Source organism: Ruegeria sp. E1 (genome assembly GCF_056534225.1).
This window is the reverse complement of sequence record NZ_JBQFPE010000019.1, coordinates 1-54,357: the sequence shown is the minus strand read 5'-3', so window position 1 is coordinate 54,357 and position 54,357 is coordinate 1. Positions and strand designations below refer to the sequence as shown.

The 54,357-nt window shown below is 57.2% G+C and carries 58 protein-coding genes and 1 tRNA gene (1 of these 59 only partly in view); 35 read left to right on the top strand and 24 right to left on the bottom strand.

Annotated features, from left to right (window positions below; translation table 11 throughout):
- From rplF to rpmD, 4 genes are all read left to right on the top strand, one after another.
- Positions 1 to 527, top strand: partial view of a 50S ribosomal protein L6 gene (gene rplF, locus ACR0FG_RS19355; protein ID WP_480534935.1) — the 3' portion only. It extends 7 nt beyond the left edge of the window; only the last 527 of its 534 coding nucleotides appear in the window; the start codon falls outside the window, past its left edge; the stop codon is at positions 525 to 527.
- An 11-nt stretch (positions 528 to 538) separates the two neighbouring features.
- Positions 539 to 898, top strand: coding sequence for a 50S ribosomal protein L18 (rplR, locus tag ACR0FG_RS19350; protein WP_170356678.1), 360 nt, complete (start codon positions 539 to 541; stop codon positions 896 to 898).
- A 170-nt stretch (positions 899 to 1,068) separates the two neighbouring features.
- The gene (gene rpsE / locus ACR0FG_RS19345) at positions 1,069 to 1,632 is read left to right on the top strand and encodes a 30S ribosomal protein S5 (protein WP_170798222.1); all 564 of its coding nucleotides are present in this window, start codon (positions 1,069 to 1,071) and stop codon (positions 1,630 to 1,632) included.
- Positions 1,633 to 1,645: 13 nt separating this feature from the next.
- Complete coding sequence (gene rpmD / locus ACR0FG_RS19340; RefSeq protein ID WP_480894859.1) at positions 1,646 to 1,834, top strand: 50S ribosomal protein L30; 189 nt, start codon at positions 1,646 to 1,648, stop codon at positions 1,832 to 1,834.
- Positions 1,835 to 1,888: 54 nt separating this feature from the next.
- Here the strand turns inward: rpmD and petA are convergent, their stop codons facing one another.
- Positions 1,889 to 2,488, bottom strand: coding sequence for a ubiquinol-cytochrome c reductase iron-sulfur subunit (gene petA / locus ACR0FG_RS19335; protein ID WP_480894857.1), 600 nt, complete (start codon positions 2,486 to 2,488; stop codon positions 1,889 to 1,891).
- A gap of 369 nt (positions 2,489 to 2,857) precedes the next feature.
- Between petA and ACR0FG_RS19330 the strand changes: the two genes are divergently transcribed.
- The 19 genes from ACR0FG_RS19330 (at position 2,858) to ACR0FG_RS19240 (ending at position 19,525) form a co-directional block, all read left to right on the top strand.
- On the top strand, positions 2,858 to 3,196 hold the full coding sequence (locus ACR0FG_RS19330) for a hypothetical protein (protein WP_480894855.1): 339 nt from the start codon (positions 2,858 to 2,860) through the stop codon (positions 3,194 to 3,196).
- Between the two features lie 77 nt (positions 3,197 to 3,273).
- Entirely contained in the window at positions 3,274 to 3,528 is a 255-nt protein-coding gene (locus ACR0FG_RS19325) for a hypothetical protein (RefSeq protein ID WP_170716672.1), read from the top strand.
- A 235-nt stretch (positions 3,529 to 3,763) separates the two neighbouring features.
- A complete protein-coding gene (locus ACR0FG_RS19320; protein WP_170716673.1) occupies positions 3,764 to 3,979 on the top strand; it encodes a DUF1127 domain-containing protein in 216 nt (71 codons plus the stop codon).
- 215 nt (positions 3,980 to 4,194) lie between these two features.
- Positions 4,195 to 4,668 (top strand): 50S ribosomal protein L15, encoded by a 474-nt coding sequence (gene rplO / locus ACR0FG_RS19315; protein WP_170515937.1) that lies wholly within the window; start codon positions 4,195 to 4,197, stop codon positions 4,666 to 4,668.
- A 109-nt stretch (positions 4,669 to 4,777) separates the two neighbouring features.
- Entirely contained in the window at positions 4,778 to 6,142 is a 1,365-nt protein-coding gene (secY, locus tag ACR0FG_RS19310) for a preprotein translocase subunit SecY (protein ID WP_480894853.1), read from the top strand.
- A complete protein-coding gene (locus ACR0FG_RS19305; protein ID WP_170716678.1) occupies positions 6,139 to 6,783 on the top strand; it encodes an adenylate kinase in 645 nt (214 codons plus the stop codon). The genes secY and ACR0FG_RS19305 overlap by 4 nt, the downstream gene beginning before the upstream one ends.
- A gap of 200 nt (positions 6,784 to 6,983) precedes the next feature.
- Entirely contained in the window at positions 6,984 to 7,352 is a 369-nt protein-coding gene (gene rpsM / locus ACR0FG_RS19300; RefSeq protein WP_170377641.1) for a 30S ribosomal protein S13, read from the top strand.
- Positions 7,353 to 7,367: 15 nt separating this feature from the next.
- On the top strand, positions 7,368 to 7,757 hold the full coding sequence (gene rpsK, locus ACR0FG_RS19295; protein WP_170462414.1) for a 30S ribosomal protein S11: 390 nt from the start codon (positions 7,368 to 7,370) through the stop codon (positions 7,755 to 7,757).
- 114 nt (positions 7,758 to 7,871) lie between these two features.
- The gene (locus tag ACR0FG_RS19290) at positions 7,872 to 8,888 is read left to right on the top strand and encodes a DNA-directed RNA polymerase subunit alpha (RefSeq protein ID WP_010437127.1); all 1,017 of its coding nucleotides are present in this window, start codon (positions 7,872 to 7,874) and stop codon (positions 8,886 to 8,888) included.
- A 162-nt stretch (positions 8,889 to 9,050) separates the two neighbouring features.
- The gene (rplQ, locus tag ACR0FG_RS19285) at positions 9,051 to 9,470 is read left to right on the top strand and encodes a 50S ribosomal protein L17 (protein ID WP_170334079.1); all 420 of its coding nucleotides are present in this window, start codon (positions 9,051 to 9,053) and stop codon (positions 9,468 to 9,470) included.
- A gap of 131 nt (positions 9,471 to 9,601) precedes the next feature.
- Entirely contained in the window at positions 9,602 to 10,987 is a 1,386-nt protein-coding gene (locus ACR0FG_RS19280; RefSeq protein WP_480894851.1) for a trypsin-like peptidase domain-containing protein, read from the top strand.
- Positions 10,988 to 10,990: 3 nt separating this feature from the next.
- Entirely contained in the window at positions 10,991 to 12,310 is a 1,320-nt protein-coding gene (locus tag ACR0FG_RS19275; protein WP_480894849.1) for a replication-associated recombination protein A, read from the top strand.
- Positions 12,311 to 12,412: 102 nt separating this feature from the next.
- Positions 12,413 to 13,456 (top strand): RluA family pseudouridine synthase, encoded by a 1,044-nt coding sequence (locus ACR0FG_RS19270; RefSeq protein ID WP_480894847.1) that lies wholly within the window; start codon positions 12,413 to 12,415, stop codon positions 13,454 to 13,456.
- Positions 13,453 to 14,124, top strand: coding sequence for an HAD-IA family hydrolase (locus tag ACR0FG_RS19265; RefSeq protein ID WP_480894845.1), 672 nt, complete (start codon positions 13,453 to 13,455; stop codon positions 14,122 to 14,124). The genes ACR0FG_RS19270 and ACR0FG_RS19265 overlap by 4 nt, the downstream gene beginning before the upstream one ends.
- Before the next feature lie 3 nt (positions 14,125 to 14,127).
- Entirely contained in the window at positions 14,128 to 14,835 is a 708-nt protein-coding gene (locus ACR0FG_RS19260; protein WP_480894843.1) for an ATP12 family chaperone protein, read from the top strand.
- A gap of 208 nt (positions 14,836 to 15,043) precedes the next feature.
- A complete protein-coding gene (locus ACR0FG_RS19255) occupies positions 15,044 to 16,063 on the top strand; it encodes an amino acid ABC transporter substrate-binding protein (protein WP_170716693.1) in 1,020 nt (339 codons plus the stop codon).
- Between the two features lie 123 nt (positions 16,064 to 16,186).
- On the top strand, positions 16,187 to 17,419 hold the full coding sequence (locus tag ACR0FG_RS19250; RefSeq protein WP_170716695.1) for an ABC transporter permease subunit: 1,233 nt from the start codon (positions 16,187 to 16,189) through the stop codon (positions 17,417 to 17,419).
- Between the two features lie 3 nt (positions 17,420 to 17,422).
- Positions 17,423 to 18,721 carry an amino acid ABC transporter permease gene (locus tag ACR0FG_RS19245; protein ID WP_480785233.1) on the top strand — a complete coding sequence of 433 codons (1,299 nt, stop codon included), beginning with the start codon at positions 17,423 to 17,425 and terminating at the stop codon, positions 18,719 to 18,721.
- 12 nt (positions 18,722 to 18,733) lie between these two features.
- Complete coding sequence (locus tag ACR0FG_RS19240) at positions 18,734 to 19,525, top strand: amino acid ABC transporter ATP-binding protein (protein WP_480894841.1); 792 nt, start codon at positions 18,734 to 18,736, stop codon at positions 19,523 to 19,525.
- A gap of 63 nt (positions 19,526 to 19,588) precedes the next feature.
- Here the strand turns inward: ACR0FG_RS19240 and ACR0FG_RS19235 are convergent, their stop codons facing one another.
- The 11 genes from ACR0FG_RS19235 to rpmH form a co-directional block, all read right to left on the bottom strand.
- Positions 19,589 to 20,086 carry a SixA phosphatase family protein gene (locus ACR0FG_RS19235; RefSeq protein WP_480894839.1) on the bottom strand — a complete coding sequence of 166 codons (498 nt, stop codon included), beginning with the start codon at positions 20,084 to 20,086 and terminating at the stop codon, positions 19,589 to 19,591.
- A complete protein-coding gene (locus tag ACR0FG_RS19230; protein ID WP_480894836.1) occupies positions 20,083 to 20,763 on the bottom strand; it encodes a ferredoxin in 681 nt (226 codons plus the stop codon). The genes ACR0FG_RS19235 and ACR0FG_RS19230 overlap by 4 nt, the downstream gene beginning before the upstream one ends.
- Before the next feature lie 20 nt (positions 20,764 to 20,783).
- Positions 20,784 to 21,647, bottom strand: coding sequence for an acetylglutamate kinase (gene argB / locus ACR0FG_RS19225; RefSeq protein ID WP_170716704.1), 864 nt, complete (start codon positions 21,645 to 21,647; stop codon positions 20,784 to 20,786).
- Between the two features lie 59 nt (positions 21,648 to 21,706).
- The gene (gene yihA, locus ACR0FG_RS19220) at positions 21,707 to 22,360 is read right to left on the bottom strand and encodes a ribosome biogenesis GTP-binding protein YihA/YsxC (RefSeq protein WP_480894834.1); all 654 of its coding nucleotides are present in this window, start codon (positions 22,358 to 22,360) and stop codon (positions 21,707 to 21,709) included.
- Positions 22,357 to 23,094 carry an MOSC domain-containing protein gene (locus ACR0FG_RS19215; protein ID WP_480894832.1) on the bottom strand — a complete coding sequence of 246 codons (738 nt, stop codon included), beginning with the start codon at positions 23,092 to 23,094 and terminating at the stop codon, positions 22,357 to 22,359. Before ACR0FG_RS19215 ends, yihA begins: the two co-directional genes overlap by 4 nt.
- Entirely contained in the window at positions 23,091 to 24,920 is a 1,830-nt protein-coding gene (gene yidC, locus ACR0FG_RS19210) for a membrane protein insertase YidC (protein WP_480894830.1), read from the bottom strand. Before yidC ends, ACR0FG_RS19215 begins: the two co-directional genes overlap by 4 nt.
- Before the next feature lie 126 nt (positions 24,921 to 25,046).
- Positions 25,047 to 26,585, bottom strand: coding sequence for an EAL domain-containing protein (locus tag ACR0FG_RS19205; protein WP_480894828.1), 1,539 nt, complete (start codon positions 26,583 to 26,585; stop codon positions 25,047 to 25,049).
- 70 nt (positions 26,586 to 26,655) lie between these two features.
- Complete coding sequence (ttcA, locus tag ACR0FG_RS19200) at positions 26,656 to 27,537, bottom strand: tRNA 2-thiocytidine(32) synthetase TtcA (RefSeq protein WP_480894826.1); 882 nt, start codon at positions 27,535 to 27,537, stop codon at positions 26,656 to 26,658.
- Between the two features lie 44 nt (positions 27,538 to 27,581).
- Positions 27,582 to 27,806 (bottom strand): membrane protein insertion efficiency factor YidD, encoded by a 225-nt coding sequence (gene yidD / locus ACR0FG_RS19195; protein ID WP_170716718.1) that lies wholly within the window; start codon positions 27,804 to 27,806, stop codon positions 27,582 to 27,584.
- Positions 27,803 to 28,225 (bottom strand): ribonuclease P protein component, encoded by a 423-nt coding sequence (gene rnpA / locus ACR0FG_RS19190; protein WP_170716721.1) that lies wholly within the window; start codon positions 28,223 to 28,225, stop codon positions 27,803 to 27,805. Before rnpA ends, yidD begins: the two co-directional genes overlap by 4 nt.
- Positions 28,226 to 28,252: 27 nt before the next feature.
- A complete protein-coding gene (rpmH, locus tag ACR0FG_RS19185) occupies positions 28,253 to 28,387 on the bottom strand; it encodes a 50S ribosomal protein L34 (protein WP_005980833.1) in 135 nt (44 codons plus the stop codon).
- Positions 28,388 to 28,683: 296 nt separating this feature from the next.
- Between rpmH and ACR0FG_RS19180 the strand changes: the two genes are divergently transcribed.
- The 5 genes from ACR0FG_RS19180 (at position 28,684) to ACR0FG_RS19160 (ending at position 33,899) form a co-directional block, all read left to right on the top strand.
- Complete coding sequence (locus ACR0FG_RS19180; protein WP_480894824.1) at positions 28,684 to 29,415, top strand: TVP38/TMEM64 family protein; 732 nt, start codon at positions 28,684 to 28,686, stop codon at positions 29,413 to 29,415.
- 3 nt (positions 29,416 to 29,418) lie between these two features.
- Positions 29,419 to 30,837 carry a dihydrolipoyl dehydrogenase family protein gene (locus tag ACR0FG_RS19175; protein WP_480894822.1) on the top strand — a complete coding sequence of 473 codons (1,419 nt, stop codon included), beginning with the start codon at positions 29,419 to 29,421 and terminating at the stop codon, positions 30,835 to 30,837.
- Positions 30,838 to 30,855: 18 nt separating this feature from the next.
- Positions 30,856 to 32,238: an ATP-binding protein gene (locus ACR0FG_RS19170; RefSeq protein ID WP_480894821.1), complete on the top strand. Its 1,383-nt coding sequence runs from the start codon at positions 30,856 to 30,858 to the stop codon at positions 32,236 to 32,238.
- A 64-nt stretch (positions 32,239 to 32,302) separates the two neighbouring features.
- A tRNA-Arg gene (locus tag ACR0FG_RS19165) sits at positions 32,303 to 32,379 on the top strand.
- Positions 32,380 to 32,867: 488 nt separating this feature from the next.
- The gene (locus ACR0FG_RS19160) at positions 32,868 to 33,899 is read left to right on the top strand and encodes a GlxA family transcriptional regulator (protein WP_480894819.1); all 1,032 of its coding nucleotides are present in this window, start codon (positions 32,868 to 32,870) and stop codon (positions 33,897 to 33,899) included.
- Here the strand turns inward: ACR0FG_RS19160 and ACR0FG_RS19155 are convergent.
- The 7 genes from ACR0FG_RS19155 to ACR0FG_RS19125 are packed head-to-tail and all read right to left on the bottom strand — an operon-like array spanning position 33,877 to position 41,354.
- Positions 33,877 to 34,809 carry a 3-hydroxyacyl-CoA dehydrogenase NAD-binding domain-containing protein gene (locus ACR0FG_RS19155; RefSeq protein ID WP_170717557.1) on the bottom strand — a complete coding sequence of 311 codons (933 nt, stop codon included), beginning with the start codon at positions 34,807 to 34,809 and terminating at the stop codon, positions 33,877 to 33,879. The genes ACR0FG_RS19160 and ACR0FG_RS19155 overlap by 23 nt on opposite strands.
- Positions 34,809 to 35,549, bottom strand: a complete 741-nt coding sequence (locus ACR0FG_RS19150; RefSeq protein WP_480894817.1) for an SDR family NAD(P)-dependent oxidoreductase — start codon at positions 35,547 to 35,549, stop codon at positions 34,809 to 34,811. The genes ACR0FG_RS19155 and ACR0FG_RS19150 overlap by 1 nt, the downstream gene beginning before the upstream one ends.
- A complete protein-coding gene (locus ACR0FG_RS19145) occupies positions 35,549 to 36,967 on the bottom strand; it encodes a gamma-aminobutyraldehyde dehydrogenase (protein ID WP_480894815.1) in 1,419 nt (472 codons plus the stop codon). The genes ACR0FG_RS19150 and ACR0FG_RS19145 overlap by 1 nt, the downstream gene beginning before the upstream one ends.
- A gap of 10 nt (positions 36,968 to 36,977) precedes the next feature.
- Positions 36,978 to 37,910 (bottom strand): 3,5-dioxohexanoate:acetyl-CoA acetone transferase, encoded by a 933-nt coding sequence (kce, locus tag ACR0FG_RS19140; RefSeq protein WP_480894813.1) that lies wholly within the window; start codon positions 37,908 to 37,910, stop codon positions 36,978 to 36,980.
- The gene (locus ACR0FG_RS19135; protein ID WP_480894811.1) at positions 37,910 to 38,704 is read right to left on the bottom strand and encodes an SDR family NAD(P)-dependent oxidoreductase; all 795 of its coding nucleotides are present in this window, start codon (positions 38,702 to 38,704) and stop codon (positions 37,910 to 37,912) included. The genes kce and ACR0FG_RS19135 overlap by 1 nt, the downstream gene beginning before the upstream one ends.
- Positions 38,705 to 38,709: 5 nt before the next feature.
- Positions 38,710 to 40,236, bottom strand: a complete 1,527-nt coding sequence (betC, locus tag ACR0FG_RS19130; protein WP_480894809.1) for a choline-sulfatase — start codon at positions 40,234 to 40,236, stop codon at positions 38,710 to 38,712.
- Positions 40,233 to 41,354, bottom strand: a complete 1,122-nt coding sequence (locus ACR0FG_RS19125) for an aromatic ring-hydroxylating oxygenase subunit alpha (RefSeq protein ID WP_480894807.1) — start codon at positions 41,352 to 41,354, stop codon at positions 40,233 to 40,235. Before ACR0FG_RS19125 ends, betC begins: the two co-directional genes overlap by 4 nt.
- Positions 41,355 to 41,674: 320 nt before the next feature.
- On the opposite strand from ACR0FG_RS19125, the gene ACR0FG_RS19120 reads away from it, so the two are divergent.
- The 3 genes from ACR0FG_RS19120 (at position 41,675) to ACR0FG_RS19110 (ending at position 44,504) form a co-directional block, all read left to right on the top strand.
- Complete coding sequence (locus tag ACR0FG_RS19120; RefSeq protein ID WP_480894805.1) at positions 41,675 to 42,307, top strand: tyrosine-type recombinase/integrase; 633 nt, start codon at positions 41,675 to 41,677, stop codon at positions 42,305 to 42,307.
- Between the two features lie 301 nt (positions 42,308 to 42,608).
- On the top strand, positions 42,609 to 43,160 hold the full coding sequence (locus tag ACR0FG_RS19115; protein WP_480894804.1) for a hypothetical protein: 552 nt from the start codon (positions 42,609 to 42,611) through the stop codon (positions 43,158 to 43,160).
- A 312-nt stretch (positions 43,161 to 43,472) separates the two neighbouring features.
- Positions 43,473 to 44,504 (top strand): IS110 family RNA-guided transposase, encoded by a 1,032-nt coding sequence (locus ACR0FG_RS19110; protein WP_480894802.1) that lies wholly within the window; start codon positions 43,473 to 43,475, stop codon positions 44,502 to 44,504.
- 131 nt (positions 44,505 to 44,635) lie between these two features.
- Here the strand turns inward: ACR0FG_RS19110 and ACR0FG_RS19105 are convergent, their stop codons facing one another.
- Positions 44,636 to 45,409 (bottom strand): TIGR01458 family HAD-type hydrolase, encoded by a 774-nt coding sequence (locus tag ACR0FG_RS19105; protein WP_480894801.1) that lies wholly within the window; start codon positions 45,407 to 45,409, stop codon positions 44,636 to 44,638.
- A gap of 287 nt (positions 45,410 to 45,696) precedes the next feature.
- On the opposite strand from ACR0FG_RS19105, the gene ACR0FG_RS19100 reads away from it, so the two are divergent.
- Together ACR0FG_RS19100 and ACR0FG_RS19095 are read left to right on the top strand one after the other, a co-directional pair.
- Entirely contained in the window at positions 45,697 to 46,416 is a 720-nt protein-coding gene (locus tag ACR0FG_RS19100; protein WP_480894799.1) for a GDSL-type esterase/lipase family protein, read from the top strand.
- Positions 46,417 to 46,479: 63 nt separating this feature from the next.
- Positions 46,480 to 47,037: a hypothetical protein gene (locus tag ACR0FG_RS19095; protein WP_480894798.1), complete on the top strand. Its 558-nt coding sequence runs from the start codon at positions 46,480 to 46,482 to the stop codon at positions 47,035 to 47,037.
- A 64-nt stretch (positions 47,038 to 47,101) separates the two neighbouring features.
- Here ACR0FG_RS19095 and ACR0FG_RS19090 read toward each other — a convergent pair whose 3' ends face one another.
- The 3 genes from ACR0FG_RS19090 to ACR0FG_RS19080 all read right to left on the bottom strand — a co-directional run bounded on the left by ACR0FG_RS19090 (position 47,102) and on the right by ACR0FG_RS19080 (position 50,192).
- Complete coding sequence (locus ACR0FG_RS19090) at positions 47,102 to 48,412, bottom strand: ArsB/NhaD family transporter (protein ID WP_480894796.1); 1,311 nt, start codon at positions 48,410 to 48,412, stop codon at positions 47,102 to 47,104.
- On the bottom strand, positions 48,369 to 49,619 hold the full coding sequence (locus ACR0FG_RS19085; RefSeq protein WP_480894794.1) for an MFS transporter: 1,251 nt from the start codon (positions 49,617 to 49,619) through the stop codon (positions 48,369 to 48,371). The genes ACR0FG_RS19090 and ACR0FG_RS19085 overlap by 44 nt, the downstream gene beginning before the upstream one ends.
- 303 nt (positions 49,620 to 49,922) lie before the next feature.
- Positions 49,923 to 50,192 (bottom strand): hypothetical protein, encoded by a 270-nt coding sequence (locus ACR0FG_RS19080; RefSeq protein WP_480894793.1) that lies wholly within the window; start codon positions 50,190 to 50,192, stop codon positions 49,923 to 49,925.
- 245 nt (positions 50,193 to 50,437) lie between these two features.
- On the opposite strand from ACR0FG_RS19080, the gene ACR0FG_RS19075 reads away from it, so the two are divergent.
- Positions 50,438 to 51,721, top strand: coding sequence for a hypothetical protein (locus ACR0FG_RS19075; RefSeq protein WP_480894791.1), 1,284 nt, complete (start codon positions 50,438 to 50,440; stop codon positions 51,719 to 51,721).
- A 46-nt stretch (positions 51,722 to 51,767) separates the two neighbouring features.
- Here the strand turns inward: ACR0FG_RS19075 and ACR0FG_RS19070 are convergent, their stop codons facing one another.
- Complete coding sequence (locus ACR0FG_RS19070; protein WP_480894790.1) at positions 51,768 to 52,724, bottom strand: alpha/beta fold hydrolase; 957 nt, start codon at positions 52,722 to 52,724, stop codon at positions 51,768 to 51,770.
- Between the two features lie 237 nt (positions 52,725 to 52,961).
- Here ACR0FG_RS19070 and dctP point away from each other — a divergent pair, with 237 nt between their 5' ends.
- On the top strand, positions 52,962 to 53,933 hold the full coding sequence (dctP, locus tag ACR0FG_RS19065) for a TRAP transporter substrate-binding protein DctP (RefSeq protein WP_480894789.1): 972 nt from the start codon (positions 52,962 to 52,964) through the stop codon (positions 53,931 to 53,933).
- Positions 53,934 to 54,357 lie beyond the last annotated feature (424 nt).

The following is a 54,357-nucleotide window of genomic DNA, read 5'->3' as shown; positions in this document are numbered from 1 at the left end:
GTATTGGTAAAAAACCGGTCGAGCTGCCCAGCGGCGTTTCCGCCTCTGTGTCGGGTCAGACCATCGAAGTGAAAGGTCCGAAAGGCACCCGCAGCTTCACCGCAACCGATGACGTCACGCTGTCGGTCGAAGACAATGTCGTGCAAATCAACCCTCGTGGCATGTCCAAGCGTGCCCGCCAGCAGTGGGGCATGAGCCGCACCATGGTTGCCAACCTGGTAACCGGTGTGACCGAAGGCTTCAAAAAAGAGCTGGAGATCCAGGGTGTTGGTTACCGGGCTCAGATGCAGGGCAACACCTTGAAGCTGAACCTGGGCTACAGCCACGATGTTGATTTCGTTGCTCCGGAAGGTGTCACCATCACCGCGCCGAAGCAGACCGAGATCGTTGTGGAAGGTATCGACCAGCAGCAGGTGGGCGAAGTCGCGGCCAAAATCCGCGAATGGCGCCGTCCCGAGCCGTACAAAGGCAAGGGCATCCGCTACAAGGGCGAGTTCATCTTCCGCAAGGAAGGCAAGAAGAAGTAAGGACGCAAACAATGGCAAACAGCAAAAGAACCCTGTTTCTGAAGCGCCGCCTGCGCGTTCGGAACAAACTTCGCAAGGTCAACGCGGGCCGTGTACGCCTGTCGGTTCACCGTTCGAACAAGAACATCAGCGTTCAGCTGATCGACGACGTTCGTGGCGTGACCCTGGCTGCAGCCTCGACCCTGGAAAAAGATCTGGGCGTCGTTGGCAAGAACAACGTCGAAGCGGCCACCAAAGTGGGCGCGGCCATCGCCGAGCGTGCCAAAAAGGCAGGCGTAGAAGAGGCCTATTTCGATCGTGGTGGCTTCCTGTTCCACGGCAAGGTGAAGGCAGTTGCCGACGCCGCGCGTGAAGGTGGTCTGAAGATCTGATGGTGTGCCGGGCTGAAGCCCGGCCTACCAAAGACGACGCCGTAGGCCGGGCTTCAGCCCGGCACCGGCACTTGAAGGCAAGGTCACTTGCCTCGATGATCGGGGGGCTTCCAGCCCACTTCGATTGAAGAAAACGGCGTCACAACGCCACATGAGAAAAGGGATGCCAAATGGCAGAACGTGAAAACCGTCGGGGCCGTGGCCGCGACCGTGAAGAAGCACCGGAATTTGCAGATCGCCTGGTCGCAATCAACCGCGTGTCGAAAACCGTAAAAGGTGGTAAGCGCTTTGGCTTCGCCGCTCTGGTGGTTGTCGGCGATCAGAAAGGCCGCGTCGGCTTTGGCAAAGGTAAAGCGAAAGAAGTACCTGAGGCCATCCGCAAGGCAACCGAACAAGCCAAGCGTCAGATGATCCGCGTGCAACTGCGCGAAGGTCGCACCCTGCACCACGACATCGAGGGCCGTCACGGCGCCGGTAAAGTGGTTATGCGCACCGCGCCTGAAGGTACCGGTATCATCGCCGGTGGTCCGATGCGTGCCGTGTTCGAAATGCTGGGCGTTAAGGACGTTGTGTCCAAGTCGCTGGGCTCGCAGAACCCGTACAACATGATCCGCGCCACCATCAACGGCCTGCAGAAAGAGCAGAGCCCGCGTTCGGTTGCACAGCGTCGCGGCAAAAAGGTTGCTGACATCCTGCCCAAGCGGGACGAAGCACCGGCCGAAGCCGAAGCGTAAGGAGTAGCGAACAATGGCAAAAACCATCGTCGTCAAGCAGGTCGGCTCGCCGATCCGCCGCCCCGCCGAACAGCGCGCAACCCTGATCGGTCTGGGCCTGAACAAGATGCACCGCACCCGCGAACTGGAAGATACCCCTTCGGTCCGCGGCATGATCAACAAGATCCCGCATCTGGTCGAAATCATCGAAGAACGCGGCTAAACGCAAGTTCGTTGAAGAAATGAGAAACGCCTCTGACCCTGGTCAGGGGCGTTTTTACCATTCAGACGGGTGTAACTCACGAACCGCCTTTTCGTTGCTAAAACTGTCGCCAGAACGAATTTCCAGTATTCCATTTGGAAGAAACCGAACAGGCGGGATTGGCAGGTTTTCTGGTGCCGGACCCGCCCGTACGCGCCCTGCCGAGTCATACCGTCCACCATGTGTCGGGCAATTGATCCAGTACGGTTCATCTCCGATGGGGTGAATCGAAGGCAGGGTCACAATCCCCAGATGCGTACAGATCGGACGGTAGATCAACCAACGGCCATTCTCGCCAAACGATCTGTTTTTATCGGTAGCCGGTGCATCTGCACGCAGATTTGCGTTTCGCGCCCACTTGTCACGCAATTCCGCAAGCGGCGTTGAACGCGCCGCTTCGACTTCTTCTTGTGTTCTGTATCGGACGGTTACCGGGCCGTCCCAAAACATGAGCAATAGCTGCTGGCCGGGATCAAGCCCATTCAGATCAACTTTCGCCACCTCGACAGGCAGAGAGCGCTTATGCCGCTCGCTCCAGGTTTGTGGAAACGCGCTGCGCGCCTGAATGGCCAGACCGGTTGCGCCCCCAAAAAACAGAAAGTCCCTACGTATCATGACGCCCGCATTTTGACTGCAGTTGAGTGTATCAGAAAATGGAACATTGGGTAGATATGCAGCGGGGGGATCAAAGATCACTTCCAAAAGCAATCTCGCATCAGGTCGAGATCATCCAAGAGCGCGGCCAAGCGCCTTATTGTCTGGGCCTCATGTTTGACCGCCACCCACGCGTGCCACACATGCAGCAACCCGCACCAGCCCAGCCCCACCCAACTTGAATATTACCTCACGTAACCTTGAACAGATTTCCCGCCGCAACCGGATTCCCGCCACCACTTCGCCACAGTCTATACCGATAAAGAACCACGATAGTGAGTTCGCAGCGTCGTGTGTCTGGCGCTCAGGTATGTAAGAAAGTGACGTGTGGTGAGTAGTGATTTTTTTGCTCTGGCCTGTCCAGAGCCGAGTGCCGCGTATCAGCGGGGACTTGATCAGGGACATGCCGGATTGACCGCGGCTTTGAACGATGTGGTCAAAGGCCTGCCTTCGGAATTTCTGAAAACGCTGACCGTTGAGCTTGACGATTGCGCGCAGTCGAACTGTCCTTCGCCGCTGGTCGAAAAGATATTTCAACGGGCAATCTGCGTGTATCAGGCCAGTCAGCTTCTGGATGCCAGACAGGTTTCTGATCTGCCAAAGCCCGAGCGATGTGCAACAGATGCCATGCCGCACTCATCTGACATGGTCACAAGACGGGCGAGCTGAATATCCATCGTCCACGCACCCATTGTTTGGGTCGCGGAAAAATTTTGAATGTTTACGAGTAAAACAAGGTAACGAATATGAAAAACCTTCTTCTTTTTACACTGGCCTTCACACCGGGCCTTGGATGGTCAATGACTGAAGGGCAGGCGCTTGCAAGCTGGATGGCCTCCTGCACCGATGTGGGCGGCAAGCATCTGGTCGACAAGGTTCACGCAGGGGATGCTGAACAAACCCTTCACGTGCTTTACATTTGCGAACGTGAAGATGGCAAACAATCCGTCCGGATCGTCCCTGTCGCGCCTTCGAAAACGGCCAGCAACGACAATTTCTGAACCTGTCGCTGCCGTCAGTTCACCACATACATGATCCAGGTGTTGCGCAGCCTGCGCTTTGCCCACGTTGCGCAGCACCCATCGACCGTACTCCGCCATTCACCAAACGCATAGCGGCTAGACCAAAACACCCGTTGTTGGCGCACTCTGCCCTGCCTATCTCAGCCCTGTCCAATCAAGGAACGCATGAAAGCAATTCGGGGAATGCGCCCCGATATCACAAAGGAACAGAGATATGGCACATACAGCAACACTGACACATGGCGGCTTCAACCTGACCGGCCGCATCGCGGGCTTCTTTGCAAAGCTCAAGGAACAAAACGCCCTGCGTGCGGAATACAGCCGCACCTATTCGGAACTGCAAAGCCTGAGCGATCGGGAACTGGACGATATCGGCGTGCGCCGTTGCGATATAAGCGACATCGCGCATCACCACGTCTATTCCGCGTAATCCCGGCCACTGTAAGCGAACCCGAGGCGCCGTCTGGCGCCTCTTTTGTTTTCTGCGGGTACGCGGATGGCGGGAACGGCGATCATTGCTTGCAAAGATTGCGCCGACACTGTAACCCGCCCCGGTGGAACTTGTGTCCACGAGAATCAAAACCAAGAAACGCCGTGGTTGGCCCATCACGCTTCGGGGGCCACATCCGGCTAAGGAGAAGCGATATGAAACTGCATGAATTGCGCGACAACCCCGGCGCAGCCCCGAAACGGACACGCGTTGGCCGCGGTCCCGGTTCCGGCAAAGGTAAAATGGGTGGCCGTGGTATCAAAGGTCAGAAATCCCGTTCGGGTGTGGCCATCAACGGCTACGAAGGCGGCCAGATGCCGCTGTATCAGCGCCTGCCCAAGCGTGGCTTCAACAAGCCGAACCGCAAGGCATTCGCCGTTATCAACCTGGGTCTGATCCAGAAATTCGTCGACGCCGGCAAGCTGGACGCCAAGGCTGCGATCACCGAAGACGCTCTGGTTGCGTCCGGTCTGGTCCGCCGCAAGCTGGACGGTGTCCGCGTTCTGGCCAAAGGTGAAATTACCGCCAAAGTGAACCTGGAAGTCACTGGTGCTTCGAAATCTGCTGTTGAAGCAGTCGAAAAAGCGGGCGGTTCACTGACGGTCACAAAAGCTGCTGCGGCAGAGTAAGCGCTTGTGAGCGGGCCAAGACCCGCTTACATAGACCTCAGAGTTTTCCAAGACGCCGCCCGAGCCGGAAAACGGTTCCGGGCGGTGTTTGCATAAGAGAGACCGATTTATGGTATCAGCAGCAGAACAAATGGCAGCCAACACAAGCTGGTCTGCCCTTGGTAAAGCCACCGATCTGCGCAACCGCATCCTGTTCACGCTGGCCTTGCTGATCGTCTATCGTCTGGGCACCTTCATTCCGGTGCCGGGCATTGACGGGCAAGCCCTGCGTGAGTTCATGGAACAGGCGGGGCAAGGCATCGGCGGCATGGTTTCGATGTTCACCGGCGGGGCGCTGGGGCGGATGGGTATCTTTGCCCTCGGCATCATGCCCTATATCTCGGCCTCGATCATCGTGCAGCTGCTGACATCCATGGTTCCCGCGCTCGAACAGCTCAAGAAAGAGGGCGAGCAGGGCCGCAAGAAGATCAACCAATACACCCGTTTCGGCACAGTGGCGCTGGCCACCGTTCAGGCCTATGGTCTGGCCGTTTCGCTGGAATCGGGCGATCTGGCGACCGATCCGGGGCTCTATTTCCGCTTCTCGACCATGATCACGCTGGTCGGCGGCACCATGTTCCTGATGTGGCTGGGTGAACAGATCACCGCACGCGGCATCGGCAACGGCATCTCTCTGATCATCTTCGTCGGCATCATCGCCGAGGTTCCGGCCGCGCTGGCCCAGTTCTTTGCAAGCGGACGCAGCGGAGCCATCAGCCCCGCCGTGATCGTGGGTGTGATCATCATGGTCATCGCCGTGATTACATTCGTGGTGTTCATGGAACGGGCCCTGCGCAAGATCCATATCCAATACCCGCGCCGTCAAGCCGGGATGAAAATCTATGAAGGTGGCTCCAGCCACCTGCCGGTCAAAGTGAACCCGGCGGGCGTGATCCCGGCGATCTTTGCCAGCTCGCTGCTGCTGCTGCCGGTGACGATCTCGACCTTCTCGTCGGGTGCGACCAACGGACCGGTCATGTCGTGGCTGCTGGCCAACTTTGGCCCCGGACAGCCGCTTTACCTGCTGTTCTTCGCCTCGATGATCGTGTTCTTTGCGTATTTCTATACGTTCAACGTCTCGTTCAAACCGGACGATGTGGCGGACAACCTGAAAAAGCAGAACGGATTTGTGCCGGGTATCCGTCCGGGCAAGAAAACCGCCGAATATCTGGAATACGTGGTCAACCGCGTGCTGGTTCTGGGCTCGGCCTATCTGGCGGCGGTCTGCCTGCTGCCTGAAATCCTGCGCGGACAGTTTGCCATCCCGTTCTATTTCGGCGGCACATCCGTGCTGATTATTGTCTCGGTGACCATGGACACGATCCAGCAGGTCCAAAGCCATCTGCTTGCGCATCAATACGAAGGGCTGATTGAAAAGTCCCAGCTGCGCGGCAAGGGTAAGAAACGCAACAGGAAGGGAACAGCTCGTCGATGAACATCATTCTTCTCGGCCCCCCGGGGGCAGGCAAAGGAACGCAGGCGCGTCACCTGGTTGAAACCCGCGGTATGGTGCAACTCAGCACCGGAGACATGTTGCGCGAGGCCAAGACCTCAGGCACGGAAATGGGCCAGAAGGTTGCCGCCATCATGGACGCGGGCAAGCTGGTTACGGATGAGATCGTGATCGGCCTGATCGAAGAGAAACTGACCACCCAGAAAGGGGCCGGTTTCATCTTTGACGGCTTCCCCCGGACACTGGCACAAGCCGATGCGCTGTCGGCCCTGCTGACCAAGCTGGGCCAGTCCCTGCACACCGTGATCGAAATGCGCGTTGACGATGACGCGCTGGTCGACCGGATCACCGCACGATCCACCTGTTCCGGTTGCGGCGAGGTCTATAACGACCACACCAAACCGATCCCCGCAGATGGTCGCTGCACCAATTGCGGTGAGCAAAAAGAGTTCACCCGCCGCGCCGACGACAACGAAGACAGCCTGCGCACGCGTCTGATGGAATACTACAAAAAGACCTCGCCGCTGATTGGCTATTACTACGCCAAAGGCGATCTGCGCCCCGTCAATGGGTTGGCGGATATCAAAGAGGTCAGAGCGTCGATCGAGGCTGTTCTGGGTTGAAACCAATATGGGCTTGACGGCGTTGCCAAAAGCCCATATCGACCCCCATCCCTAAAGGGAATCAAGACTGCGTGCGGGATTCGTCCCAACCGCCCCGACCACCTCGAATAATGCTGGACCCTCTGGCCACACTGCCACGGTCAAGCGTTGTGAAAAAAGGTTCTGGAGTTACGGAACCGCAACGAAAAGGAAAGTGACACGTGGCACGTATTGCCGGCGTAAACATCCCGACTGCAAAGCGGGTACCAATCGCCCTCACATATATCACCGGTATCGGCAACACCTCGGCCAAAGCGATCTGCGAAGCCGTGGGCATTGAAGCGACCCGTCGCGTCAACGAACTGTCCGACGCCGAAGTTCTGAAAATCCGCGAATTCATCGACGAAAACTTCACCGTCGAAGGTGACCTGCGTCGCGAAGTTCAGATGAACGTCAAGCGCCTGATGGACCTGGGCTGCTATCGCGGTCTGCGTCACCGCCGCAACCTGCCGGTTCGCGGTCAGCGCACCCACACCAACGCTCGTACCCGCAAAGGCCCCGCAAAGGCCATTGCCGGTAAGAAGAAATAAGAGGGGGTCTGACCGATGGCACGCGACAAGACTCGCATCAAGCGCAAAGAGCGTAAGAACATCGCATCGGGCGTTGCCCATGTGAACTCGACCTTCAACAACACCAAGATCCTGATCTCGGACGTACAGGGCAACGCCATCTCGTGGTCGTCTGCCGGTACCATGGGCTTCAAGGGTTCGCGGAAATCGACGCCTTATGCGGCTCAGATGGCTGCAGAAGATGCAGGCAAGAAGGCGCAGGAACATGGCGTCAAGACGCTGGAAGTCGAAGTTCAGGGCCCCGGTTCGGGTCGTGAATCGGCTCTGCGCGCTCTGGCTGCGGTGGGCTTCAACATCACGTCGATCCGCGACGTGACCCCGATCGCTCACAACGGCTGCCGCCCGCCGAAGCGCCGCCGCGTCTAAGCGATTTCGAATTTGGCTGGGGCTGTGTTTTTGCACGGCCCCAGCACGTCATTTTGAACCTCGGGCGTCTGCACCTTGTTGGTCATGGGGCGCGGACAGGAATGGAGGGATTACATGATCCACAAGAATTGGGCAGAATTGATCAAGCCGACCCAACTGGACGGCAAGCCGGGCAACGACCCTGCACGTCAGGCAACCCTGGTTGCTGAACCGCTGGAGCGTGGCTTTGGTCTGACGCTGGGCAACGCGCTGCGCCGCGTTCTGATGAGCTCGCTGCAAGGCGCGGCTATCACCAGCGTTCAGATCGACAACGTCTTGCACGAGTTCTCCTCGGTCGCGGGCGTTCGTGAAGACGTCACCGACATCATCCTGAACCTCAAGGGCGTTTCCCTGCGCATGGAAGTCGAAGGCCCCAAGCGCCTGTCGATCAATGCCAAAGGCCCCGCAGTTGTCACCGCTGGCGACATCAGCGAAAGCGCCGGTATCGAGGTTCTGAACCGCGACCACGTCATTTGCCACCTGGACGATGGCGCCGACCTGTTCATGGAACTGACCGTCAACACCGGCAAGGGCTACGTCTCGGCTGAAAAGAACAAGCCCGAAGACGCACCCATCGGCCTGATCCCGATCGACGCGATCTATTCGCCGGTCAAAAAGGTTGCCTATGACGTTCAGCCGACCCGCGAAGGTCAGGTACTGGACTATGACAAGCTGACCCTCAAGATCGACACCGACGGTTCGATCACGCCGGAAGACGCGTTGGCTTTTGCCGCGCGTATCCTGCAGGATCAGCTGTCGATCTTCGTCAACTTCGACGAGCCGGAATCGGCTGGCCGTCAGGACGAAGACGATGGTCTGGAGTTCAACCCGCTGCTGCTCAAGAAAGTCGACGAGCTGGAGCTGTCGGTCCGTTCGGCAAACTGCCTGAAGAACGACAACATCGTCTACATCGGCGATCTGATCCAGAAGACCGAAGCCGAGATGCTGCGCACCCCGAACTTCGGCCGCAAGTCGCTGAACGAGATCAAGGAAGTGCTGTCCGGCATGGGTCTGCACCTCGGCATGGATGTCGAGGACTGGCCGCCCGACAACATCGAAGATCTGGCGAAGAAATTCGAAGACGCCTTTTAAGCCGTTGCCGGGCTGAAGCCCGGCTTACGGTTTGTACAAAACGGACGCTCCGCCCTGTGCGGGGCGTACAAAACGAAAGATCCGGGCAATCCCGCCCCAAGGAGAGCCGGTGACACGCATCGCCGGCCAGACAAAGCAAAACGCTAAAGAAGGATTAAGAAAATGCGTCACGCACGTGGTTATCGCCGCCTGAACCGTACTCATGAGCACCGCAAGGCTCTGTTTGCGAACATGGCTGGCTCGCTCATCGAACATGAGCAGATCAAGACAACTCTGCCCAAGGCAAAAGAACTGCGCCCGATCATCGAAAAGCTGGTCACTCTGGGCAAGCGCGGCGACCTGCACGCTCGCCGTCAGGCCGCAGCACAGCTGAAAGAAGACAAGGACGTCGCGAAGCTGTTCGAAGTTCTGGGCCCCCGCTACGCCGAGCGTCAGGGCGGCTATGTCCGCATCCTGAAAGCAGGCTTCCGCTATGGCGACATGGCCCCGATGGCGATCATCGAATTCGTTGATCGTGACGTCGACGCCAAAGGCGCAGCCGACAAGGCACGCGTTGCGGCCGAAGAGGCAGCAGAAGAATAAGATCAGGGACAGTGCTGATCAGAAACCTCCGTTCGGGCAACCGGGCGGAGGTTTTTCTTTTGGTGCATCGCTGGCTTGCAATCATGGTCCGGGGCCAGCATATCTTGGCTGACCCAAAAACCGGAGCTTCCATGATCCGTACCCTTATAACATTGGCGCTTTTGACGCTTGCCACCACCGGTCATGCCGAAACCAAGGTGCCGCAGTCGCAGGCCGAAATCAGCCTTGGCTTTGCACCGGTGGTCAAGCAGGCCGCGCCTGCTGTGGTCAATATCTACGCCAAGATCGTGCGCGAGGGACGGGTCAATCCGCTGTTCTCGGACCCGTTCTTTCAGGACTTCTTTGGCCGTGGGTTCAATGAGCCGCGACAGCGTGTGCAGAACTCGCTGGGGTCTGGTGTCATCCTTTCGACCGATGGGTATGTCGTGTCCAACTACCACGTCGTTGGCACGGCGACCGAGATCCGCGTTGTCACAACAGACCGCCGCGAATACTCGGCGCAGGTGGTGCTGGGCGACAGGGAAAGCGACATAGCGATCCTGCGTCTGGACGAGGCCGAGGGCCTGCCGCACCTGGACTTGCGCGATTCCGACCATGTCGAAGTGGGCGAACTGGCGCTCGCCATCGGCAACCCGTTTGGCGTGGGTCAAACCGTGTCGTCGGGCATCATCTCGGGGCTGGCGCGGACCGGGACGGCTACGGGCAATGCGCGGGGCTATTTCATTCAGACCGATGCGGCGATCAATCCGGGAAACTCGGGCGGCGCGTTGATCGATGTGAACGGTGATCTGATCGGGATCAACACCTCAATCCTGACGCGCTCGGGCGGGTCCAACGGGATCGGCTTTGCCATTCCGGCCAATCTGGTGGCGGAATTTTTGCGGCAGGCCAAGGCGGGCAATGAAAGCTTCATCAGCCCGTGGGCCGGTGTTTCAGGTCAGCATATGAGCGCGGATATCGCTGAATCTCTGGGCCTTGCCATCCCGCTTGGTGTCGTCATTTCGGACATGCATGACCTGAGCCCGCTGGCACAGGCCGGTCTGCGTGTTGGTGACGTTGTCACCCATGTAGACGGGGATGAGGTCAACTCCCCCGCCGAGATGAAGTTCCGCATGTCGGTTGCGGGCGTGGGCGGAACCTCGGTCCTGACGCGTCTGCGCGGGGATAACAGCGCCGAGGTCGAGGTTGCCCTGATCAAAGCACCAGACACGCCTGCAGCCCAAGAGACCACGCTGGGCGAAGAAACGGTGCTGCCGGATCTGACTGTTGCGCGGATCAACCCTGTGACCATTACTCGATTTGGCTTGTCCCTGTCGCAAAAAGGCGTGGTTGTTGTTGATCCCGGCCCATACGGAGGCCGCGCGGGCCTGCGCGCTGGCGACGTTCTGAGTGTCATCAACGGCGCAGGGATCGCGCGCCCCGCCGATGTGGTCAAAGCCCTGACCGATCCGGGGCGCAGGTTGAATATGGATATTTTGCGCGGTGGGCGGTCAGTGTCGCTGCGGTTCCGGTTGTGATTGATGGCTGATCTGTTCGATACTGGTTCGTCCGAACCCGCCGAGGCACCGCACCGCCCGCTGGCTGACCGGTTGCGCCCGCAAACTTTGGCTGAGGTGATCGGGCAACAACAGGTGCTGGGCCCTGACGCGCCACTGGGTGTAATGCTGGCCTCGGGCAGCTTGTCCAGCCTTGTGTTCTGGGGGCCGCCCGGGGTTGGCAAGACCACGATTGCGCGGTTGTTGGCGCAGGAAACGGACCTACATTTCGTGCAGATCAGCGCGATATTCACGGGTGTTCCGGATCTGAAGAAGGTCTTTGAAGCCGCGAAAATCCGGTGTCAGAACGGTCAGGGGACACTGCTGTTTGTCGATGAAATCCACCGTTTCAACAAGGCGCAGCAAGACGGGTTTCTACCGCATATGGAGGATGGGACCATCCTGCTGGTGGGCGCGACCACCGAAAACCCGTCGTTCGAGTTGAACGCCGCTGTTCTCAGCCGGGCGCAGGTGTTGGTTCTGGAACGGCTTGGGCTTGGTGATCTGGAACATCTGACCCAGCGCGCCGAGAAAGAGCTTGGCCGCGCTTTGCCTTTGACTGCGGCGGCGCGGGATGCCCTGCAGGAAATGGCGGATGGTGACGGGCGGGCTTTGCTGAACCTGATCGAGCAGGTCTCGGCATGGAAGGTCGACGCACCTTTGGATCCGGATGCGCTGTCGACCCGGCTGATGCGGCGGGCAGCCAAATACGACAAGTCGGGGGATGAGCATTACAACCTGATCTCAGCCCTGCACAAATCGGTGCGCGGGTCTGATCCGGATGCCGCGCTTTACTGGTTTGCTCGGATGCTGACCGGGGGCGAAGACCCGCGCTATCTTGCGCGTCGGATCACGCGGATGGCAGTCGAAGATATCGGTCTGGCCGATCCGCAGGCACAGGCGATCTGCCTTCAGTCGTGGGAGACATACGAACGCCTCGGCTCGCCCGAGGGCGAATTGGCGCTGGCGCAGGCGTTGGTCTATCTGGCATTGGCTCCGAAATCGAACGGGGCCTATGTCGGCTATAAGGCGGCGATGCGGCTGGCCAAACAGTCGGGCAGTGAACCGCCGCCCAAGCACATCCTGAACGCGCCGACATCGTTGATGAAAGATCAGGGATATGGCGCGGGCTATTCCTATGATCACGACGCCGAAGATGGGTTTTCAGGGCAGAATTACTTCCCCGAGGACATGAAGCGCCCGGTTCTGTATCAGCCCGTCGAACGCGGGTTCGAGCGCGAGTTGAAAAAACGGCTGGAGTATTTCGGCAAACTGCGCGCGCAGCGTGGCCCGGTTCAGGGCTGACTTGACTCTTTGCCCTAGGCGCGCGACAGACGCGCAGGTTTTTCAGGCACTGACACAGATGCAAACCGGGCGGGTCAGCCGCGCGGGACAAGGGGCAATGGCATGAGTGGCGTACAGATGATCACCGTCGCCGAGGGCGACAGCGACCAGCGGCTGGACCGCTGGCTGCGGCGCATGTTCCCGCATGTGGGTCAGGGGCGCATCGAAAAGATGTGCCGCAAGGGAGAGCTGCGCGTGGACGGCGGCCGGGTCAAAGCATCGACGCGGCTGGAGGCCGGGCAGGTCGTGCGTGTACCGCCTCTGCCGGATGCCGATCACAAGCCTGCCGAGGTCAAGCGCCGTATTTCGGATGCGGATGCCAAGATGATCCAATCCTGCGTGATTTACCGCGACGATCACGTTCTGGCGCTGAACAAGCCGCATGGCCTGCCGGTTCAGGGCGGCAGCGGCCAGACCCGCCATGTCGACAGCCTGTCCGAGGCCCTGCGCTTTGGGCTCGATGAAAATCCGCGCCTTGTGCATCGGCTCGACAAAGACACATCGGGCGTTCTGCTGATGGCCCGCACGCGCGAGGCGGCCAAAGGGCTGACTGCAGCATTCCGGCATCGTAACACGCGTAAGATCTATTGGGCCTTGGTTGCGGGAGTGCCGACGCCTTATCTGGGCGAGATCAAGACCGGGCTGGTGAAGGCTCCGGGTCATGGCAAGCAGGGTGAGGGCGAAAAGATGATCGCGGTGCATCCCAGCGAGGTCAACGATACCCCCGGTGCAAAACGCGCGCATACACTTTACGCCACGCTTTACCGGGTTGCAGGCCGTGCCGCCTGGGTGGCAATGGAGCCGGTCACAGGACGGACGCATCAGCTGCGGGCACACATGGCCGCGATCGGGCATCCGATTATCGGAGACGGCAAATATGGCGGCTCGGGGCAGGAAAACCTTGGCGATGGCTGGGGTGCGCAACTGGGCGGGGTCATCAGCCGGAAACTGCATCTGCACGCGCGGCGATTGTCTTTTGAGCATCCCGCATCTCATAAAACGATCACCATAACCGCGCCCTTGCCCGAGCACATGAAAGACAGTTGGGACACGTTGGGCTGGACCGAAGATCTGGCCGCTGACGATCCGTTTGAGGCCCTGCAATGAGCGCAAGGCTCAGGCTGGTGCTGTTTGACGTCGATGGCACGCTGGTTGACAGTCAGGGCAGCATCGTTGCAGCGATGACCGCCAGTTTTCAGGCGCTTTCACTACCTGCGCCGGACCGGGTGGCCACGTTGTCAATCGTGGGTTTGTCACTGCCGCAGGCTATGGCGCGACTGGCACCCGATCAGTCTGCCGAGGTTCAGGCACGACTGGTTGACGGATACAAGCACGCCTACCACGCGCACCGGCTGGAACAGGGCGCTGCACGCTCTCCGCTCTATCCCGGCGCGCGCGATGTAATCGAAGCGTTGCACCAATCGCCGGAAGTTCTGCTTGGGGTCGCCACCGGAAAATCCCAGCGTGGTCTGGACGCCTTGCTTGAGGCCCACGATCTTGGGTCATTCTTTGTGACCCGACAGGTTGCGGATCATCACCCGTCAAAACCGCATCCCTCAATGATCGAAACGGCCTTGTCAGAAACCGGCGTGGCATCAGGCGATACGGTGATGATCGGTGATACGAGCTATGACATGGAAATGGCCGCAGCGGCTGGCGTGACCGGGATCGGTGTCAGTTGGGGCTACCACAAGCCCGACGCGATGCATTCGGCGGCGTACATGATCGACCAATTTGATCAATTGCCGGATACACTGGCCAGGATTTGGGACTAAAAGATGAGCGACTGGAAACCAAAACGCTTCTGGACATCCGTCGCGGTGGTCGCGGATGGCGAAGGATACACCGTCGAACTGGATGGTCGCCGTGTCAAAACACCTGCCAAGGCAGCTTTGATCCTGCCCACCCGTGCAATGGCCGAGGCGGTGGCCGCCGAATGGGATGCGCAGGAGAAAGAGGTCGATCCGACCACCATGCCCTTCACCCGGTCCGCCAATGCAGCGATCGACAAGGTGCAGCATCAGCGGGCCGAGGTTGCGGACATGCTGGCCGATTACGGCGATTCGGATTTGCTGTGCTACCGCGCCACGCACCCCGAAACGCTGCAGCAGCGGCAGGCGGATCAATGGGATCCGGTGCTGGATTGGGCGGCCGAGACGCTTGCTGCGCGTCTCATCCCAGTGATGGGCGTCGTGCATCAGCCGCAACCGGCGAATGCGCTTGCGGCCCTGCGGCAGCGGGTTCATGCAATGGACGCGTTCCAGCTGGCAGCGTTTCATGACCTTGTCAGCCTGTCAGGCAGCTTGATTCTGGGTTTTGCAGCGGCGCAGAACTGGCGCGACGCGGACGAAATCTGGGCGATCTCGCGCCTGGACGAGACATGGCAGACTGAACAATGGGGCCATGACGACGAAGCTCATGCGGCTGCGGAAACAAAGCGGGCGGCCTTTTTGCACGCCAAGCGCTTCTACGATCTATCGTTTTGATCCTTTCCGCCCCTTTTTATCGCGCGACACTATAAACCAGCATGATTGATCCATTGTTTTAGCTGATCCTGCCCTTGACGTTTGTTGATGAATACGCCCAAACTCAGGCCACTAAAGGGGAGACACCTTTTGGGTAACCTGTCTGGCATGGGAGTGCCGGATCGAACCGTGCCTTCAAAAGGGCGCGGACAATCAGGAAGAGGTAAAAATGAAAAAATCCGTAATCTTGGGCGCGGCAACGATTGCCGGTCTGGCTGCTGGCGCAGCTGCGGCGGGCACTGTGGATGACGTCAAGGCACGCGGCAAGCTGAACTGTGGCGTTACCACCGGCCTGGTCGGTTTCGCAGCGCCTGACGCGAATGGCGAATGGAAAGGCTTTGACGTTTCCATGTGCCGCGCTGTTGCCGCTGCCGTTCTGGGTGATGCAAACGCTGTCGAATATGTTCCGACCACCGGTAAGACACGCTTTACCGCGCTGGCTTCGGGCGAAATTGACATGCTGGCCCGTAACACCACATGGACCTTCAGCCGCGACGTCGACCTGAAGTTCGAATTCGTGGGTATCAACTACTACGATGGTCAGGGCTTTCTCGCTCCCAAGGCACTGGGCGTAAGCTCGGCCAAGGAACTGGACGGTGCGACCGTTTGCGTTCAGACCGGCACCACGACCGAATTGAACCTGGCGGATTTCTTCCGCTCGAACAACATCAGCTATGAGCCGGTTCCGGTTGAAACCAACGCGGAAGGCCAGCAGCAGTATCTGGCAGGTGCGTGTGACGTCTACACCACCGACGCATCGGGTCTGGCCGCAACGCGTGCTACCTTCGAAAACCCCGGTGATCACATCATCCTGCCCGAAATCATCTCGAAAGAGCCGCTGGGCCCGCTGGTCCGCCACGGCGATCACGAGTGGGGCGATGTTGTCCGCTGGACTCTGAACGCGCTGATCTCGGCAGAAGAGCTGGGCGTCACATCGGTCAATCTCGAAGAGATGGCAGGTAATGCCGACGCGAACCCTGAGGTCAAGCGCCTGCTGGGCGTCGAAGGCACTCTGGGTGAGATGCTGGGACTGGACGCCGACTGGGCAGCGCGCGCAATTGCGGCTGATGGTAACTACGGCGAAGTCTTTGCCAAGAACATCGGTGAAGAAACCCCGATCGGTCTGGCACGTGGCCTGAACGGCCAGTGGACCGATGGCGGCCTGCTGTACTCGCCGCCGTTCCGCTAATATCCATTGAAAAGGGCGCAGGGTAACCTGCGCCCTTTTTAAAACAGAATGCTACGGGCTGCTCGAGAGCGGGGAAAACCTCGCCGGTAATGTGGCACCCGAAAAGCACGGGGATTCCAAAATATGTCAACTATGACTGACCCACCGAAAGCTGACTTTCGGTTGTCTATGCTCATAAACGACACCCGCTATCGCTCACTGACATTTCAGGTGATCGCGGCCATCGTTATTGCGCTTAGCATCTGGTATCTGGGCAACAACCTGATCCAGAACCTCCGGGCCGCTGGCCTGAACATCTCTTATTCTTTCCTGGGTGACCCTGCCGGGTATGATATCAACCAGGTTCTGGTGGAATACGACAGCCAATCCTCGCACGCGCGTGCGGCTGTCGTTGGGCTTCTGAATACACTGCTGGTGGCGTTTCTTGCCTGTATCACCGCGACGTTTTTTGGAGTGATCGCCGGTGTTCTGCGCCTGTCGAACAACTGGCTCGTCTCGAAACTGATGGCAGTATATGTCGAGATCTTCCGGAACATTCCGGTTCTGATCTGGATTATCATCATCTTCACCATCATGACGGCGGTGCTTCCTGGGCCGCGGGCCTTCCGGGGTGACAATCCGACCTCCAGCATGGTTCTGGATCTTTTCGCGTTCACGAACAGGGGCGTATACATACCCCGTCCTGACCTCACAAACGGGTTCTTCAGTTCGACTTTCCTGAACTGGGTTCTGGTCCTCGTCGTTTTGGTTGGATCCTGGTTTGTTTCCAAGGAAATCGAAAAACGCGCGACACTGAAACAAGAGGAAACGGGTGAGCGTCCAAAGACGCTGCTGCCAAAATTGGCGGTCTGGCTGGTGCCGTTCGTGATCCTCATGTTCCTGATGGGCCTGACTTGGAATGTCCCCGAACTGAAAGGCTTTAACTTCAGCGGTGGCATCAAGGTTGGTGGTCCTCTGATCGCATTGTGGTTCGCCCTGTCGATCTACACCGGTGCCTTTATCGCGGAAAACGTGCGCGCGGGCATTCAGGCCATTTCGAAAGGCCAGACCGAGGCGGCGGCTGCTCTTGGTTTGCGTCCGGGCCGGATCATGAATCTGGTGATCCTGCCGCAGGCGTTGCGGGTGATCATCCCGCCGCTGATCTCGCAGTATCTGAACATCACCAAGAACTCCTCGCTTGCGATTGCGGTTGGCTATGCGGATATCACCGCCACGCTGGGCGGTATCACGCTGAACCAGACCGGTCGCGCGATTGAATGTGTGCTGTTGCTGATGTTGTTCTATCTGACAGCTTCACTGCTGATCTCGATGGTGATGAACATCTACAACGCATCCGTCAAGTTGAAGGAGCGCTGAGCCATGGCTGATCAATCAACAAACCCGATCGCATTTGTGGCCGATGGCACCATCCCTCCGTCGCCACCCCCGGCAAACGAAACCGGAATCGTCAAATGGCTGCGCGAGAACCTGTTCTCGGGCGCGACGAACACGATCCTAACCGTGCTCTCGCTGGTGCTGATCTACCTCGTTTTGAAGAACACACTGCCGTGGATTCTGAATGGGGTTTGGAATGCTAACTCGTTGGCCGAATGCCGCGAGATTTTGGCAGGTAAAACCGGGGCCTGTTTCGCCGTTCTGACGGAACGCTGGCCGCAGCTGATCTACGGGTTCAAATACCCGGATGAGGCCTACTGGCGCCCCAATCTGGCGTTTGTGCTGATGCTGGTTGCGTTTGCGCCGGTTCTGTTCTTCGACCTGCCGCGCAAGCTGCTAATCTTCACTGCACTCTACCCGTTTATCGCCTTCTGGCTGATCTGGGGGGGCACCATACTGGTTCCCATCGTTGCACTTGTGGGCTGTGTCGCAGCAGGTGCGGTGTTCCAGAAACTTGGCCGGAACAGCTTTGCGGCTGGCTTTTTCGGGGCGATCATTGTCGCTTTGATCATCTGGAATGTTGGCGGGGCTCTGATCCCCGAGGATGCCAACGAAGGCGCTATGCTTACCGCTGTGCCCAGTCGTGATCTTGGCGGGTTCATGCTGAACATGATGCTGGGTGTGACCTGTGTGTCGTTGTCGATCCCTCTGGGCATTGCATTGGCACTGGGTCGTCAGTCAGACATGCCGCTGATCAAGTGGGTCTGCGTCATCTTCATCGAATTCGTGCGCGGTGTGCCTCTGATCACGCTGCTGTTTGTTGCTTCGGTGATGCTGGCGTATTTCTTCCCGCCTGACAGCACGGTCGACCTGTTCCTGCGCGTCGTGATCATGATCACAATGTTCTCGGCCGCCTATATCGCCGAGGTGATCCGCGGCGGTCTGGCAGCGCTTCCACGTGGACAGTACGAGGCAGCAGATAGTCTGGGCCTGGATTATCCGCAGGCGATGCGGCTGATCATCCTGCCGCAGGCTCTGAAGATCTCGATCCCGGGTATCGTGAACGTGGCCGTGGGCCTTTTCAAGGATACCACACTGGTTTCGGTCATCTCGATGTTCGATCTGGTGGGCATGATCCGGGGCCCCATCCTGGCGTCAACCGAATGGAACGGCGTCTATTGGGAGCTTCTGGGCTTTGCCGCGCTTCTGTTCTTCGTCGTCTGTTACGGCATTTCTCAATATTCCCAGTGGCTCGAGCGTCGCCTTGCCACGGATCATCACTAAGGAGTTCAACACATGTCTGAACTTGCAGTAGAACGCGAAATCGACCGCTCGAAGATGCAGGTGAGCGACGAGGTCGCCATCGAAATCAACGGCATGAACAAGTGGTACGGGTCCTTCCACGTGCTGCGCGACATCAATCTGACCGTCAATCAGGGCGAGCGGATTGTTATTGCGGGCCCGTCGGGCTCGGGCAAATCCACCCTGATCCGCTGTCTGAACGCGCTGGAAGAGCATCAGCAGGGCACGATCATCGTGGACGGCACCGAATTGTCGAATGACCTGAAAAACATCGACAAGATCCGGTCCGAGGTTGGCATGGTATTCCAGCACTTCAACCTGTTCCCGCATCTGACCATTCTGGAAAACTGTACGCTGGCCCCGATCTGGGTGCGCAAGACGCCCAAGAAAGAGGCCGAAGAGCGCGCAATGCATTTCCTGGAAAAGGTGAAAATCCCGGATCAGGCGCTGAAGTATCCCGGCCAGCTTTCAGGTGGTCAGCAGCAGCGTGTGGCGATTGCGCGAAGCCTGTGCATGATGCCCCGGATCATGCTGTTCGATGAACCGACCTCGGCGCTGGATCCCGAGATGATCAAAGAGGTGCTCGACACCATGATCGAACTGGCCGAGGAAGGTATGACCATGCTGTGTGTGACGCACGAGATGGGCTTTGCCCGTCAGGTCGCCAACCGCGTGATCTTTATGGATGCCGGTCAGATCGTGGAACAGAACGAACCCGAAGAGTTCTTCAACAACCCGCAGAGCGAGCGGACCAAGCTGTTCCTCAGCCAGATTCTGGGTCACTAAAAGTAGGATAGGGTTCCACCCCATCTGCGCAAGATCAAGGCGAGGGGCACCCCTCGTCTTTTTCTATTCCAGCAACGCGCGTGGGATGACAAAGCCCTGAACCTCGCCGCTGCGCCATTCCAAACCCACCCAATCCGCGATATCAAACCGGATCACCGTCGTCGCGCAGGTCGGGTAGTCAAAGAACCGCTCATGATCCGGCGCCTGCCGCACCAGACGTTCAGCAAAATCCGCTATGCCGGGGTTGTGCCCCAGCATCAGAACGGTCTGCCCGGTGGCCTGCCTCAGCTGCGTCAGCATGGCCAGCACGCCCGCATGGTAGAGGTCGCGGTGAAACGAGACCTTGTCGGCCTGTAACCCCATTCGCTCCCACGTCTCGCGGGTGCGCGCAGATGTCGAGCTTTGCACCTCATCCGGCAGCCAGCCATGTTCACGCAGCCACGCCCCGATTGCGGTGGCCGATTTGCGCCCACGCTTGGTTAGCGGCCGGTCATGATCGCCAAGCGTGGGATCATCCCAACTGGATTTCGCGTGGCGGGTCAGGATCAGGGTGCGGGTCATGACGGGTGAAAGGCCCTCATATGGTGGGCGGATTGTTCCGGGTCACGTGCAGCACCGGCGCTGAGTGGGCAGGCCAGCCGCGCCAGACAACCGCCGGTCATGCAGGTCTGGCCCTCCGGTGTATTCAAATGGTCATGACAGGCGGCGACGTTGTAGAATTCCTTGATGTTCAGCGCCTCGACCGGGCAGGCTGTGGCGCAGGGGGCAGGGCAGGTGGTGCAGGGCGATACGCCTGCGGTCTCGGGGATATCGAACTCCCCGGCAAAATGCAGCGCGCCCCGGTACGAGATCATCATGCCCACCGTATCATGCACCAAGGCCCCAACCGGGCTGCTGAACGCCCGCCCGGATTTCAGCGCCCAGTCGATGAAGGGCGCGTAGGGTGGCCCGCCAAAGGGGAAATGCGCCTGCGCGCCCAGCTCTTGCGCCATCTGTCCGATCACCCGCGTTGACCAGCGATCCACCGGATCAGGCCCACCCCATTCCGGTGCGGCTTTCAGCACTGGCCAAAATGCGCCAGCGGTGCCCAGCAGGATCAGGGTGCCTGAATCAAGCTGCTTGGCCTGCACCCGTTGCGGATGCAGCGCGCCCATCACGATCAGACCAGCGGCCTGTGCCGCCTGTTCAACGCGCGTGAAATCTGGGTTGGTAAGTGCGGAGGTGCTCGACCCGTTCATGTTGCGCCCCCTTGTGCCAATCAATCAGGCCGGATCAGCGAGCCCGCGCCGTGCTCGGTAAACAGCTCTAACAGCACGGCGTTCGGGGCGCGTCCATCCAGAATGACCACCGCCCGTACACCGCTATGCAGCGCATCCAGCGCGGTTTCTGTCTTGGGGATCATACCGCCCGCGATGGTGCCTTCCAGTGTCATCTCGCGGATTTGTCCGGCTTTCAATTCTGTAACAACGTCTCCGGCGGCGTTCTTGACACCCGAAACATCGGTCAGCAGCAGCAGGCGATCCGCCTTCAATGCCGAGGCAATCGCCCCCGCAGCCGTGTCGCCATTGACGTTGAACGTCTCTCCATCCCGGCCAGCACCCAAAGGCGCGATCACGGGGATCACATCATGCGAAAACAGGTCATGCAGCACCTTGGGGTTCATCTGCGAGGGAGAGCCCACAAACCCCAGCGACGGATCGGTCTGGTCGCAGATCATCAGGTTCGCATCCTTGCCCGACAGTCCTACAGCAGACCCACCCTGACCGTTGATCGCCTGCACGATGCGCTTGTTCACAAGGCCGGACAGGACCATCTCGACCACTTCAACGGTGGCTTTGTCGGTCACGCGTTTGCCGCCCACAAATTCAGACTGAATGTCCAGCTTGCCGAGCATCGCGTTGATCATCGGCCCGCCGCCATGCACTATCACCGGGTTCACACCCACCTGACGCATCAGCACCACGTCGCGCGCAAAACTTTCCATCGCCTCGTCGCTGCCCATGGCGTGGCCGCCCAGCTTGATGACGACAATCGCGCCATCGTAGCGCTGCAGATATGGCAACGCGCTGTTGAGTGTGGCTGCGGTGGCGATCCAGTCCCGGTTCATGTCTCTTGTCTTCATGGCTAAGTCCCTCTGGCCCACCGTGTTAGGGCGTTTGGACGGTGCTGCCAAGACCCAAGCTATTCCAGATGCGCGATGATCGAGCGCAGGGTCGGAATGCCATCCCCTTTTTCAGAGGATGTCAGGACGATCTCGGGGAATGCTGCAGGGTGTTTTGACAGCGCCGCGCGGACCTGATCCAGCACCTTTTCGCGGTCCTTGGCCTTGACCTTGTCAGCCTTGGTCAGAACGACCTGAAAGGTCACGGCGCTGGTGTCGAGCAGCTTCATGATCTCGGCATCGACCGGTTTCACCCCATGACGCGCATCAATCAGGACGAAGGCGCGACGCAGGGTCTGACGGCCGCTCAGATACTGTTTCAACAGCCGCTGCCATTTCTCGACCACCTTGATCGGCGCGTTCGCATAGCCATAGCCGGGCAGGTCGACCAGATAGAGCTCGGGTCCCTGTGTGAAAAAGTTGATCTCTTGCGTGCGGCCTGGCGTGTTTGAGGCGCGCGCCAGCCCCTTGGTGCCGGTCAGCGCATTGATCAGGCTGGATTTGCCCACGTTTGAACGGCCTGCAAAGCACACTTCCAACCGATTTGGGGCAGGCAGACCGTCCATGGCCACGACGCCTTTGACGAACTCGGATTCACCCGCAAACAGCTTTCGCCCGGTTTCTTTGGCCAGCGCGTCGGGGTCTTCGGCCAGGGGAAACGGAAGCGTGGTCATAGCACCTGCACCTTGTCGCCAGTTCGTACGGTTCCGCCTTCCAGCACTTCGGCATAGACGCCGAAATCCTGATGGCTCCAGCTATTGAGTACACCCAATGTATCCGCGTCACGCTCGCCCGTTTCGGGGTTGGCAGTCGTCGCAAGACAACGCGTGATACGCTCACGGACGTGGAAGACCGCCTCTCCGATGCGGATGTCGCGCCCCAGCCAGTTGAACTCCTCCCACAACGGCAGGCCATCGAACCAGATATTGCCGCGCCAGCGCACGACAGACAGATCGCGGCCCAGCTTTTGTTCGACCGCCCGGTGCGACGCCATGTTGCACAGGCTGATCGAAGGAAAATCGCTGTCCGTCATACCCCGCCCAGGAACCCGGACGATACGGGCCGAGGCGGCCCGGTCGGCGGGCATCAGCGGCTTAACCCAGTCCAGAAAAGCATCCTGTTGGGTATCGGGCCGGAAACTCAGATCGGGTCGGTCGGGATGGCGCAGGGTGACGCTGTCGCCCTGTAATTCAGCCGAGATTGCCATCAACCGAGGTGCCTTCGCGCCGCGACTGAAATTGGCGCAGGGCGCCCATTCCGAACCGTCGGTCTTGGATGCTTCATGCGCGACCGCCCAAACACGATCCCCGGGCATGGTCTGCCCGGGGGTCATGGTGACGTGATCAAGGCTTTCGCGCCCGTGGCTTTTGATCGGGTGCCGCCACAGGCTGGTAATCGTCCCGGTCATTTGCCGTCCGTCTTTGGCGTTTTCTTGAAACTGGACTTGATATTGCCGAACACGTCCGGCTTATAGCCCTGACTGCGCATGATAAGGTATTGCTGCGTAAACGTGATCGTGTTGTTCGCAATCCAGTAGACCACCAGCCCGCTGGCAAAGCTGCCCAGCATGAACATGAACACCCACGGCATCCACGCAAAGATCATTGCCTGAGTCGGATCGGTTGGTGCCGGATTCAGCTTTTGCTGCAGCCACATGGATACACCCAACAGGATCGGCAGGATGCCAAGGAAGATCAGCGCCATGAACGTGTCGGGCTGCGGCCCGGCCCATGGCAGCAGGCCAAAGAAGTTCATGATCGAGGTCGGGTCCGGCGCGCTGAGGTCCTGGAACGGACCAAACCACGGCGCCTGACGCAGTTCGATGGTGACAAAGATCACCTTATACAGCGAGAAGAAGATTGGGATCTGCATCAGGATCGGCAAACAGCCTGCGGCCGGGTTCACCTTTTCCTTCTTGTACAGCTCCATCATGCCCTGCTGCATCTTCTGGCGGTCGTCGCCAGCGGCTTCTTTCAGGGCCTCCATCTGCGGCTGCAATTCCTTCATCTTCGCCATCGAGACGTAGGACTTGAACGCCAGCGGGAACAGGATCGCCTTGATGATCAGCGTCAGGCCAATAATCGACCAGCCCATATTGCCGATCAACACGTTGATGTTGTGCAGCAGCCAGAAAATCGGCTTGGTCAGGAAGAAGAACCAGCCCCAGTCGATGCTGTCGATGAATTTCTGAACGCCTTCGGCCTGATATTCGCGGATGGCCTCCCATTCCTTTGCACCCGCAAACAGGCGGGTTGTCACTTCGGCGGTTTCGCCGGGCGCGACGGTCAGCGTCGGCAGAACCGTTTCGGTCTGATAGATTTTGCGCCGCGCGTCATATTTTGCCGCCGCCTTGAAGGCCGATCCCGGCTCGGGGATCAGGGTCGTCATCCAATAGTGATCGGTGAAGCCGATCCAGCCGTCTTCCTTGACCTGAAACACCTCGGCCTGCGCGCGTTCGGCCGGGTCGATGTCGAAATCACGCACGTCGCCATAGTCGATCTCGGCCAAAGTGCCATCGGCCATGCCGATCACGCCTTCATGCAGGATGAAAAAGTTCTTCAGCTCGGGCAGGTCGCCATCCTCACCGATGCCGTGCCGCGCCAGAATGCCGTAAGGGGCCATGCCCACCTCGGATTGAGAGGCGTTTTCAACCGATTGCGTGACCGAGAACATATAGTTTTCGTCAACCGAAATCGTGCGGCGGAAGGTCAGGCCATTGCCATTGTCCCAGGCCAGGGTAACCGGGGTGTCCACACCCAGCGCGTCACCCTGTTCCAGTGTCCACAGTGTGTTGGGCCCGGGCACATCGGTGCCCGCCAAACCCGATCCGGGGGCCCAGCCATAAAGCGCATAATAGGCCGACTCCGATCCGACGGGTGATAACAGTTCAACAATCGGAGCGTCTTCCGCCAACGAGACCTTGTAGTCTTTCAAATACAGCTCATCGATGCGCCCGCCCGACAGGGACAGGCTGCCCGACAGGCGGGGGGTGTCGATTTGCACGCGCGGGGCTTGTGCCTCGGGTTGGGTATCCGCGGCGGCGGCAGTTGCCTCGCCAACGGTGGTCGTCCCGGCCGCGCTGGGTGTTTGAACCTCGTCGCCATCGGTGGCGCTGATTTCGGTTGGTTCCTGGGTCGTAGTTTGTTCCGGCGGAGGGAACAACACGAACCACACAAGGATCACCAAAAAACTGAGTGCGGTTGCGAGGATAAGATTCTTGTTCTGATCGTCCATCGGGGACAGCCACCTTGCGCAGTGAAAGACACCCGGTGGGTTCAACAGAGTGCAGCCCCAAAGGTCAAGTGGAATCGCCTCTGAATCGGCTGTGACACAGAGTTCCGGTGCAATGGCAGGTGCAATTCACCCGGTTTTGCGGCCAATTTCGGGTGTTCCCTGACGTTTCGCCCGATAGGCGGTGATCCAGTCGACGGTTTTCTCGAACGGCATGGGCTTGCCGATACCAAAACCCTGAACATGGTTGGCGCCCAGTTGTGCCATCAGCGCGTGCTCTCCGGTGGTTTCGACACCTTCGGCCAGAGTTTCCACGTTCAGTCGCTCGGCCATCGTCAGGATGGCGCTGACCAGCTGTTGCTGGCTGGGGTCCTTGTCGGCCTTGGCCACAAAGCTGCGATCGATCTTGATGCGCGACACGTCGAACCGCTTGATCGATGCGATCGAAGCGTGACCGGTTCCGAAATCATCCAGATCAATGTAACAGCCAAGCGATGCCAGTGCGGTGACGTTGCGGGTGATCACATCGTCCGGCCGTCGCGAAAACACGGTTTCCAGAACTTCGACCGCCAGCCGGTCCGGCGTCAGGTCGAATTGGTCCAGTTCCCATTTCAGACGGTCGCTCAGGCCGGGATTGCGCAATTCGTCGGATGCGAAATTCACGCCAATGCGGGGCACAATAGTGCCTGCCATATCCCACGCGTGCATCGCCGCAAAGGCATGGTGGCGGATGACCTGCCCCAGACGTTCCATCAATTCGGCCTGTTCGGCAAAGGGCAGGAATACCTGCGGCCCCATGATGCCTTTTGTGGGGTGTTCCCAACGGGCCAGCGCCTCGAACCCGGTGATCTGGCCGGTGTCGGTCGAGACCTGCGGTTGGAACCATGGGCGCACGTCCCCATTGTCCAGCGCACTCAAAAATTCCTTTCGCAGATTGGCACGTACCAACGAGCGGCGACGCGTCTCACTGGAATAGGCGCGAATCGTTGATGGCCCGTTGCGCTGTGCCTCGGCCAGCGCGGCCGCCGCTGCGTCGGCCCAGTCGTCCGCGTCTTCGGGCAATTCCGACAACAGGCAGAAACCGATCGAACAAGACAGATAAATGCTGGCCCCGTTCAGCAAAAACGGTTCTTCGACCGCGCCCTGAATGCGGCCCGACATCTGAACACATGCCTCAAGATCAAGATGGGCTGAGGGCGTCAGGCCGATCAGGAACCTGTTCTGGCTAACCTGAGCAAAAAGATCCTGATTGCGGACCATCGCCAGAATACGGTCTGCGAATTGCAGGGTGACGTGATTTGCCGCCGCCTGCCCGTGCAGGTCCAGAATATCCGCGTAGTCGTCAAAAGAGACAGCAAGGCAGGCGGCGTTTTCGCCGGATTTCTGCGCCTCGGCCTGAATGGTCTGCAATTCAGCGTGGAAAATGTCCACCGGCACCGAGCCGGTTGGTCGCGCTCCGGCGGCGTGGGCCGTGAACGCCCGCGAACCCGACAGGCCCATCACGGCAAAGGCAAGTGGCAATCCCAGCGCGGTGCCCAGCAATGCCGCCTCGCCCCCCAGCCAAAAGGCGGCAAGGCAGACCGCTGGCACAAAGGCCAGCGCGGGAGGGCCGGTCAGCCCCGTCTGCAATGCATTGAGGAATCGTTCAGCAATGAGATCTATCCGCATCTGTCTTACGGCCTTTGACTTGTGCAAGGTACGCTTGCACCGACCGTAGGAAAGCAATCTGAGTCAGTCGTTAACGCAGGTCAGGAATTTCACCTGAATTTTCGTCGATTTTGACGGGACTTAACGAAAGGTTTTCGAAATCGAACAGTTTCGGGTCCAACAGATGCGAAGGGCGGGCATTTGTTAACGCCCGGAACATAACCTGTCTGCGACCGGGGCTGTTTTTCTCCCACTGATCCAGAATCTGTTTGACCTGCTGGCGCTGCAGCCCGTCCTGACTACCGCACAGATCACAGGGAATGATGGGATAGTTCATCGCTTTGGCGAATTTCTCGCAATCGGCCTCGGCCACATGGGCCAGCGGGCGATAGACGAACAGATCGCCTTCTTCGTTGACCAGTTTCGGCGGCATGGTGGCCAGCCGCCCGCCATGGAACAAGTTCATAAAGAATGTCTCAAGAATATCGTCGCGATGATGGCCCAGAACGACCGCCGAACAGCCTTCTTCGCGCGCGATGCGATAGAGGTTGCCGCGCCGCAGGCGCGAACAGAGCGCGCAATAGGTGCGGCCCTCTGGAACCTTGTCCATCACCACCGAATAGGTGTCTTGATATTCGATGCGGTGAGGCACTTCCATCCGCGAAAGGAACTCGGGCAGGACCGTGGCAGGAAAGCCCGGCTGACCCTGATCCAGATTGCAGGCCAGAAGATCGACGGGCAGGAGGCCACGCCATTTCAGCTCGTACAGCACCGCCAGCAGGGTATAGCTGTCCTTGCCACCCGAGAGGCAGACCAGCCAGCGGGGCGTTTCCCCTTCGCGACGGTCCACCATCCCGTATTGCTCGATCGCCTCGCGCGTTTGGCGCACGATGCGTTTGCGCAGCTTCTTGAACTCGGTGGTCGAGGGCGCACCGGCAAAGAGCGGATGGATATCGTCGGCTTCGTCAAACATGGGGCGGGCCTATCGCAGATGGGGGAACCGGGCAAGGGTCGGGGTCATTCGTCGGGCACCGGGTCATAGCCGTCGCTGCCCCAGGGATGGCAGCGCCCGATGCGCCGCGCGGCAAGCCATGCGCCTTTCACAGGGCCATGCTTTTCCAGCGCCTCAAGCGCATAGGCAGAACAGGTGGGCTGATAGCGGCAGTTGAACCCGACCCACGGGCTGAAGATCAGCCGATAGGCCCGGATGGGCAGGGCGAGGATATGGGCAAACAGAGTCATTTGCCGCCATGCAGTTTGCGCAGGGCATGGCGCAGATCGTCTTTCAGCGCATCAAAGGGACGGGCAGCGGTGACCTCGGCGCGGCCGATCAGCACGTAATCCCAGCCGTCGCGGCCCTGTTCGGGCAGAACGGCGCGCGCGGCCTCGCGCAGGCGGCGCTTGGCGCGGTTGCGGGCAACGGCATTGCCAACCTTTTTGGAACAGGTGAACCCGACTCGGGTCCCTGCAGCTTCGTCCGGGCGGCGCTGTCGCGCCTGTACCATCATCGAGGCCGTGCCCTGACGTTTCGCGCGCGCAGCCTGCAGAAAATCCGAGCGTTTCTTCAGAACCGTCAATGAAACACGCGCGCAAACGGACGCCGCCGGGGGCTTGACCCTCGGCTGGTTGTTACCATCCTCAGGGGCCTCCGGCGGCGTCATGTTCATAACCTGAAAGGTCGAGCGGTCTTACGCGCTCAGCGACTTGCGGCCACGGGCGCGGCGCGCATTCAGGATTTTGCGGCCGGCTTTGGTGGCCATGCGCGCGCGGAAACCGTGGCGGCGTTTGCGAACCAGGTTCGAAGGCTGATAGGTGCGTTTCATCGCTCCGTCTCCAATCTATAGCGGTGGGTGCGGCGCGGATTCGCCTGGCCCTAATGTTCGAAGCCCGTCCTCTACTGGCAAGACGGGGTTAAGTCAAACCCCTAGGTGGGGGTTTTGACGCTATTTGCAACAATTCTGTAACCAGCACCAGCAAAAGGTTTCAAAATACCGGGTCTGGCGGTCAAAACCCTCACATTCCCTGCCACAAACATCAACGCCGCGTGAGGCCCCTGTTGCGCGGCCCGCAGGCGTCGCATGTTACAGTCAGAATGAAACGAACCAAACCGGACACCCTGATGAGCGATACAACTCAGGCCCCGCGCAGCGGGCTTGCGCGCCATATCCCCTTACTGGTGATTCTCGCCGTTGCTGCGGTGGGGTTCTTTACGCTGGGCGACTATCTGACTTTTGAAACCCTGCGCGACAACCGCGAGGCACTGTTGGCGTGGCGTGATGCGAATTACTGGGCGATGGCGGCCGCGTTTGTCGGCATTTACATCGTGATCGTAGCCTTTTCTCTGCCCGGAGCCGCGGTGGCCTCGATGACCGGCGGGTTCCTGTTTGGCCTGATTGCCGGAACTGTGTTCAATGTCTTTGCCGCAACCATCGGGGCCTCGGCCATCTTTCTTGCGGCCCGCTGGGGGTTAGGGGAATCGCTGACCGCCCGGCTTGAATCCTCGGAAGGGACGGTCAAGAAACTCAAGGACGGGCTGCGCGAGAATGAAATCTCGGTCCTGTTCCTGCTGCGTCTGGTGCCGGTGGTGCCATTTTTCGTGGCCAATCTGGTGCCCGCGCTGGTGGGGGTAAAGTTCCGCAACTTTCTATTCACCACGGCGCTGGGCATCATCCCGGGCGGTATCGTTTATACATGGATCGGCGTCGGGCTGGGCGGCGTGTTCGACCGTGGGGAAACGCCGGACGTTTCGCTGCTGTGGGAACCGTTTGTCATCGGCCCGATCATCGGCTTGTGTGTCCTGGCGGCTTTGCCGATTGTGATCAAATCCCTCCGTGGCCGAAAGGACACCTGACCCATGCAAGAGATCAAGACCGATATCCTGGTGATCGGCGCCGGGTCGGGCGGGTTGTCCGTGGCTGCCGGGGCCAGCCAGATGGGCGCAGATGTGGTCCTGCTGGAAGGACACAAGATGGGGGGCGATTGCCTGAACTTTGGCTGCGTACCCTCAAAAGCCCTGATTGCCAGTGGCAAGGTCGCCTACGGGCAGGCCCATGCCGCTGCCTTTGGCGTCGCAAATGTGGTGCCGCAGGTGGATTATGCCGCCGCCAAGGATCATGTGCATGACGTGATCGCCCAGATCGAGCCGATGGACAGTCAGGAGCGGTTCGAAGGCTTCGGCGTCAAGGTCATCCGTGAATTCGGCAGCTTCGTTTCCCCCACGCAGGTCAAGGCCGGAGATCACCTGATCACCGCGCGCCGCATCGTGGTGGCCACCGGATCGTCGCCTCTGGTACCGCCGCTGCCGGGGTTGGATCAGGTGCCGTACGATACCAACGAGACCATATTCGACCTGCGCGACAAGCCCGATCACCTGCTGATCATCGGCGGTGGTCCCATCGGGATGGAAATGGCGCAGGCGCATATCCGGCTGGGCTGCAAAGTCACGGTGATCGAAGGCATGACGGCGTTGGGCAAGGACGACCCCGAGGCGGCTTCGGTCGTGTTGGACAGTCTGCGGGACGAGGGCGTCGCGATCCACGAAAACGCCATGGTCGCCCAGATACGCGGCAAGGCAGGAGCCATTGAGGTCGTCACCGAGAACGGAGAGATCTACGCAGGTACTCATCTGCTGCTGGCTGTTGGGCGGAAGGCCAATATTGACCGGCTGAACCTCGAAGCCGCAGGGATCGACAGGACACGCACCGGGATTAAAGTTGATGAGTCGCTGCGGACATCCAACCGCAAAGTCTATGCCATCGGCGACGTGGCAGGCGGGATGCAATTTACACATGTCGCAGGGTATCAGGCTGGGGTCATCATCCGCTCGGCCCTGTTCGGGTTGCCGTCCAAGGCCAAGACCACACATATCCCATGGGCCACCTATACCGACCCGGAACTGGCACAAGTGGGTCTGACCGAGGCGCAGGCGCGCGACGCCCATGGGGACAAGCTGGAAATCGCCCGCTTTGACTGCCACCACAATGACCGCGCGATTTCTGAGCGCAAAACGAAGGGGTTCATTAAGGTCATGGTTGTAAAAGGCCGCCCCGTGGGCGCTACAATCGTAGGGCATCAGGCGGGCGAATTGATCAACTTGTGGTCGCTGGCCTTGGCCAATAACCTAAAGATGGGCCAGATCGCCGCGATGGTTTCCCCTTATCCGACGATCGGAGAGCTTAACAAACGCGTGGCGGGTGCCTATTTCTCGCCAAGGCTGTTTGAGAATCAAACGGTTAAGAAAGTGGTCAGGTTTGTCCAACGCTGGATTCCCTGACCGAAGGAGGAGCGCAAAGTGAACTCGCTGTCGGGCCGATTTCTGATCCTGACGACGGTCTTCGTCATGTTGGCCGAAGTTCTGATCTTTGTGCCCTCGATTGCGCGCTTTCGCGAAGATTTCCTGCTGAACCGGTTGGAACGCGCCCAGATCGCCTCGCTTGCTTTGCTGGCCGACGACATGCTGGCCGATGACCTTGAGGCCGAGTTGCTGGCCAATGCCGGTGTCTACAACGTGGTGTTGCGCCGGGACGAGGTGCGGCAACTGATGCTGTCCTCACCTATCCCGGACCGGATCACCAAGACCTATGATTTGCGCGACGCCGGGGCATGGGTGCTGATCCGTGACGCGACGCTGCGCCTGTTCACCCCGGAAAACGAAGTCATCCGCGTCATCGGCGCGCCGGTCAAGGATGCGGGCCTGCTGATCGAAGTGACCATGGACAGCGACCCGCTGCGCATGGCGATGACTGATTACGGGCTGCGCATTCTGGGCCTGTCTTTCGTCATCTCGATCATCACGGCGTCGTTCCTGTTCCTCGCGGTCCGGGTTGTGCTGGTCAAACCGATCAAAAGCGTCGTGGGCTACATGCAACGCTACGCCAGCGCACCCGAGGACGCGCGCGGCATCATTTCACCCAACTCGAAGGTCACAGAACTGCGCGAGGCCGAAGAGGCGTTGCAGATGCTGCAGACCGATCTGACGCAGGCCCTGAAACAGCGCGAGCGTTTGGCGCAGCTAGGCGGCGCGGTGGCCAAGGTCAGTCATGACTTGCGCAACATCCTGACCTCGGCCCAGCTGTTCACCGACCGGATCGAGTCCAGCGATGACCCTTTGGTGGCGCGCATGGCGCCCAAGCTTGTCAACTCGATCACCCGCGCGGTGTCTTTGTGCGAAAGCACGCTGGCGTTTGGTCGCGCGGAAGAACCTGCCCCAACGCTGACAATGGTCCCGATCCGCGAGGTTGCTGCCGACGTCGCCGCAAGCGAGCAACTGGCGGTGGCAGATGCCTGTGTCGAAATCGTCAACGACGTGCCCGAAGACCTTGTTGCCCGTGCTGACCCGGAACAGATATTCCGCGTCATCCTGAACCTGGTTCGTAATGCCCGTCAGGCCCTTGTGGCGTCGGGCAAGCCCGGTCGAGTGACAATTGCAGGCTGTGAACTTGCCGATAGCTGGTGTATCGAAATCCGCGACACCGGCCCCGGCTTGCCCCCCAAAGCACAGGAAAACCTGTTCACCCCGTTTCAGGGTGGGGTGCGCAAAGGCGGTTCGGGCCTGGGTCTTGCGATCTCACAGGAGCTGGTACGCGGCCATGGCGGTGACCTTGTTCTGAAGGAAACCGGCTCGCAGGGAACGACCTTTGAAATAAGGCTTCCCAGTGGCGATGGGACTTTTTGAAAGTTTTTTGAAGAATCGCCTTGCACGTCCACCGCCCCGGGTCTAAATAGCGCCTCACCAACGCGGACCGATAGCTCAGCTGGATAGAGTACTTGACTACGAATCAAGGGGTCGGGGGTTCGAATCCTCCTCGGTCCGCCATTGATATCCTGTGGAACGTCACACGAACCTGACCCAACCGTCACAGTTGGACCAGAAGCGGGGTGAACGTTCGACACTGGAAGGTGCCCCAAAAAATTCTTCTATTAGAAACGAAATTAGATCCTGAGCTGCAGATCAGTTGCTGGAGCTAGAACTTAGTTCCAACTTTGTGCGCATCGGTTTGCTGTTTCTCGCGGCCCAAACCTGCCGTTGGCCAAGTGATCAAGATGCCGCGTTCGCAGCCCGCTTTGCGGTCATTCGCTGCAAGTGCGAACTCCCGGCTCTGTCGAACTCACACATCGCGGGACAAAGTGAGCCTTCGCTGCGGTGGCGCGAATGTCGGCTTTTTAGCTTCAGATACAGATTGAGTTCCGACCCCCTCTGCCTAGCCTTCGCACTTAGGCAGAGCTTGGCTCAGTACTTTGGTGTCTTTTGCGTATTTCCGAAACACAATTGACAATTTTGGACGCCGTTTTACAGAATCGGCCATGACACAGCCGATAGATCGCAAGCTAGATATAGTTGTTTTGGTGAGTTCGCACTTTAATGTTTCGGCGACAACGTCTTTCGTGGATCCATTCAGAGTAGCAAATTACCTGACAGGTTCGGCTCGATTTTCTTGGACCTATGTCTCAGACCTTGGTGGTCCAGTTGAATCCAGCAGCGGCTTGGTTGTTGACACTGCCCCATTGGCGGAGGAGGTGGCGCGCAAGCCTTGGATGGTTCTAGTGAGTACAAGTTGGACACCTGAGCGTCACGGGACACATCAGTTCAAGGTAGCCTTACAGAAATGGGAATCGGGTGGAGCAATCGTTGGTGGTCTGGATACCGGCGCGATTGTTCTTGCAACGGCTGGACTACTAAAAGGAAAGACCGCAACGGTTCACTATGAACACATCGACGCCTTTGCCGAGACGGCCCATGACACCACCGTGTCGGAGAACATGATTATTATTGATGGAAAGATTTTCACTTGTTGCGGGGGTTCTGCAGCAACGGATCTGGGATTGCGGTTTGTACATTCTGTCGCTGGTGAGAGTATCGCCAATGCATCTGCGCGATATCTTTTTCATCACAATGTACGTGGTGAGGGTCAATCACAAAACCCCAAAGACATGGAGCCGCTGGGCTATGTGACCTCTGGGGTCGTGAAGGACGCGATCGATTTGATGGAGGCACATCTGGAAGCCACGTTATCGATCCCTGAGATATCAGCGCGCCTGAAAATTTCGCAACGACAACTCAGCAGGCTGTTCAAGCAATATGTTCATAAATCGCCGATTGAGTACTACCGTGACATCCGCCTTGATCGCGCGCGCGGATTGGTGACGCAAACTGAGCTGAAGTTCAGCGAGATTGCAGAAGCATCAGGCTTCAATGGACAGGTTCACTTTAGCCGGGCCTACCGCAAACGTTTTGGGCTGACCCCAAGTGCGGATCGCGTTGAAGGCCGTACCCCGTTCGAATTCCGCGCCTGGCCGATGTTCAAGCCAGACATCAAGTCCGAAGATGCCGGGTAGCCATTTGCATCGCTGTAAGCATTTTGTCGCGTTGGGCCGATAGCTCTTCGGTACTTCGCCCTTGTGTTTGCTCGGCGATGCCATCGACCAGTTTGTTGATCACATCCTCATCAAGACGCGGATCGCCAAGGTCATCCCACCAACCATTGAAAGTATCTTTGAAATGGTCGCAGAAAGCCCGCAGGCCACCATCGCCTGCACCTAGGTGAAACAGGGTTGTCGGGCCCATCGCGGCCCATCGCAATCCCGGACCGGCCCACATCGCTTTATCTATGTCTTCGACGCTTGCGACGCCTTCAATTGCCATATGAACAGCCTCGCGCCAAACAGCGGCTTGCAAACGGTTCGCGACGTGTCCGGGCATGCCTTTTTTGATCCGGATCGTGACCTTCCCAAGGTCTTCGTAGAACGCTTCGGTTCGGTTCAGAACATCTGAACCGGTGCGGCCGTTCGCCGTCAACTCGACCAGCGGAATGAGATGTGGGGGGTTAAACGGATGGCCTAGAATGAGCCTGCTTGGATCGCGCCATCCCTGTTGGAGGGCCTCGAGTGTTAGGCCGGATGTTGAGCTTGAAACTATTGCATCAGCGCTCAACTCTGGCTCAACTTCCGCATAGATGGAATGTTTGGTCGGTAACCGCTCCGGCACATTCTCCTGAATGAACTGCGCGTTTCGCACGGCCTCAGCTGCGGTCGGCGCAAAGGTGATCGCATCCCGAGTGGCGTGGTCAACTTGGCCCAGTTCTTCCAGCGCAGGCCACGCCATTTCAATGTATTTACGTACGGATGCCTCAGCGTTCGGATCGGGATCAAATACAGTCACATTGCGGCCCGACGCGAGGAACAGCGCTGCCCAGCTTGCCCCGATGACACCGGCTCCGAGAATGGCGGTTCTTTCGATTTCTGACATCAAAACAACCCTGGATTTAAGGGCGACGCCGCTGTCATACCACCGTCCACAGTGAACAATTGGCCAGTCGCAAAAGACGACTCGTCAGAAGCTAGCCAAACAGCCATCGCAGCAATGTCTGCTGGCTTACCAAAGCGTTTGACCGCATGACGAGCCAGCGCATCTGATCTGGCCTGTCCCGGGTCGTGGGCGAGTTCGAACGCCGCGTCCAGCATGCCTGTCTCAATCCATCCCGGGCAGATCGCGTTGCAGCGCACCGCAGGTCCATGGTCCACCGCGATAGAGCGTGTAAGCCCATGCACAAACGCTTTTGAAGCATTGTATAGCGCCATCGAGGGGTCCGCGGTATTGCCTGAGATCGATCCGATGTTGATGATCGAACCACCTATCGACATTTCCGGAATGAAAGCCCGGCAACAGTTGAAAACGCCACGCGCGTTAACTCCCATCACCAGGTCCCAATCCACGTCTGAGCTTTCGGTCACTGTTTTTTCGACCTGAACGCCGGCGTTGTTTACAAGGATATCAGTCCCACCAACTGTCCAGACGATCTGTGCAACGGCTTCGGCGTCGGACACATCCAGTGTGTACCAAATTACGTTTTCCGGCAGATCATCTGGTTGAGGACCTCGCCCGCAGGTAGTGACAGCGGCCCCTTCAACCGTGAACGCTTCGACAATGCCGCGCCCAATGCCCTGTTTGCCGCCTGTCACAAAGGCGCGTTTTCCAGCCAACCGCATCAGTGTGCCACCATGACGTGACGGATCGCTGCATAGGCGTCCACCGCATAGACCGACATATCGCTGCCGGTGCCCGAGCCCTTCATCGCGGCCCAAGGCATCTCGGGCGTCGCAACCCCATGCGTGTTAACCCAGGTGAAGCCGTAGCGCAGCTTGGACGTCATTTGCATCGCTCTGCCAACATCGCGTGTCCAGACCGATGAGGCCAGCCCGTAAGGTCCGTTGTTGGCGATCTTCAACGCATCTTCTGCCTCGGAAAAACGAGAGACAGTTACAACGGGTCCAAATACCTCATTGCAGGCAATCTCTGCGTTGTTGTCGACATTGGCGATGACCGTCGGCTGGTAGAAAAATCCACCTTGATCACCAGACGCCCCACCAGAAACGATTTCGGCGCTGCTGCGTGCGCGATCTACAAAACCCGCGACGCGATCCCGCTGAGCCGCTGAGACAAGCGGGCCCATTTCTGTTCCTTCTGCTTTCGGTGCGCCGATCTTTATTTGATCGACCTGATCGGCAATCGCGGCCACAAGCTTGCCGTACACTCTGTCCGCGACAAGCACGCGGCACGGCTGTGCGCAGTCCTGACCGGCATTGAAATAGCTGCCATATCGGATCGTCTCGGCCACGGCGTCAAGATCAGCGTCCTCGAAGACAATGACAGGTGCTTTGCCGCCCAATTCCAGATGAACGTGCTTGATTTGCTGGGACGCAGCCCGCATCGCAGCCATGCCCGTCGCCGGAGAACCCGTAACGCTGATCCCTTCCATTTGTGGACTGTTGATCAAGGTGTTTCCAACCGTGGACCCACGACCGTGAATCACATTCAGCACACCTTTTGGCAGTACATCTTGCAACAATTCAGCCAGTCGAAGAGACGAGAGCGGTGTAATCTCGGACGGTTTCAACACCACCGAACAACCTGCCGCTATTGGCGCAGCAATTTTCCAGGACGCCATCATCAGTGGATAGTTCCAGGGCGCGATGGCTGCGACGGGGCCAATGGGATCGCGCCGGATCATCGACGTATGACCCGCGACATACTCGCCAGAGGCTGACCCCGTCATGGTGCGCGCAGCGCCCGCGAAAAAGCGAAAGACATCAATCGTCAGAGGCATTTCATCATCATGCGCCGACGGCCAGGGCTTTCCTACATCCAGGCTTTCAAGTTCCGCCAACTCCTGGCTGTTCGCCTCGATAACATCAGCTATTTGAAGCAACATGGCAGCGCGTTCCGCGGGTGTCGTACCCGAAAAGCTCTCAAATGCCTCGGCCGAGCTTCGCACTGCTGCCTCGATCTGTGCATCGCTGGCTTCGTTTACTGCGCCTATTGTTTCGCCCGTTGCAGGGTTCAGGATGTCGAGTGCTTCTCCGGTCCCTTCTACCAGTTCGCCATTGATCAGCATTTTCGTCTGCATATGTGCCTCCTTAGAACCCAACCTGATCGCCGCCTTTTAGTGCGAGCCGCGCCCGCGCCTCGGCCGGAGTCGCGACCGTAAGGCCAAGGTTTTCAACAATGGATCTGATGCGCATGACCTGCTCGGCGTTGGATTTTGCCAACTCACCTTTGCCGATGAACAGGCTGTCTTCGAGACCGACGCGCAAGTTGCCACCCCGCATGGCGCTTTGGGTTGCAAAAGGCATTTGGTGACGTCCGGCGGCAAGGACCGACCATTCGTAATTCTCTGCTCCGAACAGCTTATCGGCTGTGTTGTGCATGTGGGTTAGATGGTCAGCATCTGCGCCAACGCCACCCAAGATGCCAAATACCATCTGAATGAAAAATGGCGGTTTGATCAGGCCCTGATCCACGAACCATTTGACGTTGTAGAGATGGCCAAGGTCATAGCATTCGAACTCGAACTTGGTGCCATGGTCGCCACCAAGTTTCTCGATGGCGTAGCGAATGGTTTTGAAGGTGTTGGGAAAGATGAAATCTTCCGTCATCTCCAGAAATGGCCGTTCCCAATCGTGCTGAAATTCGGTGTATTTTTGCAGCATCGGAAAGACGCCAAAGTTCATCGACCCCATGTTAAGCGATGCCATCTCTGGGCTGGTCGAGGTGGCCGCCAGCAGCCGCTCATCCATCGACATCCCCAAACCGCCACCGGTCGAGACATTCATAACCACATCTGTGGACTGTTTGATCACAGGCAGGAATTGCTTGAACAGCTCGGGTCGCGGGTCGGGTTTGCCGGTTTCCGGATGTCGCGCGTGCATGTGGATGATTGATGCACCAGCTTGCGCGGCCTCAATGCTGGCCGTTGCAATCTGGGCGGGCGTAATCGGCAGATACGGTGACATCGACGGTGTATGGATGCCGCCGGTCGGCGCGCAGGTGATGATGACAGGCTTGGGCATCAGAGCTTCATCTGCTGCACCTGTGCAGACAGCCCCCCATCCAGAACCCACAACTGGCCAGAGGCATAGCGTGCCTCGTCCGAGGCCAGCCAGTTGACCAAATTCGCAATGTCCTCGGGCGTTCCATAGGTGCGCATCGGATGCACATCGCGCACGGCCTTTTGCAGCGTTTCAATATTGCCACCCTCACCGCCGGACCCATCGCCGTTGAAGAAACTCTGCAGCATTGGAGTGTCGATGTAGCCGGGACAAATGGCATTTACCCGGATGCCTTCAGGACCATGATCGCAAGCCATTGCGCGCGTCAACGCGTGAACCGCACCTTTGGTCGCGCAATAAGCCGCAAGCCCGGGGTCTGCGATGAACCCGTCATACGAGCCGAAATTGATAAGGCTTGCGCTGTTCCCCGTTTTTGCCGCCTCTCGCATTAGGGGAAGCGCATATTTCGACGTCAGGAAAGTGCCTGTGGAGTTTACCGCAAAGCTTTGATTCCATTCCTCAAGGGTTGTTTCCTCGACCGTTTTTTCGATCTCGATCCCGGCCGCATTTACAAGGATATCCAGTTTGCCATGAGCCGCACGCACATGATCCATCACTGCGATTGCGTCTGCCTCTTGCGTGACATCCAGCTTGACAAAATGACTGCCGTCATCGTCATGCCGATCCAACGACCCTTCCGGTGTGAGGTCAGCCGCAAATACCGTTGCGCCTTCGCTTAGAAAACGGGCGACAATCGCCCGCCCGATACCACCGCGCGCACCAGTGACCAGAGCAACTTTTTCCTTCAGCATCATTGGCTTCAATCCTTCAAAGGCGGATAGCGGTAGCGGCTTGCAGCCACTGTCCAATCCATATTGTTGCGGACATATTTCTGGCTTGCATCGGAGGGTGGGTTGTAGTCCCAAGGCGCGCTGGCGCCAGCCTCCATCGCGGCGTGTAACGCACGACGCGATTTTTGCGTGGCGATTATTTTCCTCCGCAATGCGCTGCCGTCCCAACGCTCGGCGACTTCGACCGCAAAGCGCGCTTTTGCGTCAGCATAGTCTGGGTCCGAAGCGAAGTTCTTGGTTTCCATCGGATCAATACTCAGATCATAGAGCTGCGGTGGATCGCTATCGCAGTGAATATATTTCAAAGGCCCGCGCCGGATCATGATCACAGGATAGCCCGTCATTTCGGCGCAATATTCACCGATGGCTTCGTCAATTGGGTCGTCTTCGCCCCGGGCCAAAGGCATCAGGCTGCGACCATCGATCGGTTCTCCAAGCATCGTCTCGTCACCCCCAGCGATGTCGATAAATGTCGGCAACATATCAACCAGCGACACGGCATTCTGCGCGGCCCCTACCGCTATGCCGGGGCCGGCCATGACCAATGGAACGCGCGCCGAGTGCTCGAAGAAATTCATTTTGTACCACAGCCCACGTTCGCCCAGCATGTCGCCGTGATCGGCTGTGACAATCACAATGGTGTTGCGCAATTCACCCGTTTCTTTAAGGGTTTGAACCAGTTCACCGATTTTACTGTCGAAGTAGCTCACGTTAGCTAAGTAAGCGTGGCGCGCGCGCCGTATCTCTTCCTCGCTGAGTGACACGTAAGACGCCTCGATCCCGTCCATCAAACGGCGGGAAAACGGGTCCCGATCTTCCAATGCAGGCACAAACGAGGGCATGTCGATTTCCTCGTCTGCGTACAAGTTCCACCACTCGGGCCGGGCCACATATGGGTCATGCGGGTGGATGAAGCTTGCAACCATTGCAAAGGGCGCGTCGTCCCCGCGTGCTTTGTCCCGGGCCACGTCAAATAGCCAACGTTTGGCGGCAAAGCCCACTTCGTCGTCATAGTCGATCTGGAAGGTCGCTTGTGCCAGACCGCTTTCCTTGACGGTCTGCATATTGTGGTACCACTTATCGATCCGCTCATCCGGTGCTTCCCAATCGGGTGTCCACGCGAAATCCGCAGGATAGATGTCAGTTGTCACCCTGTCTTCGAACCCATGCATCTGATCCGGACCAATGAAATGCATCTTGCCCGAAAGGCAGGTTCGATAGCCCAGCGATTTGAGATAATGCGCAAATGTCGGCACAGAAGCCTTGAACTCGGACGCATTGTCATACGCTGCAATGCGGCTGATGTGCTGCCCCGACATAAAGGCAAACCGCGAAGGTGCACAGAGAGGAGAATTGCAGTAGGCCGCATCAAAACGCATGCCGCGCGCAGCCAACGCATCAAGGTGAGGTGTCTTGGCGATCTTGTGCCCATAGGCCCCCGTGAAATGCGGCGCCAACTGGTCCGCCATGATCACAAGGATGTTTGGCCGCGTCACGCAGCACCTTTTGCGTAAGCGTCCAGAACCAGGCCATGGAAGTGATGCACGGCGTGCTCGGACTTGCCGGACCCATCCGGGTCATTGACGATCCGACCTTGCGTGAACGCTGGCGTGTTCATCCCACGCTGCACACTTTCGACGAGGCTGATGTCTTCGACCTGAAGTACCTCGTCCAGATAGCGAATGGCATCCATCTCCATCGCGTCAGGTTCCGGCGTCTCAAGGAAGAAGTCATAGGTTTCAAGCGTACGATCTGGCCCGACAGGGATGATGTTCAACACGATCATGCTGGACCGCCCCGGGTATCGCATCAGGCAAGTGGTCGGATAGAGCCACCAAACCGCGTGGGTTTTCACCGTGGCGTTGGAGACGTCATAGGCGGTATTTGGACTGTTGCCTGCGTCAGCCATATGGCTGGAGTAGATGCCGTAGGTTGTAACCTTGTAGGTATCCATATCCACGAGGTCACAAAAATCCTTATGGGCTGTAGGGCAGTGATAGCACTCAAGGAAATTGTCCACGACGTTCTTCCAGTTCGACTTGATGTCGTAGGTCAGGCGGTGGCCAAATGTGAGTTGATCCACATCCGGCGCCCAGTGGCGCACTTCGGATTCCAGGTTGCCGGATTGTTCTGACAAAGAAGCTGCCATCGGATCCAAATTTACGAAAACAAAGCCGCAAAATTCCTCGACCTTCACCGCATCGAGACAAATCTCGTCTTTCGTGAAATCTTTGAGGTTTTCGGTGTGTGGAGCACGCGCCAATCGCCCGTCAAGTTTATAGACCCAAGCATGATAGGGGCACATGATCCGCGTTGTATTGCCTTCGCCCGACAGCAATTCGTGCGCACGGTGTTTACAGACGTTATAAAAGGCACGAAGCTTACCCTCTTTATCGCGCACAACTGCAATGGGTTGGCCGGCAATATCCACTGTTACATAAGATCCCGGCTCACGTGTTTTCTCGACATGACATACCCACTGCCAAGTTTTGGAGAGGATGGCGCATAGGTCTGCATCAAACCACTTGCGTTCGGTGTAGGCGGCAGCCTGCAATGAGCTGGAGCGCGATGGATCAGCATGATAGCCAAAGAAAATTGTATTTGAATCAGTCATGATTGCGTCTCCGATGTTAAGTTAAATCTATTTTAAGTGGGATTCGGAGCTATGTTTAATCAGCCGCTAATTTGATTATTTTCGCCAAGCATTTTGGCTTTTGGGGACACCGCATTAATCCATCAAGCATTGCGTTTAGCTGACAAGCGAGAGCTGGGCCCTTGCCTGCACCTGTTAAGCGGTCATTCGTGCACATTGGAGAAATCCGCAAAACTGGGCTCGATGCAGACCTCGGAGTCAGCGCAGAAATCCTTTGATATGGTACCTCGTCAACGTCGGGTTGTCGCTTTGGGAGGGAATGGCGGATCGGAGGATCAGTCATGGAAACACCAAACTTACCGGCCATTCGCGCGCTTCGCCCAGCTTGGCACAAAGGACGTATCGTTGGCCAGAAACGACCGCTGAAGCCAAAGCACGTCTGGGCAATCCGGGTGCGGCTTGAATTGGCAGAGAACCAACGTGATTTAGCTCTGTTCAATATGGCAATCGACAGCAAGCTTCGCGGGTGCGACCTTGTTAAGATGAAAGTTGTGGATGTTATGGCGTCTGGCCAGATCAAGAAACGCGCCTCAGTGCTGCAGAGCAAGACGCGGAAGCCAGTCCGCTTTGAGATATCGGAAGGCACCCGCGCATCCGTCGAGAAATGGATGGAAGACGAACTAATGGTCGGATCAGAGTTTTTTTGGCCAGGCCGTTTTCATGAACGCCTTCATATATCGACGCGCCAGTATGCACGGATTGTTCGGGACTGGGTTACGTCGATCGGACTGGACGCCAGTGCATATGGCACACATTCAATGCGCCGCACGAAAGTTACCCAGATTTACAAGAAGACTGGCAACCTTCGCGCTGTTCAGCTTCTGCTGGGACACACAAAGATGGACAGTACCGTCAGGTATCTCGGTGTTGAAATTGAGGATGCCCTTGCCATTGCTGAAGCCATTGAAATCTAACTTCTCTGGGCCGTCTAAATGGCGGCCCAGAGCCGACATCCATCCCAGTGCAATGATGCTGCGGTTGCAGCCCACATAGCTGACTCTCGCTGTGGCAGTCCGACTTCAGCCTTGCCGAAGTTGAGAGCGCGGACAGTTATGCCGTTGGCCGGACGTCTGTTTTCGCAAGACCTATTTCGAAGCGGAGGTCAGCACAGCCTATTGAAAAGGCGACGCCTAGGAGGCACAGTTTTAGCCGGATCGCACCAAAATCGGCCGCAGCTATCAGCGGTCAAACTCGGAAAACCAGGACCTACTAGAGATGCCTAAAATTACTAGCCACCGGATTACCAAAGATGATTTTGAGTATGAGCTTGATATAGATTTCAAAGATACCGCTATTATGGAGAACGAGGTTTCATTTGATATCTCGGCTCGCAAACGGCCAGTAGGTTTTACAGACTGGGAAGAAGTAGCTCTCAACCTAAAATTCGATTTCGAAGCGATGGAGGCGGTCGTCACCTTCGAAGACCACGAAATTGGTCGTATCGACTTGTCGAGCATCGATCTTCCTGGCGAGGCATTTGCAGAGCAGGCTTGGGATGCCATTACCAGCGCCTATTCAGGATCGCCCATCGAAGAGACTATTCAAGCCATTCCAACTGATCCAGTTTTTGGCTGTCTGATCAAAGCAGGTGTGAGCACTACAGTCGGTCAGACGATGAGTTGTTACAACGAAAGCTATGGTGCGGAAGGCGGTCTTCCTGAGAGAATTCGCCAGACGATCATTTGTTTGGGACAAAACTCGATTTGGATGATCCTGACCGCTTCCGCTCGGACGTTGCGTTGCATGGTGATGGCAGGACTAGCCTAGATCCTGAGGTTAGACCGCAACAGAGTGATAAGGCAGAACTCAAAATTTCTTAGGTAGGCAAGTTTACTGGACATTCACGACGTCCAAATCAACGCGCGACAAGGGCTCCTGACCCACTTTGATGCCAGACCGACAGTTTAGTTTGGTGATGCTAGGCTAGTGATGTTCGCGGCCCATTCCGGACTTTGAACTTCGCCAGCCGATACTGCTACGCGGCCAGCCGAACCTGATGGGGTGGATGGTTCCTGCTCCAACCGGCGTCGCAATGCGCCATAGTGCAGTTGTCATGACTGCTATGAGAGGAGCCACCCAATGCAGGTTACAACAATTGGCATAGATCTCGCCAAGAACATCTTGCAAGTCCATGGCATCGCTGAAAACGGCGATGTTGTTTTCAATCGCGCGATAAGGCGGGCGCAGCTTTTGGCTTTCTTTGAAGACCTTCCAGCTTGCTTGGTAGGAATGGAAGCTTGCAGTTCGAGCCACTACTGGGCGCGCCAATTGAGCGCTCTCGGACATGATGTCCGTTTGATCCCGGCCAATTGCGTGAAGCCTTACGTCAAGCGTGGCAAAACTGATGCCGCCGATGCCGAAGCGATCTGCGAAGCCGTGAAACGCCCGACCATGCGGTTTGTTGCAATCAAAACGGAAGAGCAACAAAGCGTCCTGTTCCTTCATCGCGCTCGTGATCTCATCGTTCGCCAGCGCACTCAGATCAGCAACATGTTGCGCGGGCTGCTCGCCGAGTTTGGAATTGTGATTGCCCAAGGAATTGGCAGCGCGGTGAAGTTTGCAAAAGATGTATTGGACAACGACCGCCCAGATATTCCCGAAGTTGCAGTCGATGTGCTGACAAATTTGAGCAATCAGCTCGTGGCTTTGCACTTGCGGATCCGTTGGTACGAAATGCGTATGCGCCTTCAGGCAAAGCAGGGTCCACGTGTGGCGCTGCTTCGAACCATACCAGGCGTCGGTCCGGTGACAGCTTCAGCCATAGCAGCAACGATCGGCGATGCGCGCCAGTTCAAGAACGGTCGCGAGTTCGCAGCTTGGCTTGGCCTGACACCGCTCAATCGATCCAGCGGTGGCAAAGAGAGGTTGGGCCGTCCTGACGAAGAACGAATACTACCGCCCACACTACGCCTGAAGCAAAGGAACAAAAACACCGAGACAGCAAGACCAACGAGTTGCTGGCGCACAGTCAGCCCCGTAACCAAGACACCCAATCGAATGTCCGGGACACAACGTTGTCCGCGAACCTGTATGGGACTTGGTCTGCGGAAACCATCAGGGCCAGCGGACACATGTGCCGCGCAAACAGGCCGGACACATGTCTGCTTCTGACCAGTGCGAACTCATTCAAATACGTCTTGCTATGCAGGAGCAATCCACACATGCCGTTCGCCACAAGCGCAAAACCGGAGGCCAGTTGAACTCACACAACGCGACACTCAGAGGGTGTCAGATCCTACCCATCATCGGGCGAGGAGCTTCATCACCCAGTCAACTGCTTCGGATATGTCATCTGCCGCGAAAGAAGGTGCCAGATCGTATCGCTTTTCCTCGCCAGGGCGGTACTTTCCGGTGCGAACCAGTATGGCTTTGCCGACACCCGCTTTTAACGCTCCGGCGACGTCGTTTTCAGCGTCATCCCCTATCATGATGACTTCCGCGAGTTGTAATCCCATGCTGTTTGCAGCCGCCCGAAAAAACGTGGCCGATGGTTTCCCCAAGACTTGAGCCTCGACTTGGGCCGCGTATTCAAGGCCACGCACAAACGCTCCGGCATCAAGACTGAGCGCGCCGTCGGCATCGCGAAAAACCCGGTTCGCTGCCAACGCTAAGAAAGGGGCACCTTGGTCAAGAGCGCGAAACGCTGCATTTAGGTTATTGTAGTTAAAAGACTGCCCCGCATCACCCAAAACTACAGCGGCAGGTTTTCCCTGAACCACCCCTTTGAAATCCTCCATCAGGTCTGGATGCACCAAAAGGTGAGGAGAATACCCGTTTTGATTCAACCAGTCACAAGCAGCCTGAGAAGGGGTGATAACCTCGTTCGTGTCGACTGCAAAGCCGAATTGATTCAGCCTTTCGACAATTAGCCGCTTGGGTCTGCGAGTGGTGTTTGTGAGAAAACGGATTGGGATCTCTTGCGTTCTACATCGATCCACCGCTTCCTTGGCACCCGAGATCACTTGCGTTCCGTTATAAAGAACACCCGATATATCAAGGAGAAGACCATTAGCCATGACACCTCAATGCTAGTGCAGGTCTTCCGCTGTGATCAAGCAGGAGACCCAAACGGAAAAAGCTCGTTTGTAAATTGCCTCAGTTTGGATGGTAACCATACCTTGAAGCTGCCGTACAGCTTTGGCGACCCTTGCTACGGTACGAGCCGCCAAACCGAACCTTCGCTGCATGCGTAGAAGCTGCCGCTAAGTAAAAACTTGCCCTGAAGGACCTTGCCGTTCGCCGCCTCGCTGGCCAGTGTCGCGGCTCAAGGCTTGAGGTCCTTTCCAGCACGAGTATGCTGGCCTTGAGCAATAAAAAGCGAGCTATTTTGAACGAGCAAATACAGAGTCAGCAAGCTGACAACCCGAAGTCAGTACTATGCTTCGGAGATTCCTTGACCTGGGGGTTTGATCCGCGCGGCGGTGCTGACTTTGTCCGGTACGGATTCACTGAACGATGGACGAGGCGGCTGCAGGCGGAACTCGGTACAGCCTACCACGTGATCGAAGACGGGTTGAATGGCAGAACCACAGTCTTCGACGATCCCATGATAGGCGAAACGAGCGGTCTCGCCCAACTGCCAATAGCTCTCAAGACGCACATGCCATTCGATCTTGTTATAATCCTTTTGGGATCAAATGACGTTAAGACTCGCTTCAATGTAAATGGCGATGAAATCGCCCGGGGTCTCGGCCGCCTTCTGGAAATCGTGTCGAAATCGAATGTTGGACCCGATGGCCGGGCACCAGCAACGCTGGTGTTGGTGCCGCCTGCGATGGGTGACGTGAGCAGAACTTGGCTGGCACCGCTGTTCGATCCCGTTCAATGCCCAGCAGCGCTGCAACGGCTTCGCGACACATATCCCCCGGTCGCCGCCACGTTTGGCGCGCGGTGCTTTGATATCAATGAAGTGGTCGGTCCCGGCACCATTGATGGCGTACACTTCGACCCCAATTCGTTGCAACCGGTCGCTGTTGCGCTCGCTGAAGTCATCCGCGACATGTTAGATGGATCGAAGATTTAGGCGTCTTCGAACAGCAATGAGCGAACGCTGCGAGGTGCGTTTAGAAAAGGACTGCTAAACTGAATGAGCATTTCTGGAAAAATGCCACCGAGCATCAGAGTATACCCGGCTGACGCTGCGCCGGATGAGGTAATTGACGCTTATATTTTTGAGCTAAAAGAACAGATCAATCGCACACCTGCAAATTTGAACAACATATCGAAGGATATACTCACCGCTCCGGGAAACAACCTTGTCGTGGTATTTGAGAATGGCAAAGTGCTTGGTGGCCTTTATACGAAACCCGAGAGTTGGGATGGCCTTCGAATCCGCAAATTGAACGGCTTGTTCTCAACACTAAAGGGCCAAGGATTGGCACGTCATATTATTGCTCGCGCAATGAATTTGCCTTGGGACACAGACAAACTCGCCGCTGTTGTCCGAGTTATGCCATCGGGCGAGGTCAATGCAGCCGCATCTCGGGCGTTTGCATTGAACGGATTCTTTCCAACTGGAATTAGGCGTTTTTCGATTTCTGACAACGCACTCGATTCACACCTTTATGCAACAGCCGAACCTGACGGGGAAACTTATCGTGCCGTGATGCTTGTCTCGCGATTAAAAGATCAGGAAACCGGCTAGTGCAGTTCAAAAAACTGCTGGACCCGTAGCTGCGGCTCCGAGCCGGTGCAAATCAGCTTGTTCATCAAAACGCCTTGCCGGACAAGTGAGCCTCAAGAAGCAAAATCCAACCAACGGTAATCCCGGTCGAAACTAGCCCGATTGGCACAACATCCTTCATGAACTGGGTGAACGTCACTTCCTGCGCCCCCATGCGATCCGCCATTTGCAAGACGATGACATTGCTAGCCGCGCTGATGATGAAGACGTTCCCGGCCAAGGTCGAAATACCGGCAAGCATCATCAGATTTGGCACATCGAAAGAAGGCATCAGCTTCAGGTACATATCAACCAGTGGCACGTTTGAAAAAACCTGGCTGCCAAAAAAGCTGATACCGGCCGTCACCAGCGGTTCACTCATATGCTCGCGCTCTTCGCCCAGAATAGTCTGCAACGATCCCGAATTCAGCAGTGCGCCGGTTACAATGAACATGGATACAAAGAACACCAACGTAGGCCAGTCGAGGCGGACAAAGGTTTTCAGCCGGGCACTATCAAACAAGTAGACTGGCAAACAGGCGATGGCCGCTGCAACCCCCAGCGGATACCCGAAGTCTGATCCGGTGGCTGCCAGAACACTCTCAACGGTTACAAGAACGACAAGGACAATAATGGCCAGAAGCACTGGCCATTTAACCCCGCCATTTTCCTCTGCTACATCCGCTTTTTCCAAGCTTGGAGTCGAAACCACCATTCGCCTGGAAAGCCAAAATGCACTGCCACCCAAACAGATCAACGTGGGAACAATCAGCCAGTGAACAAATGTAATCATGGGGGCCGGAACTTGGCCGCTGGCCGCAATCAACAAGTTCTGCGGGTTCCCAATGGGCGTGGCCATGCTGCCGATCGTGACGGTAACGCAAAGCGCGATCAAAAAGGTTCGCTGGTCAGCTCCGGTTTGACGCGCCAACATCAGCGCAATGGGTGTGCCGATAATTGCAGCCGCGTCATTGGTCAGGACTGCGGCGATCAGCGCGAACATAAGCATGAACGCCACGAGTGAGACGCCGGGCGTTCGCCAGCCTACCATCCAACCTGCGATCCGGTGCGAAATACCGTTTTCATACAGGGCGCGTCCGATGGAGAAGACGGAAAACAGGTAAAGCATGACATTCCAGTCTATCGCTTCTATGGCAGATTTCGGAGTTATTGCGCTCGTGATCAGCAGAGCGAATGCTCCTGCCGTCATGACATGCCATATTTTGATAGACGCAGGCAGCCATTCGCGGATGGCAATCAGAGTGAAAACGGCAATTGAAACCCCAAGACTGAAGGACAATGTGCTACTCCGGTTAAGATTGCGCGGCGTCAGGCTTGTTCTGATTGCGGCTTGCATGCGGAGCCGTTTCCGGCATCAGAGTGGCGAAAATCAATGCCCCCAGCAGCGAGACGGCTGCAAGAAAGTAAAACGCCACATCGTAGCTGCTGATCTGCACGATCTCTTCCGCCGCCAGATTGCTGACCGAAGCTCCAACTCCGACGAGGGTGGCCAACGCCCCTTGTGCGACATTGAACCGCCCGGTTCCTTTAGTCACATCCGAAACGATGAGCAAAAACAGAACGGCAAAGATTCCGTTTGCTACGCCATCCAACGACTGAATGGCGACAAGCGCCACGCTATTGTCTGTCAGAGTATAGAGAAAGGCGCGGATCGGAAGAATTGAGAAAGCAACCAAAAACAGTGGCTTGCGCCCCCAATGATCTGCGGTCCGGCCACAGAGAACCGCCATTCCGACCATAATGAACTGTGCCGAGATGATGCAAGCCGAGGTGAACGCAATCCCGGCCTTGGTATCGCCTCCGCTGGCGACCTTCTGGCTCACCAAAGGTAGCATACTGGCATTTGCACAGTGAAACAGGATGATCGAAACGCCAAATATCAGAAGACGCCTGTCACTGAAGATCGTGGCAAAGCCACTGGGCTTTTCGGCACCCGATCTGTCCTCGGCAACGCCGCCACGGGCGGTTTCGTGGTCAATATCAGTGGGTCTGATCAGCATGGTGCAGCAGATCATGCCCACACACATCACAGTTATCAGGATAAATACCCCGTTTACATAGCCTGCCAAGGCTAAACCCGCGGCAATCGCCGCCGCCACCACGTTCCCTGCGTGGTTCCACGCTTGGTTTGCGCTGGTTTGGCGGGTAAACGCCCCCCGCCCCACAACGCCCAGCGTTATCGCTGCAATCAGCGGACCGAGAAAAGCCAGCGCGACACCCATTGTCGCCTGCGCGCCGTAGATCGCAATCGCCTCGTTGGATACAATAAGTGTCAAAGCCGCCAAACCCACAGCTGTGATACAAACAACCATCAAAGCCCGCTTGGCGCGTATCCAATCAATCAACGCTCCGGCCGGTGTCTGTGCTAGCACCGTTACAATTGATCCGAGGGCAAGTGCGAAACCGATGTTCTGGGGCGACCAGTGAAGTTGGGCCAACAGGTAGATCGCTAAATAAGGGCCGAACCCTGCGGTCACATCTCCGGCAAAGAAATTTATGCCCAACAAAGGTCGGTTTAACCGCGCATGCGGTACAGTATCCACCGGCGTGTCAGTCAAATCGCCTTGCACAAAACAAGCGCCTCCATGTCAGCGCAGCAGATGCCCCTGGTGCTCACTGTGGTTGACTGGGCGTCTTTTTACAACCCATGCGCGTTTTTTGCACGAAACTTGTAACCCTTGCAGGGTGAAAGCCAGTTTGCTCAGATAGGAGCCGGCCCAAACCGGCCCTTCACTGATTGGTCAAGTCGCTGCCGCACGGCCCATCAAACCTGGCGTTCGCTGCGCCAGCGAGGTTGGCAATTAACTGGATTTACGTCGTACAGGTTGCAATGAAGCACCGGAGTTTTATTTGGTGGCGGCCCCACGCCATATCTTGGCTGAAATCTTGCATGGCAGAAGGGCCTTGAAAGAATGCCCGGGTTTCCACTCCACTTCGTGTATATCATGAATGGCTTGGAGGTCTTCGACCGTCAGGCGATCCAGTAGATTTACACCGGTCGAGGCCCGGATCGCTTCCAGCACCGGTGTCTTGTGCACAGGCGATCGGGCGACGACGTTGCCCAACTCATCTTCATGCGCATCCATTGTGGATTCGTAAAACTCATCTTCGATCATGCCGCCAAACAAGCAGCTTGCGCCCTTATGCCGGTATGCGCCGACACCGAACCTCGGGTTGAACGCTTTTTTTTATCTTGCGCTTCGAGGCGAGCTATAGCGGTGTCAAACAGGTCTGCAACACTCATGTTAGTTGATACACCTTCCATCAGGTAAGTTCGCAAAAACTACGTTTATGATGATATCAACAACGCCAATGCACGCCAGCGGATCGAGGCACAATCTATGGCAAAAAGTTCAACGAGATGAGTGCCGCGGACAAGAGATCGGGTTCGACCCCAACTAAGAACCGCTTCTATTTGCTTTGGGGCGGTATTGCGGATTCGTTGTCGGACATTCTCGCAAGCCCCAGCATTGTGCTTCCATTCCTGTATCTAGCACTAGGGGCTCCACAATTCCTGGCCGGGCTGCTTCTGCCATGTGTCAAAGGCGCCCGGATTATAGCCGAAGCCGTGATGTCCCCTTATGTTCGTGTTGGGAATCGCTCCAAAAAAGCGATGATACTCCCCAATCTCGTCATTGCTTTGGTCCTGACCGTTTTGGCCCTGTCAGGTGCGGCTCTGTCCGATGGGGTCGTGATGGTCCTGTTTGTGTTGGTGGCTTTGGTAGTCGGCAGCTGCTACGGAGTCTGGGCTTTGGGCAGCAACCACATCTATGGTTCGGAACTCGAAGAAGAAGAACGCGGGCAGATCGTCTTCACGCAACTGGCGTTAAGCTGCATCATCGCGATAGCTCTTGTGTGGACCACACGGGCGCTGATGGTAGGAGAAACCCCGTTCGAGCGACATCGAGTTCTGCTTTGGTTGGGTGTGCTAGCCCTTTTGGTTTCTTGCTTCTGCATGTTCCGACTGGTGCTTACAAAAACCTCTGACGAGGTTAGCAATCAAGAGGAGTCCGACAAGAAGGAGTCCTTCTATAACCAAGTTTCACGCGGTTGGTCTCTGGCGCTGCGATATGCGTGGTTCCGACGTTTCCTGGTCGCGCGACTGTTCTTTTTGTCAGTCGAACTGGCCACGCCGTTCTACACTATTCATGCGGCGACATTTCATCTTTCTACTCCGCACATACTGACCATTTTTGTAACGGCAACAAGCGCTGGACGCGCGGTTGGTGCAGTCTTGTGGCGGCGGGTCGTGCGCAAGTCGATCCGATACACAATCGCCGGTGCGTCAATGATCGCGTGCATTTCGGCGCTTATGGCGATTGGCTTCGATCTGTTCGGCTTGGCCAGTAATCCCTGGGTTTATGCCTCAACGATCTTTTTTCTGTCCTTTGGGATCGGCGGAGAAACTGAAGGCCGGTACTTGTACCTGCTTTCGATGTCGTCTGACAGCAATCGCCCCTATATGGTTGCGCTCTCGGACGCGGCGGCTGGTATCGGCGGGATCATTTTCGCCGCAATGCTTGGCCTAGTGGCGCAAATCCAAAGCGTTCTTATCCCATTAACCGTGTTAGCCGTGCTTAACGCTATTTCTGTCTATTTGGCCCTGTCGCTGACCGAGAATACAGAAAAAACACCTTCACGTTAGTGCGTCCGAGACAAGAGCCGAATTCTGTCATTGCCCTGATTGCGGGCTATTGCGACTGCTGCATTTTGTTCGCTGCGATGATGATGACGTCGGCCAGGGGGCCATAGAGCGTTCCGTGCAATCCACCCGGAACAACGACGAGTTCCGATCTGGGCAGGACGTTATGCAGACGCCAAGGTGTCAAAAACGGGGCCGAGAGGTCGAGCCGACTGTGTATAAGATGTATCTTCAGTTCGGCAAGTTTGTGGGCCTGTTCCAACAGCGGCATGTCAAGCCAGGCAAGATTTTGAAAGTAATGTGTGACGATCCTTGCAAAACCGAGCCGAAAGCGTTCGTCTTCATAAGATGGATTGCGTTCTACCCGCGGGTCCAAGCTTACTACGGCGGCTTCCCATTTGCACCACGCAAACGCAGCAGCGGATCGCAAACCTGCATCTTCACCCACGAGAAGATCGTTATAGCCTGCCGCAATTTCAATCCCGTCGCATGCCTCTGGTACCAACGCGTGGAACTCTTCATGTGCTTCCGGCAAAAACCGACGGGCGCCAAAATAAAGAAAGTTGAGATCTTCGCGTGATATCATTGCCACCGCAGCGAGGATCAGACCTTTCACCCGCTCCAGATGCTCCAGCGCATAGGCCACTGCAAGAGTAGTTCCCCATGAAGAACCATAGATATACCAACTCGCCAGCCCCAGACTGGAGCGCAGGCGTTCCAGATCGTGGATCAAGTGTTCTGTCGTATTCGCCTTGAGAGCATCCACACTGTCGCCCGCGTGCGGCGTGGATCGTCCTGCGCCCCTTTGGTCGATCGTGACTATGTGCCAACGTTCCGGGTCGAACAACTGAACCATTTGGGGACGCGTGCCGCCTCCGGGCCCTCCGTGCAGCAACACGATAGCTGGCGCGTTTTCGTTACCGAACGTCTGCCAAAACACGGAGTGGCCATCTTCTTCGGGCAAAAAGCCGGAAAGCAGAGGCGGCGAAGGGCGATAGAGAGCCATAGCGTTGTCATATCCCGCTTTGTAAAGCGTAGATAGATCAATGCGCGCAACCGCCCGGTTTCGACTCTGTGCGACAGAACCCGCCCAGCACCTATGCCTTCTGGTGTTTCTATGCGCATTCGTTTTGATTGCGAAAGTTGAGCGGGTTGCGATTGGCCATTGATTTTACACGGCTCAACTTGACACTTAAAGTAAGCAAATAGTGATGCCAGAACATGTATGCAGGAGAGGATTGTTATGAGATCTCTATCGGCACTTATTTTATTCGCTTACATGGTGTTTCTTCCTGTGGCTGCGCTTTCGCAGGTAAGCATGAAACTGTATTCGGACACACCATCCACGCATCCGAAATCTCAACTGCTGGCGTCATTGGCAACCCAGATCCGGGACCGAACCGAGGGGCGGATCGTAGCCGATTTCTTCAGTGCAGATTCGGACTTGTTTCCGAATGAAGACATCGCGTTGGACGCATTGGTCAACAATCAAGTTCAGATGGTTTGGCCTCCGGTTGCACGGCTTGAACGCTTTGCCCCCGAATTCATGCTACTTACGCTTCCCTATAGCATCGATTTGTTTGCTATTCGCGATGCAAACGGTCACGCGGTGTTAATTGATGACCTTTCAAACCGGCTCCACGATGTAGGCCTCGATATTTTGGGCCTCGCTCCGGCCGGATACACCCTGTTTGTGAGTAAGGACCCGTTGACCAGTATTGACCAACTGCCCGGAAAGACTGTCCGTGTACCAGGGTCGCCAATGCTGACGGATTACCTGGAAACGATTGGAGCGAAGGGCGTCAACTTTCCTGCGCCCGAATTGCCAAAGATCTTAGGGGATAAAAGTGTAGATGTCGTTCTGACTTCATTCGCTGGATGGGACCTGATTGGCCCAACAGATGGGGAATATGTGTTGGTCGATCTCGATATGCGCGTTGGATTTTATGGTGCCGTCTTAAACGGTGAGTGGCTCGCTTCGCTGGATGGACAAGACCGCCTGATCGTGATTGAGGAAGTTTCAAACATTATAGCCGAGCGCTGGCTACAACTTGAAGATGAAAGATTTGCATTTGAGGAGCAAATGCGTGCGGTCGGCACCACATATACAGAAATCTCGGGGGATGACGCAGCAGCCCTCAAGACTGCGGCGGACGCTATCAGGCGCGCGTACATTGAGCGATCGCCGGAGTTCATTCAAAACTACTTGAAGTGAGCGCTCCAAGGCGTGTGTCTTTGATCGGCCCTGAAGGCAATTCTGGTCGAAGAACTCGGGCAACGAACAAAGACAGGCTTTGACCGGCCGCAGCGTGTTTGAACATTGCTGACGGGCACAGAATGCCACTGCGCGAAGGCGAAGACTGGAATGAACTGTATGACTTGGAGAATTGCCCCACGAATTGAAAAACTTTTTCAACGATCCATAAGGAGAATGTGTTCGCAGAAGTGTCAAAGAAATGACGCTTCGAAGAATGATCAGTTTGCAGGACCGAGCACTTCTTCCTGCCTATCGCCCCTTGAGTATTTTGTTTGAATCGGCCCAAAGCCAACCTCCACCACCCGGTCGAGATGTCGCGGTGCGGCCCGTTGAACCGGCCATTCACTGCAAATACAAAATCTCGAATTCTCCGAAATCACAG

What these genes read in the sequence shown, in the direction of transcription:
- rpmD (WP_480894859.1), top strand. Translation starts at nt 1,646, where the DNA reads ATGGCAAAAACCATCGTCGTCAAGCAGGTCGGCTCGCCGATCCGCCGC.
- ACR0FG_RS19120 (WP_480894805.1), top strand. Translation starts at nt 41,675, where the DNA reads ATGGAAACACCAAACTTACCGGCCATTCGCGCGCTTCGCCCAGCTTGG.
- secY (WP_480894853.1), top strand. Translation starts at nt 4,778, where the DNA reads ATGGTATCAGCAGCAGAACAAATGGCAGCCAACACAAGCTGGTCTGCC.
- rpmH (WP_005980833.1), bottom strand. Translation starts at nt 28,387, where the DNA reads ATGAAACGCACCTATCAGCCTTCGAACCTGGTTCGCAAACGCCGCCAC.
- ACR0FG_RS19215 (WP_480894832.1), bottom strand. Translation starts at nt 23,094, where the DNA reads ATGACCGGGACGATTACCAGCCTGTGGCGGCACCCGATCAAAAGCCAC.
- ACR0FG_RS19275 (WP_480894849.1), top strand. Translation starts at nt 10,991, where the DNA reads ATGGCTGATCTGTTCGATACTGGTTCGTCCGAACCCGCCGAGGCACCG.
- dctP (WP_480894789.1), top strand. Translation starts at nt 52,962, where the DNA reads ATGAGATCTCTATCGGCACTTATTTTATTCGCTTACATGGTGTTTCTT.
- ACR0FG_RS19235 (WP_480894839.1), bottom strand. Translation starts at nt 20,086, where the DNA reads ATGACCCGCACCCTGATCCTGACCCGCCACGCGAAATCCAGTTGGGAT.
- ACR0FG_RS19095 (WP_480894798.1), top strand. Translation starts at nt 46,480, where the DNA reads ATGAGCATTTCTGGAAAAATGCCACCGAGCATCAGAGTATACCCGGCT.
- petA (WP_480894857.1), bottom strand. Translation starts at nt 2,488, where the DNA reads ATGATACGTAGGGACTTTCTGTTTTTTGGGGGCGCAACCGGTCTGGCC.
- ACR0FG_RS19175 (WP_480894822.1), top strand. Translation starts at nt 29,419, where the DNA reads ATGCAAGAGATCAAGACCGATATCCTGGTGATCGGCGCCGGGTCGGGC.
- ACR0FG_RS19125 (WP_480894807.1), bottom strand. Translation starts at nt 41,354, where the DNA reads ATGACTGATTCAAATACAATTTTCTTTGGCTATCATGCTGATCCATCG.
- ACR0FG_RS19230 (WP_480894836.1), bottom strand. Translation starts at nt 20,763, where the DNA reads ATGAACGGGTCGAGCACCTCCGCACTTACCAACCCAGATTTCACGCGC.
- ACR0FG_RS19160 (WP_480894819.1), top strand. Translation starts at nt 32,868, where the DNA reads ATGACACAGCCGATAGATCGCAAGCTAGATATAGTTGTTTTGGTGAGT.
- ACR0FG_RS19260 (WP_480894843.1), top strand. Translation starts at nt 14,128, where the DNA reads ATGAGCGACTGGAAACCAAAACGCTTCTGGACATCCGTCGCGGTGGTC.
- ACR0FG_RS19270 (WP_480894847.1), top strand. Translation starts at nt 12,413, where the DNA reads ATGAGTGGCGTACAGATGATCACCGTCGCCGAGGGCGACAGCGACCAG.
- yihA (WP_480894834.1), bottom strand. Translation starts at nt 22,360, where the DNA reads ATGACCACGCTTCCGTTTCCCCTGGCCGAAGACCCCGACGCGCTGGCC.
- ACR0FG_RS19320 (WP_170716673.1), top strand. Translation starts at nt 3,764, where the DNA reads ATGGCACATACAGCAACACTGACACATGGCGGCTTCAACCTGACCGGC.
- rplQ (WP_170334079.1), top strand. Translation starts at nt 9,051, where the DNA reads ATGCGTCACGCACGTGGTTATCGCCGCCTGAACCGTACTCATGAGCAC.
- ACR0FG_RS19205 (WP_480894828.1), bottom strand. Translation starts at nt 26,585, where the DNA reads ATGCGGATAGATCTCATTGCTGAACGATTCCTCAATGCATTGCAGACG.
- ACR0FG_RS19070 (WP_480894790.1), bottom strand. Translation starts at nt 52,724, where the DNA reads ATGGCTCTCTATCGCCCTTCGCCGCCTCTGCTTTCCGGCTTTTTGCCC.
- ACR0FG_RS19290 (WP_010437127.1), top strand. Translation starts at nt 7,872, where the DNA reads ATGATCCACAAGAATTGGGCAGAATTGATCAAGCCGACCCAACTGGAC.
- ACR0FG_RS19155 (WP_170717557.1), bottom strand. Translation starts at nt 34,809, where the DNA reads ATGTCAGAAATCGAAAGAACCGCCATTCTCGGAGCCGGTGTCATCGGG.
- ACR0FG_RS19240 (WP_480894841.1), top strand. Translation starts at nt 18,734, where the DNA reads ATGTCTGAACTTGCAGTAGAACGCGAAATCGACCGCTCGAAGATGCAG.
- rpsK (WP_170462414.1), top strand. Translation starts at nt 7,368, where the DNA reads ATGGCACGCGACAAGACTCGCATCAAGCGCAAAGAGCGTAAGAACATC.
- argB (WP_170716704.1), bottom strand. Translation starts at nt 21,647, where the DNA reads ATGAAGACAAGAGACATGAACCGGGACTGGATCGCCACCGCAGCCACA.
- ACR0FG_RS19110 (WP_480894802.1), top strand. Translation starts at nt 43,473, where the DNA reads ATGCAGGTTACAACAATTGGCATAGATCTCGCCAAGAACATCTTGCAA.
- ACR0FG_RS19245 (WP_480785233.1), top strand. Translation starts at nt 17,423, where the DNA reads ATGGCTGATCAATCAACAAACCCGATCGCATTTGTGGCCGATGGCACC.
- ACR0FG_RS19280 (WP_480894851.1), top strand. Translation starts at nt 9,602, where the DNA reads ATGATCCGTACCCTTATAACATTGGCGCTTTTGACGCTTGCCACCACC.
- rpsE (WP_170798222.1), top strand. Translation starts at nt 1,069, where the DNA reads ATGGCAGAACGTGAAAACCGTCGGGGCCGTGGCCGCGACCGTGAAGAA.
- ACR0FG_RS19150 (WP_480894817.1), bottom strand. Translation starts at nt 35,549, where the DNA reads ATGCGGTTGGCTGGAAAACGCGCCTTTGTGACAGGCGGCAAACAGGGC.
- ACR0FG_RS19105 (WP_480894801.1), bottom strand. Translation starts at nt 45,409, where the DNA reads ATGGCTAATGGTCTTCTCCTTGATATATCGGGTGTTCTTTATAACGGA.
- rplO (WP_170515937.1), top strand. Translation starts at nt 4,195, where the DNA reads ATGAAACTGCATGAATTGCGCGACAACCCCGGCGCAGCCCCGAAACGG.
- rnpA (WP_170716721.1), bottom strand. Translation starts at nt 28,225, where the DNA reads ATGACGCCGCCGGAGGCCCCTGAGGATGGTAACAACCAGCCGAGGGTC.
- yidD (WP_170716718.1), bottom strand. Translation starts at nt 27,806, where the DNA reads ATGACTCTGTTTGCCCATATCCTCGCCCTGCCCATCCGGGCCTATCGG.
- rplR (WP_170356678.1), top strand. Translation starts at nt 539, where the DNA reads ATGGCAAACAGCAAAAGAACCCTGTTTCTGAAGCGCCGCCTGCGCGTT.
- ttcA (WP_480894826.1), bottom strand. Translation starts at nt 27,537, where the DNA reads ATGTTTGACGAAGCCGACGATATCCATCCGCTCTTTGCCGGTGCGCCC.
- ACR0FG_RS19115 (WP_480894804.1), top strand. Translation starts at nt 42,609, where the DNA reads ATGCCTAAAATTACTAGCCACCGGATTACCAAAGATGATTTTGAGTAT.
- ACR0FG_RS19145 (WP_480894815.1), bottom strand. Translation starts at nt 36,967, where the DNA reads ATGCAGACGAAAATGCTGATCAATGGCGAACTGGTAGAAGGGACCGGA.
- ACR0FG_RS19090 (WP_480894796.1), bottom strand. Translation starts at nt 48,412, where the DNA reads ATGCAAGCCGCAATCAGAACAAGCCTGACGCCGCGCAATCTTAACCGG.
- ACR0FG_RS19135 (WP_480894811.1), bottom strand. Translation starts at nt 38,704, where the DNA reads ATGATGCTGAAGGAAAAAGTTGCTCTGGTCACTGGTGCGCGCGGTGGT.
- ACR0FG_RS19255 (WP_170716693.1), top strand. Translation starts at nt 15,044, where the DNA reads ATGAAAAAATCCGTAATCTTGGGCGCGGCAACGATTGCCGGTCTGGCT.
- yidC (WP_480894830.1), bottom strand. Translation starts at nt 24,920, where the DNA reads ATGGACGATCAGAACAAGAATCTTATCCTCGCAACCGCACTCAGTTTT.
- kce (WP_480894813.1), bottom strand. Translation starts at nt 37,910, where the DNA reads ATGCCCAAGCCTGTCATCATCACCTGCGCGCCGACCGGCGGCATCCAT.
- ACR0FG_RS19305 (WP_170716678.1), top strand. Translation starts at nt 6,139, where the DNA reads ATGAACATCATTCTTCTCGGCCCCCCGGGGGCAGGCAAAGGAACGCAG.
- ACR0FG_RS19325 (WP_170716672.1), top strand. Translation starts at nt 3,274, where the DNA reads ATGAAAAACCTTCTTCTTTTTACACTGGCCTTCACACCGGGCCTTGGA.
- ACR0FG_RS19180 (WP_480894824.1), top strand. Translation starts at nt 28,684, where the DNA reads ATGAGCGATACAACTCAGGCCCCGCGCAGCGGGCTTGCGCGCCATATC.
- ACR0FG_RS19075 (WP_480894791.1), top strand. Translation starts at nt 50,438, where the DNA reads ATGAGTGCCGCGGACAAGAGATCGGGTTCGACCCCAACTAAGAACCGC.
- ACR0FG_RS19250 (WP_170716695.1), top strand. Translation starts at nt 16,187, where the DNA reads ATGTCAACTATGACTGACCCACCGAAAGCTGACTTTCGGTTGTCTATG.
- ACR0FG_RS19080 (WP_480894793.1), bottom strand. Translation starts at nt 50,192, where the DNA reads ATGATCGAAGATGAGTTTTACGAATCCACAATGGATGCGCATGAAGAT.
- ACR0FG_RS19265 (WP_480894845.1), top strand. Translation starts at nt 13,453, where the DNA reads ATGAGCGCAAGGCTCAGGCTGGTGCTGTTTGACGTCGATGGCACGCTG.